Here is a 57671-nt window from a genome sequence, read left to right on the forward strand (position 1 = left end):
TCTCCTTTGTTAAGTTCTCAGCAAACCTAACGATAGGAGGATTTTAAGGGGCTGACAAGTGCCTTTTTGCATTCAGCTTGAGCATTTTTACGCTGCAATTTTAGGCACTTTTAGTATGCAATAAACAGGCAGCTCTAGCGCCAATAGCACCAGCTAATGCGTCAACCCCTTCACTCGTATGCTCCACGACAAAGAAGTAGTTCTGAGTCGCTAGATCTGTGTCATCTTTGAATCTTTCATATATGAGCTTTGCAATATCATTTTTCTGCTGTGGTGTGAAATGCTGATCTTCCCATGCATTATATTGTTTTATATCAATTATTTGATGGTCGAATAAGACGGGATCAATATCTTGAACTCGAAAATGATTAGGCAAATCCCATCTATCGATGGAACTATAGAAATCCAGTACCTTCGATAAATTTCTATCTTACGTGATCTTGCTCACTATACATCATCCTTCTACTAATGTTTCTTGACATGGAAAAAGCTTACTTCCACTAATATTGATAGAGTAAGCTTTTTAAAGTGTATCAAGTTGTCAAGTTATTTAGTGTCTAGTATATTGAGCGGATTGTACGATACTGTTATTGACTTTCAAGTGATTTTTAATATAATTTGTCACATACTTCAAAAGGCCTAAAGCCAATCAAAAATCAAATACATGACAATTCGCTTTATATTACATATAAAACTCTTCTACCGAAATCACTTCAATTGAATTACAATGAAAATCAATAAATTGAAATCCATCATTTTCACCATACCCACTATCATCATGTACATGGTAGCGCTGGTTACTTACCAAACCCTGTTCCTTCATATCATGAACTATTAAGTCACCTGACAGAGGGAAAGTTGTTGCTTTTCGTATCGTTAAATCTTCAACATCATGATATCTAATCATTATTTTGAATGGCTCCTTTGTCTTTAATAGGGTAACATGAAAAATAAGATCCAGTGTCCCGATATAATTACCCTCAAAATCATCTTCAACATTGTATTCTATTTTTACAATTCGCTCATATACCCACGAATCGTTAAGTGTATTAGTTATCATCTCAATATTTTTGATATACACTGATTTTATCGCTCCTTAATCAATAAAAATTATTTCATTTGTCTTACGATCCACTTGACTTTTCCTCATTCTCCCCGTCGAAGAATCTCGCATATACACAATTTTTTCTTTGATGTTTTTCCCTGCATCTTGATAAATGTACTCATGCAAGTGCGGTGGATTGGGATGATGTTTTGCATTACCATGATCACTATAATCCACCCTATACTTTTGCTTTCCTGCATGATCATAAATGACTCTAGACTTTTCTACTTGTCCACTCGAACCTAAACGACTAAAATCAATTCTATCTCCTGGGGTTCCTTGCATTGGAGCATAGTTATTTTTATAGTACTCGTCAGGTAAAAAGGGCTCCGTAGCAAAGTCATCAGCTTTTCGAGTCCCCTCATCACTTGCCTTCTTGCTTCTGCCCGACGCGGATCCCGACGCTGAATTCTCCGGTTCGGTGCCCGAATAGTATTTCCGCACCTCAATCTGATTCTTCGTCGGTTCTAGAGGCTTCTACGTAGACGATTTATAGCTCACATTTGGTCCATCGTACGCCAGCTTATTCTTAGGCAATTGTCCAACAGACTTTTGTAAAGCTTCAAATCTATCATTGATAAACGTCTTCGCTTGACCCCAGTTTACCTTAATTCCCTTAATATTGCTTCCTTTCGATATTCCTTGCGGCTTGATTGGCGGTTGTGGATTACGACTACGGGCAGCTCTAGCGCCAATAGCACCAGCTAGTGCATCAACCCCTTCACTGGTACGCTCCACGACAAAGAAGTAGTTCTGAGTCGCTATATCTGTGTCATCCTTGAATCTTTCATATATGAGCTTCGCGATTTCATTTTTTTGCTCTGGCGTTAAATGCTGATCTTCCCATGCATTATATTGTTTTATATCAATTATTTGATGGTCAAATAAGACGGGATCAATATCTTGAACTCGAAAACGATTAGGCAAATCCCATCTATCGATGGAACTGTAGAAATCCAGCGCCTTCGATAAATTGCTATTCGCTTCCCGGACATCTTGCGGGATCTTGCTCGCCGCCATCTCCATCCCTTTGTTGAGAGTCAGCCTCTCGTATCGGTGAATACTTTGCCAAGAAATATCCTATCTTCTCTACGGGTTTGGTAACATTTACACAAAAAAAGCCCATTCCATCTGCTGGAATAAGCCTTATAAGTATCTTATCTAGTGCGTTCATCTTTTTCACATCAAACTTCAAGCAGATCACTAGATCATCTTTAATACCTGTTCCTTAACACTTTTGTCAAATTTAGCCCCGTCCACATTGACTCCCTTCCAAACTACATTGTCAAGTTTGGCGCCAGTAAAATCAACACCTGTAAAAATTCCATTACAAAGGATAGCTCCTGTTAAGTCTACACTTGCAAAGTTAGCATTTCTAGCATCTACTTTAGATAAATTAGCATTTCTAAAATCTGTCCCTTCAAAATTACCATCTGTGATATTAGCACTACTTAAATTAGCATTAGAGCAACTTGCTTGTTTAGCATTGATCCCAGATAAATTTGCATTACGAAAGGTAGCATTAATTAAAGTTGATCCAATCAGTTCTCCGTGGGTAAAATCAACTTCGTCAAAACAAGTTTCTAAGCACATACTTATATTCATTTTTGCATATTTCATATTTGCTTTTTGGAAGTTTGCGCTACTAAGTACACAGTCTGCAATGTCTATCCCCTCTAAATTGCAGCTTCTAAAGTCAGCTGATTCAAAATCACAATCTAGAAACGACGCTCCAAGTAACGAAGACGCTCTTAACATGACTCGTTTTGCAATGATACCATCTGCCATAACCTTTGACAGGTCTAAAAAAGTGAGATCCATATCACTCATATCCAATCCATCGATAACCTCATCATTGTATTTAGAACTATTTAATATTTCTATAACTCTTGTTCTTTTATTACTATTCTCATCCATTATTTATATCACCACCTAGCATACTTATTCATCTTTTAAAAAGTCCATCCAAGCGGCATTAGGGCAGAACGATACACCCATCCGATCCTCATCAAAACTTGGTATAGCCATCACTTGAGCTGATTCCAAATATTTCATTACATTCACCCAACTGTCAAGTAACGTGTCATTATCAGTTTCTAATGGTCTATTCATAATATCGATACAAATACCACCCCAGTTAAGTTCTGATACAACTCCTGGACTATTTAACAGAAATTCTTCGCCAAACATCTCCAAAACATGACCGCTAAAGTATGTTCTCGCCCCTATCCCCAAAGGGCCATTTGGAAGATATCTAACCGGCACAGGATAAGAACATATATCCATCCACATATGCAGACGTTCACGCTCAGTATTCCAAGGATATGATGACGGCCAAAAAATATGTGCTACTCCATAACATGGTTTTACAATTTCTGCAATCCGATCAGATAACTCAAAAAAAGCTGACCACATTTTTGGGGGCATAGATTTATGAAAATCAAACTTCAAAAATGAACGTGGGCTCCAGTTGACTTCAAAGCTCCCCGTGTATTTTACAGTTTTATCACGGTGAAGATAAATTTCAGATATCCTACGCTCTGAAGTTACTTTTTCAAGAATTTCATTACGATTATACTCGACCCTTACCATTTCACTGTTTCCCCAATGGGAAGGAGCAAATTTTTCGTTTGACTCAAACACATCCAAAATATGACCTAGTATCTCTTCTTTGTTTAAAGATATCGTAGGATACATTGTAATTGAAAACAAATCAGGCTTCATTGCATATCCTCCTTACTGCTACAAAATAAAATTATATAATAATGTTCATAGCTTTTTCCATCTACCTCCACCAGGTAAACGTGGATTAGGTTCCCATTTGTGAGTCACTTTTCCGCTCTTCGGATCGGTATAGTAAACATCACTCTTGTCTCCTAAAGGTCCGCTCGGTCTTGGCTTAGGAGGAATAGCATTTAAATCAGGTTGGTCACTTGATATTGTTACAAAATGTCGACCGTTTTTGTCTTGAAGCATTTCTCTTTCGGCTCTAATTTGACTGTCGTTATGCACAATTTGGTCTTCACCTGCTTTGTGTTTGTGGTCATGAACTAAATCAATTTCACCCTTATTATTACGACTTATACTGTCTGGGCGTGTAACATGACCTTCACTAGATGTATACGTAACGACCTCGTCGGCGTTATTGTCTTCTAATTTACGATCAAGATGTTCTTCCAAAGCCTTCCTACCTTTTATTTCCTCTTCTCTTCCACGTTCCCTATTCTTTCTTAGACGCTCATTGATAGTATCCCAATCTTTACGATCTAAAGGTTTTTCACCTCTATTTTTCTTTTCCTCACAGTGTCGTTCATATCTTGCATCATCCGCTGCCTTCTGATCTCCACGTGCTTTAGCTTCATCTATTTTTTGTCTATAATGCTTCTCCTGCTCTGGAGTCAATCCGTTTTTGTTTAATTTTACATTACCATTATTCCCCGTACCCTTACCGCTTGAATTCTTATTATTTCCCGACGTAGATCCCGATTCTGAATTCTCCGGCTTACTCCCCGGATAATACTTCCGAACCTCAATCTGATTCTTCGTCGGCTCAAGAGGTTTCTGCGTAGACGGTTTATAGTTCACATTTGGTCCATCGTACGCCAGCTTATTCTTAGGCAATTGTCCAACAGACTTTTGTAAAGCTTCAAATCTATCATTGATAAACGTCTTCGCTTGACCCCAGTTTACCTTAATTCCCTTAATATTGCTTCCTTTCGATATTCCTTGCGGCTTGATTGGCGGTTGTGGATTACGACTACGGGCAGCTCTAGCGCCAATAGCACCAGCTAGTGCATCAACCCCTTCACTGGTACGCTCCACGACAAAGAAGTAGTTCTGAGTCGCTATATCTGTGTCATCCTTGAATCTTTCATATATGAGCTTTGCAATATCATTTTTCTGCTGTGGTGTTAAATGCTGATCTTCCCATGCATTATATTGTTTTATATCAATTATTTGATGGTCAAATAAGACGGGATCAATATCTTGAACTCGAAAACGATTAGGCAAATCCCATCTATCGATGGAACTGTAGAAATCCAGCGCCTTCGATAAATTACGATTTGCTACTCGGACATCTTGCGGGATCTTGCTCGCCGCCATCTCCATCCCTTTGTTGAGAGTCAGCAAGAATCGTACTAATGATTCTTTGGTCTCCGGGTTTCTCCAGCCTCTCGCATCGGTGAAAACTTTGCCAAGCAGTATCGCAAACTCCCTTTGCATTTCCAGCTGAATCATTTCTTCTTCACTGAGCGGGCCTGTTGCCGTCCCCCCGCCTCCGCCTGAAGGCAACCCGATTCGGAATCCGCTGGAAGAGGACATCATGCCGAGAACACTTAGTGCCGAGCCTACTAGCGAGCCAACCACTCCCGCTACCGGAATCATGCCCAGCAGACTGAGCGCCGCACCTGCCAGCAACCCGATTTGAGCCCCGGTAACGCCTTGCGATTCAGCTGACGCCGTATTCGCAACCTGTCCAGCCTCATAGGCTTCCACCATCATCAGCGGCGGCTCCGGCACTGGTGTAAGCGGGGTCACATGCACCGGCGACCTCGCAGTGCCTTCCTGATGCAGAAGATCTGAGCGAATATCCGACTCGCCGTCCAAAATAAGACTGCTCTCGCCTCCGCGCAAATAGAGCGAATGCCCTGCTTTCATGCTTACTTGCTGGCCTGCCTTGACCATAATGTCCCGGCCGCTTATTGCAAGACTATTCGTGCTATGAATATGTACGCCGTTGCCTTCATTCAAACGGATATTCAAGCCGCCGTCCGCTTCCAGCTTCAGTTCTACATTTCCCATGCTGATCCGCTTGCCGCGCTTGCTGCTCCAAACTTTCTCATCGGGTTTATCAACGTCAGCATGCTGACGCAGTGAGCCCCGTACTACGGCTTCTGCCTCATGTGCCGAAGGCAAATATAACTGCGCTCGATCTCCCGGCTCCGGCATCCAATACAGGCCGCTGTCTCCCTCGGCTGCATAGCTTGTTGCATATGGGAACCAGCAGCCGTCCGAAACAGCATCTTCGCCATCCACATCCAAGCGAAGCCTTACCCGATCCCGCTGCACGTCGATCACAATTCCGCTGAGCACGGCGCCTGTCGCCTGCCAATTCTCTGTGTGCGGATAGATGACATCTTCCTCGGCACAGAGTTGATAAGTGTGCAATAGAAGCCCGCTCTTCATTTCGCTTACGATTTCGGTTACGACCGTCTTCAGGCCGCTTGGCAGGCTGACACGATCACCCAGAACGAAGCATCTTCCACTCTCTAGCGAATACACGGTTGCGGACGACGAACCGGATCCATTCCCGAATGGAATCTTCTGCGCTCCACGCTCCAGCGAAGAATGAAAGCTCTTCCGAACCCGGTACGGCTCTTGTTCATCCAGTCTCCAATGCTTTCCTGCTGGCAAGCCGAAGAACAGCTTCGGAGATTCTGCGGTGATTTCCGGCACTAACACCGTGCCAAGCCGTGAGGCCATGCGCTTCAAGAACGACCAGTCCGTCTCCTCATATTGTAGGGTAAAAGATTCCAGCGTGCTACCCTCGCTTGCAGTATCGATTGAATCCGAACGCGCATAGTCTTTCAGTACTCGTTCCAGTACGTCCTCATAAGTCGTATTCTCCGGCTGGAATGAACGGGTTTTGGGCCGAATATCCAGCTCGTAGCTCCAGGAAATCGCTTCTAAAGTCAAGAAATATACACTGCGCTCCGCATGTATGGATCGAGTCATCACCTGACCACAGAACAACGTTCGGACTACGGAACCGTCATCTCCCAGCTGTTCTACCTTTACGGACTTGCCATAATCATACGCCTCGATATCCTGATCGCCACGCTCCTCCGCCAGCAGGGCGCGCATATCCAGCCAGGCATGTTCATTCACTCGCTTCTCGATTCGCAGCTCAAGGATTCGCTGTATATCATGCGCCCATACCACACGGATATGACCGTAGCCAGCCACATGTTCAACGCTTTGCATGCTTTTCTCCAACTTCTCCCCTCCTTGCATGATTTGATTACTGGATACGGCAATGCATTGGTCTATCGTCTATGAGCGTATTCTCCATCAATCCAGTTCCTGTCCGTCATCCTCGATGCGAATGACACCGCCATAAAGGCATTGATGCGTACAATCGCTTAGCAAAGCGGGTCTCCCCTCCACAAGCACATCGTTTTTTCCATTCAACCAAGGCATGGTCATAACCGGAACGCACGGAGCTTTCTTCACTCCATAAATGTCGACCAAATTACTGCTCTGAACGGCCGGATTCATCGGACAAGAACAATTGCCAAAAGAAGATATATTCACGCCCGGCACGAAATCCCCAACGTTCATCTGAGCCTTGCCCTTCACGTATGTACCGTGGCATTCCGGCATTGTGATCCGGGTCGGCTGAGTGCCGAAGCTGCAGCTTAGAATAGCGCCCGCTACGACATAGCTGCCTTTGCGCCCTTTTCCCGGCTGAACGCGGATATCCTGTTGCTCCTGCACACGCTTCAACCCCCTTTCTATGAATCGAATTCATGCCCGAGCTTTTGATCCAATTCAATCTCTATAAAATGAACCCCGTACACATCCCGCCGAAGCAAACTCTCGGCAAGCGCCAGATTGGCGATCCATACTCTCTCGCGAATTCCATCTACCTGGAACAGTGGCCGATAGTTGTACTTTCCTTCCAGCACAAGCCGCTTCAAGCCCCCATCCTTGTGGAATTCGCTATCAGGCGAGAGGCAGCATAGGCGAGGCAGCGACGTCATCCAATAGACTTCCTGCCGTTCCCTTTTCATATCAGTCAAAATAATAGGACGCCAACGCAATTCAGGCATGTACAGCTCTATCAACCGCTTAACGCGATCCGATAACAAGGGCATGGGCCGATCCATATAATCGACATATTCGACGGCATTCCGTTCCCGTATCGGGAAGACGAGCGGCTGCTCTTCCACGCCGGCTTCTTCCTCTAGTCGGCGCACGGTTCCATGCGTCATCATATTCGGCTCTGCCCGATTCGCAATCCGTTCATCCGCAGCAAGTCTGAATAACCGATTCATGGCCGTCCCTCCATTTCCTGCGATAGCAGGCGGTGATCCTCATCATCCCAATGCGCATCATTCCAGTTGATCTCCGTTACATCCGCGTCTTGAAAATCAGCTCCCGTCAAATCCGCCTTATCGAAGCGCGCCCCCTTGAGATTTGCTCCGCGGAAGACGGCATTCTTCAGCGTGGCTCCAGTGAACACTGCGCCAGGGAGGTTGGCTCGGGTAAAATCAGCACCGGTCAAGTTGGCCTTAGCGAATTGAACTCCTTCAAAAATAGGTGGAAATCCGTCGAATGGCAGCACGCCCCGCTTGCCCTGGACGCCCCGGAACACCGCCAACGGCATGGAGCACCCGCTATAGTTCGCACCGTTAATAAGACTATAGGCAAAGTTGGCGCCATCCAACCGGCATTCCTGCCACAGCGTGCCGATCAGAACGCCATCAAGAAAACGGCTGTTCGACAAGCAGCAGTCTCGAAATGCGCTGTACCGAAGATCAATCCCCGCCCAATCTCCCTCCGACAAATCCATAGCGTGAAAAGCTTCATATGCGTAATCCTCTTCATTTCCCTCCCGCAGCCATGACCGCACTTCCTCTGCAGCGCGCTTGCGCAAGTCCAGCCGGAACACGCACTCGCTATGATCCAAATATTCTCCTACCCGAACCTCGAATACTTCTGCCTTCTCCACAGCTTGGAACTCCGGCGATTGGGAAGCTTCCAGCATAGCCAGCCGAATCAGGCTGACCACGACGCGGTGTATGTGAACGGCCTCGCGCAGACGAATGCGCTCCAGATGTGCGGAATGAACGGCCCCCTTATATTCGCGGCTGGCCAGCTTCAATCTGTCTGCCAGCAAATCCAAGTAGCGATAAGCCCACAAGCCGTCATAGTAGCCTTCAACCGGTTCGGCGTCGAACAGCCACGAGCTGTCGGACGCTTGTACGAGATAGCGAGCTCGTCCCTGCGCAATGTCCGTTCTCAGCATAGAGTAGGTGATGAATCCAAGGCTTCCTTTTTTCCCGGAGAGCTGCTGTTCACGAATGACCTTGCACCATTGCCGGAAGCCGTCGACAAATTCTTGCACCCATTCTTTCTTGGCTTCATCCCATTCTTGTCCGATTGCAGCGAGCATCTCGCTCCTCTCGCGAGGTACTGCTTCCTGAATGAAATGGGCTAACGCTGCTTCGCTGTTCATGACAACCTCCTCTTCCGCATGCTTAGTTCGACTTCACTTTGCTGCCCGTTAAGCGCGCCTGACGTCCCAAATGAAGCTGGCTGCCCTTGCAGCTCATATTCATTTCACTGCCTGCAGACAACACCATCTTGCGTCCGGCATTCATGGAGATATCCCCATCCGCAGTGATGCTGACTCCTTTGCTGCTGGCAATGTGAATGCCCTCATCATCGTTCAGTTGAATATAAATGGCGCCATCCTTCCCGGTAATGACGATTTCATCCGGAGCAAGCTTGATTTCTTTGCCGGATGGCGTACGGAATATTTTCACATCGGGATTGCTTAGCTTATTGCGTCCGCTCGGTTCGGTATTATGGCGTACCGCACCGCCAGCGATGCCCTCCTCTTCCTTCTTTCCAGGGAAATAAACGGCTACTGGATCGCCTATCTCCGGCATGACGTACCATCCGGTGCTGTCTTCCGCCGAATAAGCGGTCGAATATCGGAACCAGCGCGCTTCGTCCTTCTTTTGCTCATGATCACATTCAAAGTGGACTTTTACTTTGTCCCCTGCCACATCAATCACTTTTCCGCGAATGGATGCGCCGATCAAGCGCTCATGGCTATACTCCTTCTGCCGCAATCCTTTGTAAGAGCAGAGCACATACCGATGCTTCAGCATGCCGCCTTGCATCGTCGTCTGCGCTTCGCGCACAAAGAGACTTTTGCCTTGAAATTGAATATGACTGCCTAAGTCGAATACTTCATCCGTTTCGATGTCATAGGTAATAAAGTCGTTTTCACCGACAGGTGCGGCTTCATTTTCTACGAAATATCTGAACGGCGCCATTCGCTTGCTAACGGTATAATTCATTTGCTCCAACCGAATCACTCTTGAACCATCAGGAATACCGAAATAGAACTTGGGTTCATGGAATTGAGCTGCCGGAACTAGACTGGTATGGTATCGAGAGGCCATTCTCCGTAAAAACGCCCAATCCGTCTCCTCATACTGCAAAGCCATTCGCTGCAGCTTAGCCCCGGCAGTTGCTTCATCCATCACGTCAAGTCCCGGGTATTCCTTGCCTATATGTTCAAGAAGCTGAGGAATCGTCATCTTTACATTCTGGAAAGACCTCGTCTTCGTCTTCACATCCATGACGTAGGTATGGGATATCGCCTCCACTTCCAAATAGTGAACGCCCTGCACGACTTGGATTTCGATAGAAAGTGCGATTCCACGGAACAGGGGCTTGCTCCCACCGTCCGCATCCATTTGATTCAATTCAATAGAGGTGTCCGCATCGGTCATATCCACATAAAGCTTGCTCTTTTCCTCAGATACAATCCCCGTGAAGCGCAGCCGTGCATGCTCGTTGAGCTGCTTCGTCAGGGTCAGTTCCTTTAGGTGGACTAATTGGTATGGATGAATGTTCAAATTCTCATAAGTGAGGCTCACTTTACTTCTCCCCTTTCTCACTGCCGAGGGTTTGTAACGTCCGCATCATCGCATGGGCCACTGGCTTCCAGTTCCGCATGTCCATTGCACTACATGAGAAAGAAACGAGCAGCGCGCTTCCTTCCAGCTCCTTGAACATCATGTAATAGTACAGCGTCCCGTCTAATACGGAAGCGGTGAATTCACAGTACCCTGCGTGCTCCCCTTCATCAGAATCCATCATGCCTTCATCGATCCAGGAACGGATAGGCTGTACCGAGCGAATCATGCGAGCCATCGTCTCCGTATAAACAGCAAGCCCCTCTTCTTCAAGCGGATCTTCTGTGAGGTTGATCGTTAAGTTCACGGTACCTTCATTGTTCGTATAAATTAGGGATGGACGATATACCGAAGGATATTTGAACGCAGTCTCCTGCTGAGTCATGAGACGCCAAGTTTTCGGCATCCTTACGTGAAGCCTTCCTTCCAGTAATATCCGATCCGTTAGCGGAATCACTTGTCCGTTGACGCTTATTAGAGGATGATTGAGATCGATAGACTCTCGCTTAACGTTCCCACCTCTTCCGTCTCCTTCTCCCCCATCCTCTTCCCTCATCTCGCCGTGACGTTCCTGTTGTTCTTCCTCCAGCTCCGTCATCATCGCCAAAATTTTTTCATCCAAATGCTGCACGAGGCCTACCTCCTATCCCTTTACTCCAAGTTCTTTCTGAAGTCCCAGGCTTAGCATCAGAATAAGCGGAACAACCCACCTTATTTAGATATATTTTCCTAATATATTATAACGGCAAGAATACTATCTGATTTGATAGAAATGGAAAAAATAGATGTCAATATTTCTAAAGATGCAAATCATCAGGGGATGTCTGATCTATTGCACAGGTACAACAATACTTTTTGGGGGGAGGAAACGGAGATAAAGCGAGGAAAACGAGTGCTGCACATTTTGGCAACTTCAAGCCTGATTTCGTGCACATCCATAGAAAGGATCGGATTCAGGAACGAACCAACGCTCCTTGCTCGATCTTGCTTTCATGAAAGAGGCAATGTACCACTAAAGCGAAAACTAATCAAGGGACAGTTTATAAGCATACAAAAAGAGGTTTGAACAGCCATTTGGCCGCTCAAACCTCTTGTTCTATCAGATGTTATTTGCTTTCTTCTGGATACAGCTTCTTGCGCAGCTCTTTCACTTCTTCATTCTCAAGATATTCATCGTACGTGCATACACGATCGATGATGCCATTCGGCGTAATCTCGATAATGCGGTTCGCAATCGTCTCAATGAACTGATGGTCATGGGACGTGAACAGCATTGTGCCGTCGAAGTCAGTCAAGCCGTTGTTGAGCGCTGTAATGGATTCGAGATCCAAGTGGTTCGTCGGTTCATCAAGCAACAGCACGTTCGCGCCGCTCATCATCATCTTGGAGAGCATGCAGCGAACCTTCTCGCCCCCGGACAATACGCTTGCCTTCTTCAATGCTTCTTCCCCAGAGAAGAGCATGCGGCCCAAGAAGCCGCGAAGGAATGTCTCGTCTTGATCCTTGGAGTATTGGCGCAGCCAGTCAACCAAGGTATCCTCAACCCCATCGAAGTATGCGGAGTTGTCTTTCGGGAAGTAAGCTTGTGTCGTCGTAACGCCCCAGCTGAATGTTCCTGCATCAGGCTCAATCTCACCCATCAAAACTTGCATCAACGTTGTCTTCGCCAATCCGTTTGGACCAACGAGTGCGATCTTGTCGCCTTTGTTCACAACGAGGTGAAGGTTCTCGAATACTTTTTCGCCTTCCACTGTCTTCGTCAAGCCTTCGATCGTCAGCAATTGCTTGCCAGCTTCACGCTCAGGCTTGAAGTTGATGAACGGATATTTACGGTTCGATGGACGAATGTCGTCGAGCGTAATCTTATCGAGCATCTTCTTTCGTGAAGTCGCCTGCTTCGACTTGGACGCATTCGCGCTGAAGCGCTGAATGAAGGCTTGAAGTTCCTTGATCTTCTCTTCCTTCTTCTTGTTCTGATCGCGCATCATCGTCTGCGCCAATTGGCTGGACTGGTACCAGAAATCATAGTTACCTGAGTACAGCTGAATTTTACCGAAGTCGATATCTGCAATGTGCGTACATACCTTGTTCAGGAAGTGACGATCGTGAGATACGACGATAACTGTGCCTTCATAATCCATCAGGAAGCTCTCGAGCCAGTTGATCGATTCGAGATCCAAGTGGTTGGTAGGCTCATCGAGCAGCAAGATGTTCGGTCTGCCGAACAATGCTTGTGCAAGCAATACGCGTACCTTCTGGTTGCCGTCAAGCTCAGACATCAGCTTGTCATGAAGATCTCTAGTGATTCCAAGACCGATAAGCATCTCGCCTGCGCTCGATTCAGCTTCCCAGCCGTCGAGCTCAGCGAATTCGCCTTCCAGCTCGCCTGCGCGCATGCCGTCTTCTTCCGTGAAGTCTGCCTTCGCATAGAGGGCATCCTTCTCTTTCATAATGGAATACAAGCGCTCATGACCCATAATGACTGTATCGAGAACCTTGAATTCTTCATATGCATAATGATCCTGCTTCAAGACCGATAGACGGTCTCCAGGAGTAATGTTTACTTGACCATTTGTCTGTTCAACTTCACCAGACAATATTTTAAGAAATGTCGATTTGCCCGCACCGTTCGCGCCAATCAAGCCGTAGCAGTTCCCTGGTGTAAACTTAATGTTCACGTCCTCGAAAAGCGCTCGTTTCCCGTAGCGGAGCGTAACGCCGGTTGTACTAATCATGGCATTCCCGTCCTTTGCCTATTATTGGTTTCAAACTGTTATTATAGCATAAGGATCAGTATAATGCGACGATTGAACATTTTTACCATGATCTTTGGAGAGTTACACATATCAAATCCGGCATTTTATGTATATAATATTTCCATCTTTATCAAAATGAAGGTGTCCCCTATTCCTTACGAATGACGGAGACGCCTCATTATTAAAGTGGTTTGCAAGGGCTTCGGATAAGAAAAACTCTTATCGAAAAATTCCAAGATGTGCGACCGCGGCCTAAGGTATGTTTTTTTCCATTCCATAAATCCGCTTTGCTTAACACAGCACGCATTCTGGAATGATCAAAATCTCTGTTCAAAAAAGTCGATTTTCAGCACCGAGAAGGTTGCTTGAAATCGAAGAAGGAAGCGCGGAGTGTAGGCGGGACTACATGAGCACTGGACTTCGAGATTGAATGCAAGATTCGAAGCCGAGATGCTCCCTGTACAGCTTCGTGATCAAAATCGACCGTAAGAAGAAAGCGAGGGATGTTATATGATAAACAGCATTGTATATAACGTTCGGGAGGAACATTTCAGCGCCTAGCGCATCGTACAATTTTCATGAAATACCAGTAAGCTATTGACGACGCTAGTGTCGCCTGAAACGTCTGTCTCTCCCGAACTTGACCGTGCCGCAATGTCGTTCATTCGCAGGTAAGACCAAGTTCACTATGAAGCGGCTACACGCCGCATAACAAGGGAGAATTCAGATTTGAATACAAATAATCAACATACAAGTACCCATAATGAAGTTAAGCATGATTCACCTCTTTTATCAGATACTTGCTCCGTGCAAGAGGCTATAACTGAAAGCAACACATTGAACATGGAAGAACAATTGGATCGTACTGTGCAAGATTTGCAGGATCTTGGCTTCGATGAAGCGTGGTCAAGCACTTGGGAGTCTTGGATTCAAGAGCTTCAAGAGTCTACCGCACGCCGATACGCAGGCCAGCTAGTTCCTGCACGCGTAGCGCTGGCACATAAGCATCTGTATCGCGTCGTTAGCGCGGAGGGAGAATGGCTGGCCGAGCTGTCTGGACAGGCACGGGCAGGAATGGCACTGCTCAGTGATTGGCCGACAGTCGGCGATTGGGTGGCCGTGGCACCTAGACAAGCAGAAGGACGAGCTACGATTGTGGGCGTACTGCCTCGCCGCAGCACGTTCGGACGCAAGGTAGCGGGAGGTCGCCGCGACACTCAAATCGTCGCCGCGAACGCAGACATTGCGCTGCTCGTTACGTCGATGTCACGCGACTTCGAGCCGCGTCGCTTAGAGCGATATGCCGCCCTTGCGTGGGATAGCGGCGCCATGCCGGCCGTTGTGCTGACGAAGTCAGATGAGGCGGACGACCCAGAGCTGTTCGAGGCGCAAGCCATGCAGGCCGTCCCTGGCGTTGACGTGTTCCGCGTATCCGCAATGACCGGTGAAGGCATGAACGAATTGCGCGCGCGCATTGCCCCAGGCATGACCATCGTGCTCGTCGGTTCTTCCGGCGTTGGCAAGTCCACGCTTGCGAATGCACTTACGGGTACCGAGCAAATGCTGACACAAGCCGCTCGCTCAGATGATGACCGCGGCCGCCACACAACAACGCATCGCGAGCTTCTCCGTCTGCAGGGCGGGGCATGGCTCATTGATACGCCGGGCATGAGAGAAGTCGGCATGACCGCTATCGATAGTGAAGGCTTGTCGAATACCTTCGAGGATATTGAAAGCCTTGCAGATCAATGCCGATTTAGCGACTGCAAGCATGAGAGAGAGCCTGGTTGTGCTGTACGTGAGGCTATTCATACAGGCGAGCTGGATTCCAGCAGACTTCGCGGCTATCAAAAGCTCCAACGTGAAATTGCATACATGCGCCGTTCGGAGAATGCGCAGCTTGCCCGGCAATACGTACAGAACAACAAAAAGCTGTCGAAGTTGAGCAGCCGACCGAACAAGCGTAAATAATGCGAGCCCATACCAACCGATATCTCTAACACGAACGGGGCTGTCCTAGACGTTGCTATTGAATTCGGGTTCCATTCATTCGTATGAGACATCTTTAAGAAAGCCGCCTCCATCCCCACTTCTTCCGTGGAGTTGGAGGCGGCTTTGCATTGCTTATGAGACTGACCCACTAGTTTCCACCTTTACGGGACAGCCCTTCTATACGTTATTCCGCTTTTACTTTTTCACGTGTATCTTTGTGTATGCCTCGCATGTAGCTTATTGCGATTTCATTCGTGCCTTAGGCGACGCAGCTTGAGCATGCTGAACGGATTGACCAAATGCTTCTGCATAGCTCCACAATTCACCGTGCGCTAATATATGAATTCGCTCGCGCGCAATTCCCCGCTTCACCCGATCCGCTTCCAGCCGATCAAGCGCCTCCCGCGGTGTATCGTCAGCCAGCTTAAACGCTCCATAATGCATCGGGATCATCACTTTTGCCTTCACATCTTCAAATGCCTGCAATGCTTCCTCTGGGGAAACATGCTGCTGCGACATAAACCATTCCGGCTCGTATGCGCCAATCGGCAATAGGGCTACATCAATGTGGAAGCGCTGGCCGATAAGTTCAAACCCACGAAAATATCCGCTATCGCCCGCAAAGTATATCGTCTCACGTACGATCTCCTGACTCGATTGATTCGCTGGAGAGCCGTCGTCTGTTGACGTCCCGGCTGAATCTGAACTTCCGGATGTCTTTTTCTCTTGCGCAACATGCTCAAGAATATAACCGCCCCAATGGGAACGATTCATATCTGTCAACGTCCGACGCGTCCAGTGCTGTGCTGGTACAAACGTAATTTTTACTCGATCCGCCACGGTTATATGCTCCCACCAGGCCAGTTCATGTATAATGGAAAATCCTTTGCGTCTCAGCTTACTAAGCAGCCCGTCAGGTACAATCAGCATCGTGTTCGGCCCAACCAATCGCCGTAATGACCGTATATGCAGATGATCGTAATGCGAATGCGAGATGAGAACAACATCGACTGGGGGCATTTCCTCAATCGGAATACCCGGCGGAGCAAGCCTAGCTTGTGTCGCCATTCTTGCAGCCCATACCGGATCCGTGACAATGTTCAATCCACCTATTTGCAGCAGGAAGGTCGAATGACCGATCCACGTAATCGTTGTCTCAGTTCGATTAGCGTTCAAGCGAGCAATATCCGGCTTTACATTTGGTACGACATAGGAATAATCCTTTGTCTTTAATCGTTCTTTGCGCTCTGCTTGCCAACGCCGAAATTGATTCCATGCTTTAACCGTTGTCACATCGTCCATATTGACGTAATAGCGCTTCATAAGCACCACCTCTTTGCGAAAAATTCGGATCGAATGACAAGGGCTACCCCTTGCAAAACGGGACGAATGACAAATACTATCTCCTAATCTTTAGCATACCAGAACCCTGTCTCCATCACCAATTCGACTTCAGTTACCTGACTCCATACCATCTGACGGTCGCTATTCACAGCTGCTGACGTCCTTCCATCCTATGCATGCTCTTCTGCTTTGGTCGAATCCTTCTTTACTATGTATTACACAAATTGAGATGATCCAACCACCTTACAGACTGCAGCCTAATCCCCTTCACCGGGCAATAATGAAATGCCTGACAACTGCAAGCATGTTGCCTTCATTGTTCCCCACTCTCCGATAAGATACAATAGAAGCAAACCACACGCCAACGGAGGTGTATGTCAATGAACTTAATCACAATTGAACCGACGCCAAGTCCGAATTCCATGAAGCTCCACTTGGACGAAGCATTGCCTGCCGGCATTCGCCGTACCTATTCAGAAGACAATCGACGCTCTGCTCCCCCGCTGATCGCTAGCTTGCTCGACATCGAGGGCGTGAAGAGCGTATTCCATACCGCTGATTTTATCGCGCTAGACCGCTTCCCGAACGCAGACTGGGCTCGTATCCTTGATGAAGTTCGCGGCCTGTTCGGACAATCGCAAGCTGACAGCACCCAAGAGGAAGATCTGGCTTCTTGGACATCATTCGGTGAGGCACAGGTATATGTGCAATACTTCCGCAGCATCCCGATGCAAATTCGAGTGCAGGCCAATGGACAGGAAGAGCGCGTCGGCCTCTCCGATCGCTTCGTTCGTGCAGTAACGGAAGTAGCGAGCGCCACTCTAATCAAGGAACGCAAGCTCAGTGACTACGGAATTCGTTACGGAGAGCTTGCGGACATTGCACGCGAGGTTGAACAGGAACTGGAAGCAGCCTATACCGAAGAACGTGTAGCTTCCCTTGTGAAGCAAGCGATCGCAAAGGGACGCACAGATGAGCCATTTATTGAAGAGCGCCGAGAATGGTCAGATGAAGAACTCAAGCAGCATCTGAATAATCCAGATTGGCGTGTTCGTTACGCAGCTCTGGATCGAATGGAACCGACGCCAGAACGGCTTGAACTCATTGCGAAGGCGCTTCATGATGAGCAGAGCCAGATACGCCGCCTTGCTGTTGTGTATTTAGGGGAAATCAAAACCGACGAATGTATGCCCCTTCTCATTGAAGCTCTCAAGGATACTTCCGTTAGTGTTCGCCGCACAGCCGGAGATACGCTATCCGATATCGGTGATCCGATTGGGATCGAACCGATGATCGAAGCTCTCCAAGATAAGAATAAGCTCGTGCGCTGGCGCGCAGCCCGCTTCCTCTATGAAGCTGGTGATGACCGTGCGCTGACAGCACTTGAGCACGCCGCTCAAGATCCCGAATTCGAGGTTGCCTTGCAAGCACGCATGGCGATCGAACGCATCCGTTCCGGCGAAGAGGCTGTCGGAACAGTCTGGCAGCAAATGGCCCGTCTACGTGGACAAGGCGATTAATCTTAAAAGGAAAACCAATAGAAAGAGCAGCAATCCATGCGCAAGCAATGGGACGCTGCTCTTTTTTCGATCCTATTTCATTTTGTAGGACTATCCATATTATGCGCACCTATCTAAATTTGCATGACAGCATCTGTGTTTTTCGTACCGCCTAATCTTGCATGAACAGAGAGCCGCTTCTCTCCACTAAAATCCGCTGTTCATAAATTTATTTCTATTTTTTTCATTTTGCCTATTGTATTAAGTGTATCAAGTGATATAATACACTGTATACAAATAATACACCAAAGGAGGGAGCTCATTGAATGACGTGATGGTTGGCGGAATGCGATTCACGTTGGACTTAAGCAAACCACTCTACGAACAAGTACTTAATCAAATCCGAAGCTCCATCGCGAAAGGAGAAATCGCATTGGGTGAGAAAATTCCTTCGGTACGGGAACTTGCGCAATCGCTCAAAATTACACCGAATACGGTCATGCGCGCTTACCAAGAGCTCGAACGGGATCAGCTTACAGAGACACGCCGAGGACAAGGAACGTTTATTACGTCGAACGCCGAGGCTGTGGTGAGTATACGAACCTCTTTGGCGGAAGAGGCGATACAGGAGTTTTTAACGAAAATGTACAGCATAGGATATACACTGGACGATATTCAAAACCTATTAAATCATGAGGGAGGAAAGGAAGTATGAGTCAGTCTACAGCGATAAGAGTCGAGCATATTACGAAGCGCTACGGGAAGAAGCTCGCCCTCCACGACTTTTCTCTTGAAGTCCCAACAGGTAAGGTTGTCGGAATTCTAGGAGCGAATGGTGCAGGCAAGTCCACCTTGTTCCGTATGATCGCAGGCATGGTTCAACCGGAGCAAGGAACGGTTGAGGTACTCGGCCGCCAACCAAGCTGGGAGACGAACAGGGAAATCGCTTATTTGCCTGACCGCGCACGCTGGTTCGAAAAACATTCGGTCAAACAAGCACTGGATTGGGCAGAGCACCTATGGCCTGGCTTCGACCGGAAGCGGGCAGAGGAACTCATCTCCTTCATGAAATTGCAGTCCGATATGCCTGTGCGCGGCATGTCCAAAGGACAAGAAGCACGGCTAATGCTAAGCATGTGTATGGCACGGAATGTTCCTCTCCTCGTGCTGGATGAACCGTTCTCTGGTATCGATCTCATATCGCGAGAACGCATTATTTCGGCGATCATCGATAACTTGGCAGAACGTGAGCAGACCGTGTTAATCAGCACGCATGAAATACACGAAGCGGAGAGCTTGTTCGACTACGTGGTATTCATGGATAACGGTCAAGTGGTGCTGGAGGGCGACGTCGAGCAGCTGCGCAGTGAACAAGGCTCGATGGAATCCGTCTACCGCACCCTATACCGCTAAGAGAGGAGAATACGGATGAATACAAGCACCTTTTTATTTCTAGTTAAGGATGAATTCCGCCGCAGAAACTCGGCCAAACACTCGAACAAATGGTGGATGTTCTACGTTGCAGCAGGCATCCTCATCGGACTCATTTTTGCAGCTGTATTTGCCGACAATCTTGATCCATACGGGGTCATGTTTATGTCCTTCGGCTTCCCATATATTACTTTCGTCATTGCATTTGGCATCGTCATACGGGAATGGAAAAACGGTACTGCCGGATGGTGGCTGACACTCCCTTATCCAAGGCGATCGCTTATCCTATCGAAGTATGCAGCTAGCATTTGTACAGCAGTTATCATGCATATTATCTTCTGGGTCGGTGCCCAGCTGTTCGTTGCCTATGCGTTAATCTTAAAAGGAAATTTCGATTTTCACAGTCTTACCGCCTTCATGCAGACATCAGCGATCTGGTACGGCGTAATCATGATGGTCATTCCGTTCATGGCAGCTTTCGGTACGCTTACAGGAGTGGTCAGTCGTTCTCGCTTGAAGCCGTTAACTCCAATGCTGTGGATCGTATATGGTTTTTCGGGGAATTCCCTGTTCTGGATCTTGAAATCACCACATCTCAACAAGCTCCAACTTGCGCAGAATCCGAATGAGATATTTATCGTTCAGTCTCATGAATTCGGGTGGATTGCGCTTGGCATTATTCTCTTGTCTGGAATTCTCATAAGCGCAGCAACCGTTCTGATGAACAAACAAGTGGAGGGTTAACTCAAGGAGGTTCAATTAAGATGACACTGGCTATTGATGTATCGAATTTGCATAAAAAGTATGGGAATCACACCGCACTGAACAGTATTTCATTCCAAGTCCGTCCGGGAATTTGCTTTGGCCTGCTTGGCCCGAACGGAGCTGGCAAATCGACGACGATGAAGATCATCTCCGGCATTCTCCAACCGAATAGCGGCGCTCTGCGTGTATTTGGGATAGATGCCGTTAAAGAAGCCGCCAAGGTGCGGAACATAATCGGCTATGTCCCCCAAGGCATCACCTTGTATGAGAAGCTCAGTGCGTACGATAATTTGAAGTTTTTTGGAGAATTGTATGGCTTAAAAGGAAGCCAGTTGAAGGAACGCATCTCAACCGTACTAACACAGGTGGGGCTTCTGGATCGCGCTAAGGATGCCGTTGGCACCTTCTCTGGCGGCATGATGCGTCGCGTGAACATCGCTGCTGCACTCCTCCACCGTCCGAAGCTGCTTGTGCTGGATGAACCTACAGTCGGCATTGACCCACAATCGCGCAATCATATCTTCGAGATGATTCGCAAGCTGAAGCAAGAAGGGGTATCCATCATCTACTCGACTCACTATATGGAAGAAGTCGAAGCACTCTGCGAGGAACTCGCCATTATCGACCACGGCTCGGTCATTGCTCAAGGCGTCCTGCATGAACTGCTCGTGCAGCACGGCACGAATTCCGTATATGTCGAAACGGATAAGCAGACTGCAATTTCCTTCGATTCGATTCCTGGCACAGTGACTGCCCATGAAGAGGGCTGGATTATTGATACCGACGATACGCTGACAACGATGAACCGTATATCTGAACTTTGCCTTCAGCAGCAAGCGAAGGTTACTCGTCTCGAAATCGTGCAGCCTTCATTAGAAACGGTGTTCTTAAACTTAACCGGTACATCCCTGCGGGATGCGTAATAGGCGCTTTGGAGCGCAAAGTATTCGCAAGAGTACGATTCAAGGAGGAGAATTCGAATGATTACCAGCTTCACACGCAAGGAAATCCAATTGCTGCTTAAGGAAAAGGGTACCTTCTTCTGGCTCATCCTTATGCCTATCATCTTCATCGTGGTGTTTGCCTCTGTGTTCGGCAATATGGGGAACTCCAGCATCACGTTAAATTATGTCGATCAGGATCAGTCTCCTGCTTCGAAAGCGATTGTTGCATCGTTAGCCAAAGTGCAAGGTTTCCAACTGAAGGAAGATACAGAACGCACTCTTGATCAACAAATTACAAGTATACGTGATGGCAAGCAATCCTCCCTCCTGCTCATTCCGCAAGGATTTGAAGCCAGCATGAAATCAGGCAAAGGCTCTGCTGAAATGACACTCTATCGCGACGAGAACGACAACACCTCAACGGCTCCAATCAAAGCTGTGCTTGGGCGAATCGTCGATGAGCAGCGTCAGGTAAGCGCTGCGGAGCAGCTTGCAGCCAAAGGAATTCAGGGCGAAGAGATGAAGCAAATCTTCACCCCGCCATTCGTAGTTAAGGAGCAGATGGAGAACGTTGTTCCTGTTGATATGGTTAGTCAAGTCGTTCCTGGTTATACCGTTATGTTCGTGTTCTTCATTATTATCTCGATGGTTCGCCGCTTCATTCGGGACAAAGAAAGCGGGATGACGGCGCGCCTGTGCAGCACACCAATGAAACCGCTCAACTATTTAGTCGGCATGTGGGTTCCTTATATTATCGTTGTTCTCTTCCAAAGCGCGGTACTGCTGGCGTTCGGACACTTCGTTTATGGCATGCAGCTCGGTGATGTGCTCGCTATCGCATTAGTCGTCGCAGCACTTGGTATCTGTGTAACGGGTCTTGGCCTCTTCATCTCCCTTATCGCTAAGGGCGAGAATCAAGGGCTTGCCATTACCCAATTGATCGCGCTTGGCGGTGCGATGATTGGCGGGCTGTGGTTCCCGCATGAAATGATGCCGAAGTTCATGCAGACGATCGGCCAATTGCTTCCTCAATATTGGGCGCAGGATGCACTGAAGCGCATCATTTCCCACGGCGCTCATGTACAGGATGTGTGGCTGAATGCAGTCATTCTGCTCGGTATCGGAATCGCTGCACTTGTACTCGCATGGGTACAATACCCACGCTTTATGAAGCAGTCGATCGGTTAAGTCAAGGTCAAATCGCCAGAACCCTGAATTACTCGTAATAGCTTTTCCACTTATACAACTGCCCTGTAAAGGCTGATTCTGTTAGGTACAGAGTCAGCCTTTTTATTGCCTCGAATACATCGGCATTACTGTCCATTACGGTATAATATATTCCATATTACAGGAGGTGCATTCATATTCTGACACGAATAAGACTCCTTCCCCTTGCCCTTCTCATTTAACAACAATGAAAGGTAGGTCTGTCATGATACATCTACGACGAAGATTCATTTCCATTATGTTACTCGGATGCATACTCCCTGCACTAGTCGGATGCACGCAAGAGACCACCATTTATAAGGCAGCAAGCCTGGATTGGGACGTGCAGCTTTCTCAACCAACAGATACGGAATCATTTACGCTGGATATAAAGTATCATGGACCAGAACAGCATATACAGGATTTATCATTCCGTCTCACAAATCCGGATTTTGAACGCTCTGATTCTATATCTGATCTTAACTCTTCACATTATGCCGCACATTACAAATACCGGATTAAAGAGTTAAAACAACTTCAAGAACCTATTCGTATTCGACTAGAATGGGATCATCAACAAGAAACCCTTACATTAGAAAAAGCTCTCCGTGAGTAATCCGGAGAGCTTCTGACATTTACAAATAGAATTAGTTCATTGCGGGCTCTGCTTCGTTCGCCAATTGCTCGCGGACGAACTCTTCAATAGAGATAGTACGCTTCTCTATACGTGCCTTCTCCGCCGCAAATGACATCATATGGCTTTGAACAGATATATCAGCGGATGTACGTCCTTGCAATGCACCCTCCGCTTCTACCAGCCTCAGGAAGTCCTTCACGAGACCTTGGTCACCGCCGCCATGTCCAACATGTCCGCCTGGTGCTTGCAGGCTGAGCAGCTCTCTAAAGCCATTTTTGAAATGAATGATTTCAATCTCATTCTTCTCCATGTGAGCACGAATTTCACCAGTCGTTCCCATCAACTTCAACGTACGACCGGAGTCGTAAGTGAACGCCGTCATAGTGAATACCGCGGTTACCTCGTTCGCGAATTCCATGTTCACCACTTGATGGTCAACCACATCATTGTCGCAGTGGTATACGCAGCGGCCATATGGGCCTACCTTCAAGGCCTGGAGGCGAGATTCGTAGCTCATATCATCCGCAATAACCGATGTCGGCCAGCCAATGTCATCCGTCAAATACCACTTTGGCGCATAGTATGGGCACTCATCAGCGACAGGGCACCCATCCAGACAGCGCTTCGTTGCGCCTTCCGGCGCACCTTCTGGGCGGAAGTGCGACAATGTGCCGAAGGAAGAAATATGGGTACACTCGGCACCAGCAAGCCACAACAGGATGTCCATATCGTGACAGGACTTTTGCAGAATCATTGGAGAGGACTGTGCCGAATTGCTCCAATTGCCGCGCACGAAGCTGTGCGCCTGATGCCAGTAAGCAACATTCTCATTATGCTGAATGGACATAAGGCGGCCGATTCTTCCCTCTTCCAACATCTGCTTCAGTGTAGCGAAGAAGTTCGTGTAACGCAGTACATGACAGATTGAGAAGACAAGGCCTCTCTTCTTCGCCTCCTGCCCCATCTTAATACACTCTACTGGCTCTGGAGACATGGGCTTCTCCAGCATCACGTGATAGCCTGCTCCTAGTGCTGCCATCGTAGGTTCATAGTGCATCTTATCTTGCGTACAAATAAACACAGCGTCAGCAAGCTTCGGCTGAGAGAATAATTCTTCCCAAGAGGAAAATTGGCGTTCTGCAGGAATGCCATGCTTATCGGCAATACGCTGACGGCGGGCTGCACTCGGATCTGCCACAGCGACAACTTCCATCTCATACGAACGGCCAATCGCATAATCCGTATAGATTTCCCCGCGTTGACCGGCTCCAAGCAATGCTACAGTAACCTTCTTCATTTCCCATGCCTCCCTAAATGTCTGTCCCTATTGGTTCGTATTTGGTTCGTATAGATGTTTCCCAACTTGCGCTCTCTTTTCATCCATCTTATACCATGCGAGAAACCGCTTGCAAGGAGTAAAATTCCTTTTTTAAAAATATTTTTGGATTATTCAGCTCAAATGTTTGAAATCATACACAACTTTCCTAGATCAGATTTCTACTTTTTAACATTGAACTTACCGCTTCGTTTCATTATACTTAGCAAATATAAGTAACAATGATGGCTTGGCCATCTTCATAGTGCAACAAATCCTCATCCTATTCCACGATGAGGTAGAGGTTGCGGTTGTTAAGAGTACATTCGCGGAGGCAGGAAGAAGCCAATGATTCGAATGGGAAGGAACAACCGCCGAAGTTCGCGTAACCCGCTTCCGGGACGCATGCTGGGGTCGCTGTCGAATAGGCACGACACTGTCATACGCAGATTACCCGTCTACGTATGATGCGCTATCTTTAAGGAAGGGTATGATGGGGACGGTCAAACCGTTTGAACGTATACGCTTCAGCGGTTTTTTTATGTTCTCCGCTCCTTTCCGGTAATACTAAGATTAGAACAGGAGTGAGCAACATGAGTAAGCAACACAACGAGCAAGGGCTTCGCAGAAGCCTGAAGACACGCCACCTGACCATGATTGCGCTTGGCGGCTCCATTGGCACTGGATTGTTCCTTGCCAGCGGCGGCGCCATTGCACAGGCTGGCCCCGGAGGTGCGCTTCTCGCATATGCTGCAGTCGGCATCATGGTATATTTCTTAATGACAAGTCTTGGCGAGCTGGCGACCTACATGCCGGATTCCGGCTCATTCAGCACATATGCTTCGCGATTTGTAGATCCTGCATTCGGATTTGCGCTTGGCTGGAACTTCTGGTTCAACTGGGCAATCACGATCGCATCGGAGTTAGTCGCAGCTACGCTTATCATTAAATATTGGTTCCCGAACAGCAACTCTTTCATATGGAGCTTCCTGTTCTTAAGCATCATCTTCTTATTGAATTTCATCTCCGTTAAAGGGTACGGAGAGTCTGAGTATTGGTTCGCAATAATTAAAATCTCGACCGTCATCATCTTCCTAGTTACTGGCGTATTGATGATATTCGGCATCATCGGCGGAGAACGTATCGGATTCGAGAACTTCCATATCGGAGATGCGCCATTCCATGGCGGATTCTTTGCGATTCTTGGTGTATTTATGGTTGCTGGGTACTCGTTCCAAGGTACGGAGCTTGTCGGTGTTGCCGCCGGCGAAAGCGAAAATCCAAGCGAGAGTGTACCGCGAGCGATTCGCCAAGTATTCTGGCGCATTTTGCTTTTCTATGTTCTGGCGATATTCGTTATCGCAATGATCATTCCATATACACATCCAAGCTTGCTATCGAGCGAGGTCAATAATATCAATGCGAGCCCATTCACGCTCGTATTCGAGAAGGCCGGCTTCGCATTCGCCGCTTCAGTTATGAATGCAGTCATCTTGTCATCCGTGCTGTCCGCGGGCAACTCTGGCATGTACGCCTCAACACGCGTGCTCTGGGTGCTTGCGAAGGAAGGCAAGGCGCCGAAGTTCCTTGGCAAGCTGAACAAGCGCGGCGTACCGGTCAATGCGCTTATTATGACCAGCATCATCGGCATGATGGCATTCCTAGCCAGCTTTTTCGGAGATGGGATTGTCTATACGTGGCTGCTGAGTGCATCCGGCATGTGTGGATTCATTGCTTGGCTAGGCATTGCAGTCAGTCATTACCGATTCCGACGAGCATTCAACAAGCAAGGTCATGACCTGAAGGAGCTGCCTTATCGTGCCCGCTTCTTCCCGTTCGGTCCGATTTTCGCCTTCGCGCTCTGTATGTTCGTTGTACTTGGTCAGAATTATCAAGCCTTCCTCGGAGAAGCGATCGACTGGCAAGGGTTGATGATGACCTACATCGGTCTGCCGCTCTTCCTAATCATATGGTTTGGCTACAAGTTCAAGCATCGGACGAAGGTCATTCCACTCGAAGAATGCAAGTTCGACCATAAATAATCAATCTCCATATCATCTATGAAATAAGACCCTGCTTCACGCATTTAGTTGCGTAAAGCAGGGCCTTTGTTAGATAGTCCCACCGCTTCTTCTCGTAGTTAAAACTCCTGTTATTCATTCCTATGATTTCATTCTTGTTGTGAATTTAATTCCTAATGTGGTTTCCCACACAGCTCTCATACTGATGTTATTGTCCCCTTATTTCTGAAGCTGAATATCGACCAATAGGTCATCACTGTTATTCAACGTAGATACTCTGTATTCGAACGGAGTGGACAATCCGAGCTTGTCCAACATATCATGCAGGTCTGCCCGCAGGTCCAGTTCGTTGCCTATATAGCGAATCTGGAACAGCTCCCGGTTCGCCTTCTGTGCAGACCGATAGCGTTCTACTAGTCCGTTCACATCCTTGACCTGCCGTTCTGGAAGCAGCACATCCGGACTCCAGCCGCGCTCCAACTCTGTAACGAATGAGCGCAGGCTCTTGTCCGTCCCTTGGCGCATCTGATTCAAGACATGCTCATAAGGGTCGTTAGCCTTCGGAAGCTCCGTACTTTCCTCCCAATCATGATCGGTTCTCATCTCCGCATCGGTGCGCATATAGTACGTGTAGCGTACCTGCTTGCCTCGATCCGGAAGCGGGTCGTCCCATGTCGCATCAACATGATACCATTTCCCATCAAGTTCAATCAGGTTCCAAGCATGGAGCAATCCGCCCGCCTTACCCTCGACAATCTTGGATGGAATGTTCGCCTCTTCCAGCATAGCCTGCATGAGCAGCGCATATCCTTGGCATACGGTTGTACCTTCCGTTAGCGCCTCATAGGCAGTAAATTTCGTCATACCCTCGTCATAGGTCACGTGACTGACAATATAATCATGAATTGCTTTTACTTTGAGATGCGGGGATTGTCCTAGACTCGTTATGTTTCTTACGATTTCCTTGGCTTGCTCCCTTACATATTGTGACTGTTCGTACGTCTCACGGTAGTCCACATACACATTGACGACTGCAGAATCCGTACTGCCTTTCCATTGATAGGAGTACTTGCTGATGTTATACCGAATGAACGGATCCGAGTATAATGCTGCCGACAAGGACTTGCCTGCCATCTCTGTTAAGGATTTCGTGTCACCTTCGTATCGAAATGAAATGGCCGCTTCTCTGCGAGTGAACTGCTCGCTCAGCCATTGTTTCATCTCCGATTGACTATGCAGCGTTATCATAGATGAGCGCGCCTCAACCGTAGGCCATAAAGCGAAGCCAACCATGATTCCCAACAGAACACTTCCCAGCATCAGCATTCGGAATATAGAGACTCTAGGGAATCGAATCCATCTCCTCGCTCGCCTCTGCCTCGCTCGCTGTAGGCGCGATGGAGTCTGTGAATCGATGTACATGCCTTCACCACCTTCGCATCAGCGGAGAACATCCGCCTATGTGTGCTAGGTAGCGTAACATAGCGCTATCGCAAAAGCTGTCTAGTTATAGCGTGCCAATCGAAAGTGTGAATTCGCTGCCTTTCTGTCGCGCTCGACATGCTGCGGCAGCAAGAGCCGGGAATTGCATCGTATTCCGAAGGATTGTAGCGATTCGAACATGAGGAATATGACGAGGGGTAGCGAACCGATGCAGCATTTGCCTATAAAAAATATTAAAAAAAGTTATTCTCAGTGTACGAAAACATACAAGCCCACCTCTCCCCCAGAAGGTCAAGCCTTAGAGAGAAGAGATGGGCTTGCTTATCCCTATATATCCAATTGACGCTTGAAGAATGGGATCACTTCCGCCCAGAAACGCGAATCAGTCTCCGAACAGCTATGCCCATTCGTATCAACAAAGAGATGCGATTGCTCATACGGTAAGCGTTCAACAAGCTGCTCAAGCTCACTAGGGGGAATAAATCCATCTAGTCGAGAATGAACCATATAGACGGGGATCCTGCCTGCCGTCCGCACATGATGGTCGGCTAAGATTTGACCTACATCCAAGCCGTCGTATACTGCAACCGGAATACGGGAGCGATAAAGCCATATACGAGGTATAACCACTGCCAGCGGAAATGCCGGCAGCTTGCGCCGTCTGAGCTCAGCTTCTACCATGGACAGCGGGCGGGACGGCATGGAATCCGTTACAATTGCCCTTACGTTCAGCCCTTCCTCAAGGGCCAAAACCGCACCGAAGCCTCCCAAGGAATGGCCGAGGACTGCAATCCGATCCGGATCTACATCCGGCCTTTGACGTACGTAGCGGACTGCGGCCAGCATATCATCACGAAATAACAGCGCCGATGGTGCCTTTACGGCCCCGCTCTCGCCGTGACTTGTCACGTCGTAGACCAATACATTGAAACCTGCATCTACCAGCGGGATCGCGTACCTCATCACCCTCGCTCGGTTCGATCCCCATCCGTGCGAGATTACGATAACCGGCGCTCGCTTCGCAGGGGAGTTCCCTTTGCCCCATATGAACCACCCTTGCAGGGATGCAGTCCCTTCGAACACCACTCGATCGAAGGGACGTTCCGGTTCCTTATGTATCGGAATCGGACGCGGGGACTGACTCTTCACCGCAAGCATCCAAGTACCGCTTGCGGCACTGCCAGCAAGCACGAGTGTGCCTATTCCATATGTCCACAGCATAGCCATAGGATTCGCCTCTCTTTACACCACTACCGTAGAATTGATTCGAATTAAGATCTATGTATATCATTCACGCAATCACATGATTTCACACCCGTTCCACGCTCTATGGATTTCTGGTCATCGCCGAACGGGATCAAGCATGCGAACCGCCTCAACGAACTGAATTGCATTTGCAGTGAGGGCTTCATCATTGCCCGAATTCATATATTCCTTGGGAAGAAGCTTGGAACCAAGTCCGAATGCGGACGCTCCTGCAGTTCCGTATGCGGATATCGTATGTAAGTCGACTCCTCCTGTTGCAATGATCGGAATGTGATCAAGAGGACCTCGGATCTCTCGGATGTATTCAGGCCCCAATGTACCAAGCGGGAATAGCTTGACGGCCTTCGCCCCTGCCTTCCACGCTCGTACAATCTCAGTAGGTGTTAGTACTCCAGGCCATACATCGATTCCACGCTCAGCTGCATATGCGATTACTTCTTCATCCAAATTCGGAGAGATGAGGAACTGCGCTCCGCATTCCAATGCTTCACGAGCCGAGGGCAAATCAATCACTGTGCCTGCACCGATATAGGCCCGCCCCGCAAATCGCTCACGCCAATGGGAGATAATCGCTGTAGCTTGCTCTGTATTCATCGTCACTTCCATGAATTGAATGCCGCCTGCCACCAACGCCTCCGCCGCTCTATTAGCAAGTTCTCCTGTATAGCCGCGGAATATTGCGACAATGCGCTCTTGAAGCATTCGCTCGGTGATATCAGCACCGTAGGGGAAATTCAGAACATCTCGATCCGACATCGTTACCCGTTCCTCCCGATTATCTTGTCTCTCTTCCTCTTATACAGACACGTGTCCGAGCTTCTCTGCACGGCTTTTCGCAAAGGCTGCACTCCCAATAACGCCTCCGTCATCAATCAGCTCTCCTTGGCGTATCGTCAAACGCTCCAAATAACCGTGATACACATAACGCTTCAATGTGTCTCGTACAGGCTTCATAATACGTTCACCTGCAAGTGCACCGCCGCCGCCGATTACAATCATATCCGGGCTGAGCAGCGAGATGGAATACGCCAAACCCTTACCAAGCACCTGCCCTGTATGCGTCATAATCTCGATTGCGAGCTCATCGCCTTTATCGTAAGCCTGTGAGACGTGAGCTGCGGTCAGTTCACCGCGCTCAAATGGTGTGCGCAGCAAGCTCTCGCGACCCTGCTCAAGCGCTTCCTTCGCTTGTCGCGCAATGCCAGTGGCGGATACGACAGTCTCTAGACAGCCCGTCAAGCCGCAACCGCATGGCGTCGTCTCGCCATCAATCGCTACATGCCCCAATTCGCCTGCCATGAAGCCACTACCATAGTGAAGCTCTCTATTGACAACCGTCGCAGCCGCAAGCCCCGTACCAATCGTGACCCCGTGTACAACTCCTGCACCGCGTCCTGCACCGCTCATCGCCTCACCAAATACATACATACGCACATCATTATCAATAAAAACTGGTACGCCTACCTTAGCGCCAAGTCGACCAGATACATCTACGTTGTCCCACTTCAAGTTGGATGCAAACACACATACGCCGCGCACTGGATCAATGAAACCCGGAATCCCAGCTCCAACCGCTATAAGAAGACTGCGATCCACCCCTGCCGTGACGAACAGTTCATCAACCATATCAGACATTTTATTCAATACATGCTCTACACCAAGATCAACCTCTGTCGGCCGCTTTACCTTGGCTATCAGCTCATATTGCTCATTGACCAACCCACATACAATGTTCGTTCCGCCCAGATCAATCCCAACCATATACTGCACCATTGATTGCTCTCCTCGCCTTCCCATTCTTTCTATTTGTTTTTTGTAACTGCTTACATCACTAAATATACTCATATGCCGTATTTCGATTATAGCATGATGCCTTCCATCATTTGTGTGAAGATACCCTTTCATTTGATCATGGTACACACGTATATGTTCACATCGTACAATCCGTGATTCGAACCTGTCAATGCTCGCTTGCATCTCCTTCCATCGTCATAATTTCGCCTTAAAATCGCCTTAATATTGGAAGCGAAATGACAGACGAGCGGCTGTGAAATCGATATAATAGAAACTGTGATCCTTATCACAATGCTTGGTAGGAAGACCACTGATTCAGGTTAGACGATCGATAACTGTCTTGCTTGATGGCAACGCTTATAAAGAGGTGTATATCCATGACGTATGTAGATATCAGTTCAATCTCGCCACAATTGTTCGTAACGATCCTATTTTTCCTGCTCATCGTCTGTCCGCTGCTTAGTCTTGGCGTTGTGCGCTTATTCCAGCAGCGAATCAAGGTAGGGATAACGTATATTGCATCGGCGCTTGTCTCTTACGTTGTCTTTCTCATTGTGGCAGACTTCGTACACCGAACATGGAGCTAGAGATAGAGCTCATTCCATGTGTTTACCTGTTCGGATTCGGCGCTCTTACACCATACAAAAAGACCGTTCCAAAGCAGTCTAGCTGCTTCGGAACGGTCTTTTCTTCTTTTACTATTCGGATGATTCTCCTATACGATAGCCCGCTTCTTGCTGACACGGTATGTCCGGCTCACTTCGTATAACTTACGAATTCGCGCCTTCGCCTTCTTTCTTCTCTGTGCCAGTTACTTGCATTCCAGCCTGCTTGTAGAATTCAGACTTCTTCGTATTGAACGATTTCGTATAGTCATTGAACTGGATCTTCAACTGCTCAACCTGGCGATAAGCCTCGTTGCGATCAGATACAGCCTTCGTAATTGTCTTCAGCTTCGTATCCTTCTGCTTCAGCTCGTTATACAAGGCTTGCTCTTGCTGAATCCATTTTCCATACTTCTCGTACATGGAAGTGAAGGTTTCGTAGCGCTTCACATAAGCGTTATATGCCTCTGTTGCTTGCTTCTTCAAGCCTTCTTCCTTCAAATTGCTGATTGCGCCGTCGAGCTCGCCCATCTTCTTGCGAGCGTCGTCCAGCATGCTCTTCAGTTGATCCATCGCCTGTGTCCGCTCTTCAAGCGACTTGCTCGAATTGTCGATCAGCGTCTGTACATTGCGATTGTCCTGCTTGCCCTGAGACAAGATGCTGTTGTATTGCTTGCTGTCCTTCGCTTCCAGCGTGCTCAGCGTCTTCACCGCTTCAGCAACGTCCGCTTCCGCTGCGGATGCCTTCTCGAAGCCTTCAAATATTTGTGTCGTCGGTGCAGCGCCGCATCCAGTCAAGCCAATAAGCAGAACGGATGCCAACGCGACAGCGGCGGTTAGCTTTTTCCAACTAGCCAATGTGTTAACCTCCTATCCCTATGCTACAATCGTTTGTCGTGATGGAAATTGCATACGAAATGCGCATTCGGGTCGTACACTTCGAACTCGTAGCCCTTGCTTTGAATGTAATCAATAATGGCTGGCAATGCATCTAAGGTCTGCTGACGATCATGAAGCAAAATAACTTCAACATCTTCCGTCAGACCTGCCTTTACTTGCTCTAGTACTCGATTTGGTTGACCGATATATTTCCAATCCCAAGAGTCAAGTGTCCAATCCCACATTTTAAACCCTGCATCTGCGATATCCTTACGGAATGACTCACCAATTTGCGGAGCGCTGCCATATGGGGCACGAATCATCGTAGGCTTGAAGCCTGTCAATTCTTCAACGATTCCCTGCGCTTCCTTGAATTCATTAATGAAGTTCTGGGAGCCGCCGCTCTTGTACAGCTTCGCATAATCATGTGTCATACTGTGAAGTCCTGGGTAATGTCCATCTTTCATCATGCGCTTCACGGCATCCGGGTATTGTCTCATGTTATCGCCAAGCATAAAATAAGTAGCTTTAATATTATGCTTATCCAATAAGTCCATCATATCATTGGAATATTTGCTCGGCCCGTCGTCAAATGTCAAGTAAGCGACCTTGCGTGTTAAGCCGTTATACTCCTTCGGTGATTCCTTCTCTTGTGATACTTGTGCTGCTGTTCCAAATGGAACGACTTCTGTCACGATCAATTCGCTGCCAGATGCTGAGTCTGATCCGAGCAAGCTCTTCGCTCCAGCGTATATTCCGACGCCGACGGCGACAAGAAGCATGAGCAATACGGTGCGTCCAATTAACTTTTTGCGTTTTTTACGGCGACGGTTGCCGGCCGACACCACACCTCGATCCATCATTATCCTTATCCACTTCCTTCTAGCGACTTGTTTCGACAACTACTATAATATAAATCTACCATTAGGGCATTACAGAAACATTACAACTCACTATATTTTATCAAAAAATAGAGACAATGTTGTTACCATTTCAAGAAAATGGTTACAAGACTATGAAAAAGTTAACAAAAAGGCCCTCTGACCACGAAGAATCGGTACAGAGGGCCTATCTATGACAATGAAGCATATGCTCATATAGGCCATACGACCCTCCTAAGCCGCTTCATTTTACAAGTATGATGTCGCTGTTTACGGTTCAACACCATTCGCTATTGTTTGACTCAATTCGAAGTCCCACAGTAAGCACAAGGTCTCTTTTATCTATTTACTGCTCTTGCAGCTCTTGCTGCTCTTGCAGCTCTTGCAGCTCTTGCAGCTTTTACTTTTACTTTTACTTTTACTTCTCCTCCTGCTTCGCCATCGCTGCCTTCAGCAGATCCCCTAGACTGTTTCCGATTGACTCCTGCTTCTCGTATTTCTTAATCAAATTCCGTGTCTCATGCTTGCGCGCCTTGCCCCCGCCCTCTTCCAGCTTCTCTGTAATATTGCATGCGAGACATTGTACATACTTGCCTGCCTTGCCGATCTTGAACTCCATCTTCTTATGGCACTGTGGACAGCGGCGATTCGATAGCTGCTTCTCGTCAGAGCGCTTGTAGTCACAAGATTTGCTGGAACAGATAAGGCGTGTTCCGCGTTTCGACTTCCGTTCCATCAGACGCGAGCCGCATTCCGGGCAATGACGGTTCGTCAAATTATGCGGTTTGTACTCGGCGCTGCTCGTCTTCACTTCTTTGACCAACTGTTCGGTCATATCCCGAATCTGATTCATGAACGATGATGTGCGCGCTTCGCCGCGGGCAATGCGCTCCAACTCCCGTTCCCATCGTGCAGTAAGCTCGGGTGAACGCAGTTGTTCAGAGGTAAGGCGAATCAACTGCTCTCCCTTGCCAGTCGGTTGAAGTGAAGCTCCTTGGCGCTCAATCGTATCCGAAGATACCAGCTTCTCAATAATATCCGCACGAGTTGCTGGCGTACCCAGGCCGTGTTTCTCCATCTGTGTCAGCAAAGTCGCTTCCGTATAGCGTGCCGGCGGCTTGGTGCGGTCTCTGCGCGTCATGACCCGCTTTACCGCAAGCTTCTCCCCTTGCGTCAAACTCGGGAGACGCTGATCCTTATTCCACGCCGATTGATTGTCGTGCTCTTGATCCTCATTCGAGGACGCATCGTCCCAATCGCCTTCATAGGCTTGGCGCCAGCCGCTGTCCAGCATCGTGCGGCCCTTCGCATATAGTCGTTCGCCGCCAATCTCGATGGTAACTGCGACTTGCTCGTACTTCGCCGCAGGCAGGAACAGTGCCAGATAACGCCGCGCGATCAGGTCGTACAGCTTGCGCTCATCTGTAGACAATGCTGACAACCGCAGCGGCTCATCAGTTGGAATGATCGCATGGTGATCCGTTACCTTGCTGTCGTCCACAATACGCTTCGTAACAGACAGACTGCCGCGTATGAGAGACTTCGCAACCACAGCATATGGACCGATCGCCATCGCGCTCAATCGCTCCTTCAATGTACCGACCATATCTGAGGACAAGTACCTGCTGTCCGTTCGCGGATACGTGACGAGTTTATGCTGCTCATACAGACGCTGCAGTACATTCGAGGTTTGCTTGGCCGAGAATCCATAACGGCGGTTCGCATCCCGCTGCAGTTCCGTTAGGTCATAAGCGAGCGGGTGCGGCTCACTCTTAGTAGACTTCTTCAGTTCCGTCACGACCGCTTGCCGACCATTCTGCAGCTTGGCTGCTGTTGCCTGCGCCGACTGTTCGTTGAAAATGCGGCCATCTCCATTCGTACCGCGCCATACCGCTTCGAAGCCGCCGCAATCGACGTGAATGGTGTCATATTCTTCAGAGCGGAAATTCTTAATCTCCTGTTCGCGCGACATCATCATCGCAAGCGTTGGCGTCTGTACACGCCCTGCGGACAATGGAGTCTCGAACTTGCAGGTTAAGGCGCGAGTCACATTCAAGCCGATCAGCCAATCCGCTTCTGCCCGGCAGCGAGCAGACTCATACAGCCGATCGAATTGATTGCCTGGCTTCAGCTGGCGGAATCCTTCCTTAATCGCCTTATCCGTCTGCGACGAGATCCATAGGCGGCGGAACGGCTTGTTCCACTTCACCATTTCCATGACCCAGCGCGCCAAGAGTTCTCCTTCCCGGGCGGCATCTGTTGCAACGATCAGTTCCTTAATATCCTGTCGCTTACACAGCTGCTGAACAACCTTAAATTGATGAGACGACTCCCGCAGCACCTTTAGCTTCATCTTCTGCGGGATCATCGGTAAGTCTTCTAGATTCCATGTCTGATACTTCTTATCATAGTCTTCTGGCTCCGCCAATCCAACCAAATGGCCTAATGCCCATGTGACAACATAGTCAGGCCCTTCGAAATATTGTTTATGAGACGTGCGGCATCCAAGCACCCGGGCAATCTCACGACCGACCGACGGCTTCTCTGCAAGTACGAGTGATTTCATACATCCATTCCTTCCCTTCATTCTGCTGCCCCTATTATAGCATGACCTTCAACCGACTTCTGGCTTCTGATATGATAAGGGTGTTGTGTTTAGCAATTTGCATGGCTTATATAGGGAAAGGAGAAACTAAAGTTATGTCGTTCAACGCCTTTCAGCTGAAGCTGCTTGCAGCCATGCTCATGACATTGGATCATATACAGGCATACTTTCCGGACTCCGTACCTCTCGCTTTTCATTGGCTCGGCCGCATATCAGCACCCATCTTTTTCTTCCTGCTTATCGAAGGCTATACATACACCCGCAATCGGAAGCGTTATATGCTCCGTCTTGCTGCTGGAGCTGCCTGCATGGCTATCGGAAGCACATTACTCCTCCAGTTGCTGCCCGGCGGTACGATCCCGAACAATATTTTTCTATCGATGCTCGGGGCGCTAGTCCTACTGGCATCCTATGAATGGACGCTGCGTTCCGAATCCGGTGCTGCAGGATGGATGCTCTGTTGTGCGGTAGCCGTTGCTATGGTTGTTGGCGTCGAATTCAGCTGGCTAGCCGTATCCATGACCCTCGTGTTCTATTTGTTCCGTGGACGCAAGCGAGCGATGGCAATTGCATATATCACCTCGTCTCTCGTGTTCACAGTCGGGCTCGATTTGTTCGATATGTTCATTTACGGTGAGACAGCGATGTGGGTCGAAGAATATAGCTTGTGGACCTATTCGCAGTGGATGATGGTATTCGCCATTATTCCCATTGGGTTATACAATCAGCGCCGCGGGTACCAGTCCATGTGGGCCAAATATGGATTCTACTTGTATTACCCGCTCCATATCTGGATCCTGTATGCAGGCAGTATTATGTTTGAATGAAGGAAATCTATGAGCCAACGCTGACTAGCTCCCATTCTACAGCGAATTAAGCTGGCACCTACGAACAACAACATCAGAATAGAATTGGAGGATTCAATGTGCGTTTGGATGGTTTCAAATTAAAACTGCTCGGCATAACGCTTATGCTACTTGACCATATGAAGCAGTTTCTGCCGGATATGCCTATATGGTTCGGATGGCTTGGCCGCATTGTCGCTCCGATCTTCTTCTACTTCATTGTAGAAGGCTTCTTCCACACACGGAACCGAGGCAAATACATGCTCCGCTTATTTACATGGGCGGTCATTACCAAACTTGGCAGCACACTGCTTACGCTCGCCCTGCCAAGTGAGTCTATCAGCATCATGAACAATATCTTCTTATCCCTACTGCTGGCGCTTCTTCTTCTAACTGCTATCGAATGGACGAAACAGTCTCGCAACTATGCGCTAGGAACCCTGTACATCATTCTTACTATTTTTGGCGGATCAATTACAGAAGCATCCATACTTGGTGTGGCCATAACACTGATCTTCTACCTGTTCCGCGAGCGCAAGGGACTGATGGCATTCGCATACGTAGTCGTAATGCTGCTTATCTCCCTAGGGCTCGGATCACTCGGTGTCCCAACTGAAGAAGTATTCTCCTATGACAATTTATTTGTTCTGAACTACCAGTGGATGATGATATTCGCAATTATCCCGATACTGCTCTACAACGGAGCACGTGGTTATCATGCCAAGTGGTCCAAGTATATGTTCTATGTCTTCTATCCGGTGCATATTTGGATTCTGTATACAATCGGAGTGCTCATTCGAGGATAAAAGGGATTGGGCTATCTCCTCCATAGCTATTGAACCAGCATGGAGCGGGGCAGCCCTGTTTCTGTTGAACGCTATTGGATGGGATAGAGTGGACAAAGTAACGCTATGATTATTACCTAGATACGACAGTAACCTGCCATTTGGATTGCCTTTGAAAGCGCAGCTGTCTTGTGTACAATTGTTGCGGATGTGCGATCAGAGGCACCTCCACCCTAATTATATTGTACACAATTTAATTTTGCAAAATACAATTGCATCTATTCGTGTTCCATGCTATAACTATTACAACAACTATGCCACATCCCTTCCCTCACAGCTGTCACATGTTTGGCGTGACCGATTTGAAGGAATGAAGCGTGTATGTACGTGTAAACTGCCATTCATCATTTCATCTCAATGATGACAACAAAGGAGAGAACGAATAATGACTACGGTATATGATTATTCCGTTAAGAAGCCTAATGGAGAAGTAACATCGTTGGATAGCTATGAAGGTCATGTAATCCTTATCGTCAATACTGCCAGCAAATGCGGCTTCACCCCTCAATTTACTGAGCTTCAGCAATTGTATGATCAGTATAAGGACAAAGGGTTGGTCGTTCTCGGGTTCCCTTGTGACCAGTTCGGCAATCAAGAGTTTGGAGACATGAAGGAGACGATGGAGTTCTGCCAATTGAATTATGGCGTCAACTTCCCTATGTTTGCGAAGGTTGATGTGAAGGGCGACAATGCAGAACCGCTGTTCCAACACTTGGTAACAGAGAAGAAGGGGCTGCTGGGAAGCACTGACATTAAGTGGAACTTCACGAAGTTTCTCATCGACCGCAAGGGCATTGTCATGAAGCGATATGCACCTCAGACGTCCCCTTCTAAGCTGAAGGAAGATATAGAAGCCTTGCTGTAAGGCACAACAGGAGATGAAACCATCATGACTTCTAAGCCGGACAACACCATGCAGCCAAGCGACATGCTCAAGCTGGACCAACAGCTCTGCTTCGCCATCTACGCAGCATCCAAGGAAGTAACGAAGCTCTATCGGTCTATGCTGGAGAAGCTGGAGCTAACTTATCCACAATACATTACACTGCTTGCATTATGGGAGCAAGACAATGTCACCGTGAAGGAGCTTGGCCAGCAGCTGTTCCTCGACTCAGGAACATTGACACCTATGCTCAAGCGGATGGAGCAGCAGCAGTTGATTGAGCGGAAGCGGGGAGCACAGGACGAGCGGCATGTATTCATTACCTTAACGAATAAGGGACGTGACTTGAAGTCAGCTGCCAGCTGCATTCCGGCGGAGCTCGTCAGCAAGGCGGCTGGCGCAGATATTCCAGTTGACAGCTTGATGCGCAATCTTCAGGAGCTTACCGCTTATCTGCAAACTATCAACCATGTGGGCGAATAGTGCGTTGACTTTTGGGAAAGATGCTATATAATGATATCAACAAATTAGATACGGTTATTCGCCAATGAAGAGCATCCAACTCGGAGGCGTTCTCGTCAAGGCGTCGGCTTGCCCGGCGTGCCCTAAGTGAACCGGCACCGCCCGTTACCGCGGAACCAAGAGGATCTTCAGCATGCTTCCGGTGTGCTGTCTGCTTACTTGCAGCGCTGAAGATCAAGTTGGGTGGCACCGCGAGCTAGCGCTCCTCGTCCCAATCGGATGAGGAGCGCTATTTGTATTTCTATTCGTACAACATCACTCGCGGTAAAGGAGACGGTTCACATGCTAGATATGAAATGGGTTCGCAATCATCCAGAAAAGGTGCAGCTGGCAGCTCGACAAAAAGGAATTGACTTCAATGTTCAGGAACTGCTTGCATGCGATCAGCTTCGCCGAGAGCTGCTGCAGAACACGGATGCCTTGCGACAGGATCGCAATACCCTGACCTCCCGGATCGCAGCAGCAATGCGTCTAGGGGAACAGCAGAACGAAGTTGACACATGGAAGGCGCAAGTACGCCAATGCAACGACAAGCTCGCACAATTCGAAGCGAAGCTAACCGAGGCCGAGCAACAGTTCAGCCGCCTACAGCTGCTGGTGCCGAACATCACATCTGCAGATACTCCGGTCGGCGCTTCGGATGAGGATAATATAGAAGTGCGGCAGGTCGGGGAAATCCCCAGCTTCGAATACCCACTGCTTGATCATGTCGAGCTTGGCGAGCAGCTGGGCCTCTTCGATCTTCGCCGCGGGGTTAAGGTGGCAGGCTCTCGCGGCTACTATCTGAAAAATGCTGGACTGCTCCTTCATCGTGCTGTACAGCAGCTTGCACTCGACCTGCTCATGGATCATGGGTTCACTGTGATGGATGTTCCACTTATGGTTCGTCAGGACGCGCTCGTCGGTACCGGATTCTTCCCGCTTGGCGAGGATCAATGCTATGCCCTGCCGGAGGATGGCCTGTGGCTTGTCGGCACATCGGAAGTAAGCCTCGTCTCCTATTGCAGCAACGAAATTGTAGACGTCACCGAGCCGATTCGCATGGCTGGCGTATCTGCCTGCTTTCGGCGCGAGGTAGGCTCCGCGGGCCGAGATGTTCGCGGCCTATACCGCGTCCATCAATTTGCAAAGGTTGAGCAAGTCATCATTGCACCGAATGATGCCGAAATGTCGAATCAGCTGTTGGAGGAAATGGTAGGCTACTCGGAAGCCATCCTGCAAGCGTTGGAGCTTCCTTACCGTGTAATGGCGGTATGTACTGGGGATATGTCGCAGAAGACGCATAAGCAATATGATATCGAGACATGGATGCCGTCGCGTCATCAATTTGGAGAGACACATTCTGCATCGAACTTGCTTGATTTCCAAGCTCGCCGCTGCAACATTCGCTATCGCGACGAAGCGGGAGAACTCCAATATTGTCATACGCTGAACAATACAGCAGTAGCCAGCCCACGCATTCTTATCCCACTGCTGGAGAATCATCAGCAGGCTGATGGATCCATTCGCATTCCAAAAGCCCTTCAGCCGTATATGCGTGGTATGGAAGTAATCAAGCCGCAATAAATTACAAGAAGGCCGCTGGAGATCATGCCTCCAGCGGCCTTGCTTCCTTAGCTTTATGGAAAATGCAGCCCTCTTCCCTTCCCCTTGCGGCGGCTGAACAAGCCTGCGATGAGGAACAACAGCACGACGAGCACAACCCCAATCGAGTCTACCGCGACGTCAATCGCATGTCCGGTTCGATTCGGGACGAAGCTCTGATGCCACTCATCGGATGCTGCATATACTATAGAAATGACGGCGCCAATAATAATGGCCATCCAACGTTCCCCTCTCATAGCGAGCAATGTTCGAATGACAAGAAAAGCTAATATCGCGTATTCCGTTACATGTGCTCCCTTGCGAATGAAAAACTCCACAAAATCATAAGGCTGCTTCCAAGTCACCAAGCCTCCATCATACGTAAACTCAATATGCGGCAGCCACTGCTCCAGTATCGGCAGCGGCAGCCAAGCCGCGAGTGTCGGCCGTAGATCTTGATCCGCATACGTCTGGGAAGACTTATAGAAAATAAAAGCCATCCATGCTACTGTGGCAAGCAGCCACCATACCATTTTCTTATTCCGTACCTTCATGTGTACTCCTTCCTTACATGCGCTCCTCCAGGAGAGGTCGCACATCCGTCCGCTTCTCTCCTCGAATAGACATTACTGCGTCAGCATTTGATCGCAGCTTCATCTTCACCTCGAACTTGCCAAGCTCCGTCGAACGGCCTTGCGCGTCTATTTTACCATACGTAACGAAATCCTCTACGGGGAAGGAATGACGGAAGTATACCATCGCTGAGCCGAAGTCTGGCTTGCTTCCGATTTCTTCAATAACCTTATCCGCAGTCGTACCTGTTCTCCCCTGCCATATAACCTCAGCCAATCCGTCCTCTGAAATCGCAATGATGCTTGTAACATCCTTAATATGATAGCGGTAACGAAGCGCCTCCCCTTCTGGGAACACAATGGTCGCCTCGAAACCTTCTGACCGCGGCTTGATCTCCCGGTTCGGATAGACAAGCGGCAGACGCAGCGCTTCCTGTCGGGCTGTTTCCAGGTCTCCCGCCCGTATCAACTCGTCACGCTTCACCCGCTCCGGTGTGCGAATGATGGCGGCCCTCTTCTTCACATCCCATTTGACCTTGCCACCGAGCGCTTCACTAATGAATCGCAGCGGCACATAAGTATGGCCCTCTATTATTCGAACAGGGGCATCAAGCGCCACCTTTTTCCCATTTACCCAAGCGATAGGCTGTTCCGCAACCAGCTTAATCGTACGTGATTTATCGGCAGAGTATACCCATACCGTTTTGGCAGCTGAATCCCATTTGTAGGTGATATCCTGCATGCCTTTATTGCCATCCTGAATGAAATAGCTATAATCATCAAATGCAAACAGCGGAACGACGATATGCTGCTGATCCCATCGCCACTCCGTTATATCGTATCCATTGAAGTACACCTTCGTCTGCTGCTTAGCGGATGGTGCTGCTTGTTCGGCCTGTGCCTGCATTGAGGAACCGAACCATACCAACATGCTTATCATGATGAGCAGCCACTTTCTCATATTCGTTCCGCTCCTTTCACAATCTTTACTTTCCTTAGGGATTCTACTTCTTTAGACATATCCCTGCTAGAAAAAGTTTCAAATTTCGACGAAAGACGAGGATAATGAGGCTCCAATCCTTACTATGTTAGCAACATTTAATGTCTTGCAAGGAAGCATGCAAATGAACAATCACTGTTCAATTTCTTCTGATGACCTAGCAATGATAGTATGCTTATGTCCTTCGAACGAAATCTGCATAGCACATCGCCAAAAAAGCTCTGTCATTCGACAGAGCTAGTTCGAACATAATTTGTTATTCATACCACTATCGTTCATGTGCCATGCTTGCTATTTCTTCATTGCACATCGCAGCATCCATTTGCGTTCCTTGCGCTTCATATATCGAGGCAGTCCCCGGTAGATATGGATGCCCTCTTCCCATGCCTTCTTCGCATCTTCCTTCTGCCCCATCTGCTCATACAACACACCAAGCCGATAGTAAGCTTCACAAGAGGAAGCGTGAATATCTTGAAAAGACTGCAAGTAAGCTACAGCCTTCGCCTTATCCGAATTGGAATATATCGCAGCGAGCCGCAAATAGGGCTGCCAGTATTTAACTCGGGGATTCAATTCTAATGCGCGAACAATAGCCGCTTCTCCCAATTCGTTGTCCCCTGTATGTAAATAGCAGGTTCCTAGATCATCCCAATACTCTGCTGATTGCTCCATTCGCTCTTGCAATGGTTCGAGATATTCGCGCGCTTCACGATAGCGTTTGCGTTCCATCAGCAGCCTTGCTAGTTCATGCTTGGATGATACATCGTGGGGATTCGCCACCAGCTGCTGCCGGAGCTTCGAAGTCCGACTCCATCTCTTAAGCGGTTGGAAGATACTCGGGGATAATCCAATGAACTGCCGATCAACGAAGTATACAATCATTAGCAATACGATGATCGCAAGAAATGGATTGCCAAGCAGCCAAGTAAGCATTCCGAAGGCTAGTAATTTACTCAACGTTGTTTCACACCCTCTACTAAGGATGCAACTATCATACCATATTTTGGGGTACCAAAAATAGATAGATTCTCTTCCTTGCAAATGATGCTGTCACCCTCGATAATAACGGTATTACACAACACCCCCTGCTTATTATAGGGATATGGAGAGGAGCTACACATGATGACCACACGTACAGAGAAAGAAAAAATGATAGCAGGCGACATGTATATGGCCGCAGATGAAGAGCTATTTAGAGATCGTGAACAAGCGAGACGCCTAACTCGTATGTACAACCAAACGATTGAAACAGACTATAGCGATCGAACAGAATTACTCCAGAAATTATTCGGTGCCGTAGGTGAAGGCGCATACATTGAACCTACCTTCCGCTGTGATTACGGCTATAACATTTATCTTGGCAAAGGATTCTATGCGAACTTCGACTGTGTAATGCTGGATGTATGCGAGATTCACATTGGGGACAACTGCTTCCTCGCACCAGGCGTTCATATCTATACAGCGACTCACCCATTGGATCCCATGGAGCGAATCTCCGGCGTTGAATTCGGCAAGCCAGTTACAATTGGAGATCGCGTATGGATTGGCGGTCGCGCGGTCATTAATCCAGGCGTCAATATCGGTAATAATGTTGTTGTGGCATCCGGTGCAGTGGTTACGAAGGATGTACCAGACAACGTTGTCGTCGCTGGCAACCCTGCACGAATTATTAAGCATATTGAAGTCTAGCACGATGATAGAACAGGCTCCGAACCAGTAAAGTTCGAGGCCTTCATTGCTTTGTAATGGGACATATGGACGCTCCGATAAAGGATAAATCCCCCTTACCAGCAACCCATTTGCTAAAATCACAAAAAGAGCCTTTCCTGAACGGAAAGGCTCTCTGTCATCATGTATGAATTGTCTTATACCTGAAGCAGCGTCAAAATAATGGACGTTAATCCGAAGCACAGATTGACTAAGCACAACACGGCCACTACCTGCTTCTGATTCAGACCTCCTGCCAACAGCCGGTAATGAGCTTGCGTAGCATCGGCTTTGTAAACAGGCTGGCCATTCAGCATCCGACGGATGACAACGAATACGTTATCAAGAATCGGAACACCTAAGGCCAAAATCGGAATGAACAAGGACAATACAGTCGCCTGCTTGAAGGCACCATCCAAGGCAATTACGCCGAGAATAAAACCTAAGAATGTCGCACCTGCATCCCCCATGAACACCTTCGCCGGCGGCTTGTTAAATCGTAAATAGCCAATGGATGCTCCCACGAGAATAATGGCCATCATCGCAGATACATTCTGCCCTTGCGCAAGTGCTACTGCGAACAAAGTTCCACCTGATATCGCTGTTAATCCACCTGCCAGACCATCCATTCCATCCGAGAAGTTAATCACGGTTGTTACACCGAAGATCCACATCACAGTCAAGATGCACTGCAGCCATGCAGGCAAGTTTACGAACTCATGCGTGAATGGGTTCGTAAAGCCTTCGAAGGTAATTCCTGATAGATATACGATAACTGCTGCGCATATTTGCACGAGCAGCTTCGGCAGTGCTGGAAATTCCTTGCCATGCGTCTTGTACCAATCATCAACGGTGCCGATTGCAAGAATCAACAGCCCTCCGCTAATAATCGCGATGGACTCGATCGCAGAATTCCGGACAAAAATAACATAGGCTACAATAAATGCGATAAATATGGCAATGCTCGCCGTAAGAGGGATCGGCTCCCGATGAATTTTCCGTTCATTATCCGGCATGGGCTTGTCTACAAAATCAATCCGGAATGCAAGCTTGCGCAGTGGAGGTATCAAAAACATCACGATACATGAAGAGATCAGAAAAGCTAATAAATAATACATACCTTCCTCCTGTAATCATGCGTTAATCAGACATAATCAGTGATCTTACTGAAACATACTTTGCAACTATAACTCATATTATCATGAATAATAGCGGATATTGAAATTAAATTTTTTTTATCTAGGTCCTGTCACACCGAAAACTCCCGTTTATAGGCTTGGCACAACTTCCTGTGCTATCATTACGGTAAGCAGCATACACATCAACCCTAAAGTTAATATGTGAACAATATAGAAAGGTGTGAGTCTTCTGCAATATCGCAAACTGGGCAAGACAGGAATGAAGGTGTCGGTTATCGGCGTAGGTACTTGGCAATTCGGCGGGGAATGGGGACACGATTATACCCAATCAGAAGTTGATCGTATCCTACATAAAGCGAAAGATCTTGGCATTAACTTCATTGACACGGCTGAATGCTACGGAGACCACTTGTCTGAATCATTCATTGGGGATTACTTAAGCCGGGACAACCGCGAGGATTGGGTCGTGGCAACGAAGTTCGGACATCAATTCCATTCCCACTTGAATCGGACGAATCAATATGGCGCGCCAGAAGTGTTGAAGCAGCTTGATGATTCCTTGCGTGCACTCAAGACCGAGTACATCGATTTATACCAATTCCATTCGGGCGATGACGAGGCGTTCAACAATGACGCGCTCTGGACCATGCTGGACAAGCAGAAGGAAGCGGGTAAAATTCGCCATATCGGTCTATCCTTGAACAAAAGCAACAGTATGCATCAGACTACCAATGCAGCCGATATAGGCGCAAGCGTCATTCAAGTCGTCTATAACCGACTGGATCGAGGCCCCGAGCAGGATGTGTTCCCTTCCTGCACTCATCAGAACCTGGGCGTTCTTGCACGTGTTCCACTCGCTAGCGGCTTGTTAAGCGGCAAATACAAGCCAGGCACATCCTTCGCCGACAATGATGTACGGCATCGCCATGAGCAGCAGTTCATTGATGACCGTCTGCAGCAAGCCGAGTACATTCAACAGACCGAGGTGCCTGAAGGAGTAAGCTTGGCAGAGTGGGCGCTCGCTTGGTGCTTGCGTCATGACGCGGTTACAAGCGTCATTCCAGGCTGCAAGAACGAAGCCCAAGTCGAGGCCAATGCGAGAGCTGCACGACTCGTAACGGCGGATCATCCGCAGCTCTGGCAGAACTAATTTCGCCAATACCCTGTACCATCCGCATCCGCGAATAGTGCGGCGTGCGGCATCAGCAGACGAGAGGCATGCATGCCTCTCGTTTTTTGCGCATTAAGATGTGCCTCTCTTCGCTTTCTACAGCTTGCCGATGTTTAGGAAGTTCAACAAAATGTGTGATAATTTTAATATTTTTTCGTAAATTACTTACTTTATTATAGTTAATATGATATGATTCTTTTACTACCAATTTAACGGACGATAAATGAACCAGGAGATGATACATATGCACGATGTAGAAACGATCGTTAAACAAAGACGTTCCGCGAACAAGTTCTTGAAGGATGTCGAAATCTCGGAAAAGGAACTTACCGAAATGTTCTCGCTCACGAAGTTCGCTCCATCCGCCTTCAATCTGCAACATACACATTATGTGGCAGTTACGGATAAAGACAAAATGAATATGCTGTACGAGGCTGCATTCAAACAATATAAAGTGTTGACCGCATCGGCTGTCATAGTTGTACTCGGTGATATGGATGCCTATAAACATGTTGCCGCCATGAATGAGGGGCTGCTCAATCTTGGTGTCATCAGCCAACAGGAATACGATCAAATCATAAGCAGTACGACGGATTTTTATCTCAATCGCGGGGAGTCCTTCCGTCACGAAGATGCCGTACGCAATGCCAGCCTCTCTGCCATGCAGCTCATGCTTATTGCCAAGGATAAGGGCTGGGACACTTGCCCGATGATTGGCTATGATCCGGATAAGGTTCGCAGTGCGCTCAACGTCCCTGATCATCTCGTCCCCGTTATGATGATCACCATTGGCAAGGAGGATACCTCCAGCCAGCGCCCACGCGGATATCGCAAGCCTGTTCACGAATTCGTTACATTCCAATCTTTCTAAGCTTCCAAATCCATAATGAAGAAAGCTTCCCGAAACAAGCCATCTCGGGAAGCTTTTTTAGCTTTGCGATTGTTGTGGACGACCAACACGATAACAATCCCATGCAGGAGAGCCTATTGGCTCTCCTGCATGGGATGATGAATGGACTTACTTTTTCAATTTGCGATTATTGAACCAGAGTGGAATGCGGAACACGAGATTGATGAATAAGACGACGAAGACGAGCACCGCTGCTGCCTTATCGGCAATCTGACTAGCATCCTCTACAATTGCCTCGGATTGCACATACCAGAGATGAACGGCAAGTGTTTCGCCCGGGGAGAACAGATTGAAGTCCCACATCTCTCCGGAAGTACTCAAGCCCGCAGTAAGAATAATAACCGCTGATTCACCAAATGCACGACCAGCTACCAAGCATATGCCCGTAATAATCGCTTGAAGTGCTACAGGAAGAACTACTGTCCGAATCGTCTGGAACTTCGTTGTGCCAAGTGCATAGGCTGCATTGCGCAGATCGACCGGCACATCGCGGATCGCTTCTTCCGTAACGCGGCACAGCATAGGCAGGTTAAGGAATGCCAAGCTTACTGCCCCGCCTAGTATTGTAAGTCCAATTTGGAAGTACTCTGCAAAGATTGCGAGTCCAAGCAAGCCGAACACAATCGAAGGAACGGATGATAAGGATTCCACGCACATGCGAAGCCCTTCTGTAAAGCGATTTGCAGGCGCATATTCCGCCATATAGATACCTGCCCCAACTCCAATTGGAACGGAGATTAGCAAGGACAAGATCAAGATGTAGAACGAGTTGAACAATACAGTGCCGATACCGCCACCCGCATCCATCTCTTCCGGAACCTTCATTAAGAATTCCAAGGTGATGCCTGGCAGCCCCTTGCTCAATATGGTGTACAGCAGCCAGAAGATCAGCATCAGCACCGCTATTCCTAACGCATAGAACAGCCCTGTAGCCACCTGATTGTACAGCTTGGCGCGATTGTTTTGGCCGCTTGCTGTGAACGAACTCATGCGCGAGCGCCCCCTCTCTTGCTAATGAAGCGAATAACGACAATCAGCAGGAAGGAGATGAGCAGAAGCAGGAATGCCATCATATGAAGCGCGTAGTTCCATGTTGAGTCGAACTCCACGTTCGAGATTTGCATGACGATGTTGCTCGTAAGAACCGCAGTTGGCGTGAACAACGAATCGGCAAGCTGTGCCGTATTCCCGATAACCATAACAACGGCCATCGTTTCTCCAATTGCACGGGTCATACCCAGAATAATTGCTGCAACAATCCCCCGCTTCGCAGCCGGGAGTACAACTCTCATAATGACCTGCAAGCGGGTGGAGCCTAGCGCATAAGCCGCTTCCCGATATTTCTTCGGTACGGCTGCAATCGCTTCGTCACTGACCCGACATATGGTCGGTAATATCATAAGGGATAGAACGAGCGCGGCTGCCAGCAAGCCGTCTCCCAAGTTCTCCCCTGTCCATTCACGAATAAGTGGTATTAATACGGTCAATCCAAGATATCCATACACAATGGAAGGAATCCCAACCAGCAAGTCGAGCACTGGTCGTACGAACCTTTTGAACCACATTGGAGAGATCTCCACAAGCAGAACGGCCATACCAACAGAAATAGGAACGGCAATCACTAGGGTTAGCCCTGTTAATAGCAGCGTGTTAATGATAAATGCACCGGCCCCGAATTTCCCATCTTCCGGCGTCCAATCAAGTGATAAGAAGAAATCTGACAGCGAGATGTCGCGGAAGGTCAAGATTCCCGTCTTGCCAATGAAGAAGATGACCAGTCCGAGCACAACACATAAAGCTAAAATGCACAGCAGGAATAAGTACTGGAACAGGCGGTTCGTAAATCGTACCCGTGCATAACGATCGAACCGGCTTTTCTTGGATGTAGTTAGGATATTGGCTCCGGCTACCGGCGCCAGCTCTTGAACAGGCGTGCTCATTCTCGTTCCCCCATAGAACAACCAGCCCCCGACTTCCTGAGGGCTGGCCGTGAATGAAATCTCTTACCGTGAATCGTTCAACTTACTTCATTGCGGAAATCGGGATGAACTTCAACTTTTTCAACGAACCTTGTTGGAACTTCGCGCTTTGAATGTACTCAATGAATGCTTTTGTAGCGCCAGTTGGTTGACCTTTTGTCATGTAGTAGCCATATGCCCATACAGGGTACTTGCCTTTGATTACGTTGTCTGTGGAAGCTTCTACGCCGTTGAATTTAACAGCTTTAACATCACTATTCACGTATACAAGATCGATGTAGCCGATTGCGTTAGGTGTTGTTGCAACAGCTGTCTTCATGTCGCCGCTGGAACCAACTTCTTTGTAGTTGTCCTTCTTCTTCGTAATGTCGCCGCCATCCAATGATTTCAATTGGTAGTTAACGCGCGTACCGGAACCGAAGGAACGAGTGATAACAACGATATCCGCGTTGTCGCCGCCAACATCTTTCCAGTTCGTAATTTTACCGGAGTAGATGCCTTTCAACTGTTCAGTCGTCAGGTTGTCTACTTTTACGTTTTTGTTCACGATTGTCGCGAATGGAATTACCGCTACTTTGTGAGCCACTTGACCTTCGAATGCTTTGAATCCTGGAACGTCCATGCTTGCATCCCAGTCGCATGCGCCGATTTCAGCGATGCCTTTCTTAACAGCTTGTGGTCCAGTGATGGAGCCTTTACCGGAAGCTGCAACTTTCACTTTTGGATGCAGCTTCTGGAACTCCTTCGCTGCTTGCAATGTCATTGGCAGCAATGCCGTTGAACCATTGATTGTTACTTTGCCTTTCAATTCGTCCTTAGCCAGAGCTGTAGACGCTCCTCCCAAAGCTGAAGATACAAGGAATAAAGATGCGAGAATTGCCAAAGATGCGATTTTTAATTTTCTCATTGTTATTGCTCTCCCTTCGGAACTGTTTATTTCGTTAACGTAACCGCTTGATTATTAGCTACCAATTTCACTTGTCCATCCTCGATAACCGCAACTTGAGAACCGTCTGCGGAAGGGAATACTTCAATAATCGCACCTTCAGTTGTATACAGCTTCGACTTGGAGCCATCTGCCTTCACCACATAGATGCTCGACTTGCCGTCTTTCTCTGTTGCAGCGATAATCAATTGGCCCTTCGCAGAAATAACAGCAACGGATACATCTACATCAGCTACGAGATCCGATACCTTCTTCTCCTTCGCATGAACAACCTTCAATACGCTGTTCTCAACCTTACCCTCTGTATCACCACTCACATAGACAGCTCTTCCGTCTGCCAGCAGGTTCGGATACAGCTTGTTGTCCGACGTAGTTGTCAACTGAACCGGCTTCGCATCCTTCGCAGTCAGATCCAGTGTGAACAACTGGGAGCCTGCTCCGGAGAAGTCGATGGATAAGGAGTCTTCTGTGCTATCCTTGTCATTTTTCGCTACGCCTGTAATGTTAACTGCGTACAGAACCGTCTTGTCATCTGCCGACAGGCGGATGTCCGACTTGTTTTCTACTTTATCAGCCAGCACGCTTGTAATCTTGCCGCTGTCTACGTTCACGTAAGCGATTTTCTCTTGCTTGTCCCCTTGTACGAAGTACACTTTTTTACCGTCTGCGGACCATGTCAGATCAGTCTTTACGGAAGTATCTTTACCAATTGCCTGTGCAGTTCCAAGGCTCAGATCCATCAAGTACAATTGACTGGACTCATCCGTAAATACGCCCCACTTCAGGTCAGGCGATACTGCTGTGTTTGCTGCGTTCTCATTAGAAGTCAATGCATCGTATATCCGGTATGTAGAATTCCATTTATACAATTGAACCGTTCCATCAGCTTCGCGAGCCGCTATCACTTCACCGTTGCTGTTCACGCGCGGGGAGCTGAAATCGCCCTCGAGAGGCTTCACACTAACAACATCCAGCTTGCTGCCGGAACCAGATACTTCTCCGCCAAGTGCTTCAACAAGTGCGTTAAGCTCCGCGTAGATCACACCTTTTTGCTCTAACGGTGCAACTGAGAAGTTCTTCGCAGCGCCATCCACTTCATAAGCGCCCGAGTTCACTCGAACCGTAATCGTCTGCGCTGGGTTGCCACCAACGAGTGTAATTCCGCTCTTGCTTTCTTGGATATCTGCGCCAAAAATATTGGCGATGTCGCGAACGGAGTACAATACCGTTCCTTTGACATTTAGTGTGCGAATATTGCTGCTTACACCATCAACCCCGATTGACAGATTGGATGCTTTTGCTGCTTCCTTCGTCACTGCTGCGATGCTTACTTGCCCTTTGTTTGCTTCCGCTGCGCTGACAGCACTAGTAGAAATGATCGTAGATAGTGCGAGCGACGTTGCGATGACCGTTAACATGTTACGATTCATGTCTTCACCCTTTTCTCATGGCAATAGGTATTGCAATAGGCTTCTGGAAGTATTTTCACATACGAATGTTAACGGGAATCGTGAGTAATATTTTGGAATTGTAAATTTTCGGGTTTACGCAAACAAAAAAAAAAGCAGCCTTGATTGCTCAAGTCCGCCTGTTCCGAATGCTCTCATTTTTCGTTCACTCTACATACATTGCCTGCATTTCGCTCTCTCTGCCAGATTTACACCTAATCCCTTCTTCATAAATCCATTGATAGAACCATATCTCGAGTTCATCATGTCGCTACTTCTTCTTGATGTACAGCATTGTATTGCCGCCGCGCATGAATTCATAAGGAACCGTACATTCCTGTACCTCACAGCCAAGATGCTTGGCCTGCTCGATCACGATGTCTACTTGAGGTGGCCGCTTCCCTGCCAAGTCAATCAACGGGAAAATTCGTACTTCCTCCTTCGCTACACGAAGCAGTTGAGCGAGCGTATTGCGGTGAAACGCTTCATCCAGCCGATCTCCGTACATGAAGAGGAAATGTGCGGAGAGAACCACGTCAAACTCTCCGTCCTCGAAAGGGAGAGACGGAAGAGTCGCATGAACATACCGATGCGGTTCTTCTCTTCGATGTACTGAGCAGTCCCGCAATGCTTGCAAACGATGGGCTCGCAAGCCATCGATATCACCGAAGAACCCCCACTCGTATTGTTCAGCAGCATACGCCATCTGCTCCATCGCATGCGCTACATCCTGTAGTCCCTTCCGCTGCAAATCATCAGCAGCATATTCATATGCGATGTCGCATGCCATAACATCAATCCCCTGACGAACTGCCGCTGCGGTGAAGGAACAAGCCCCTGATGGGCAGTCTAATATGCGCTTCCCTTGCAGATCTTCGATGTTCAAGTCGAACATGCTGATATATTCATCGTAGGTTCGCCCGATAAATACGATACGCTCCAAATCAAGCTTCATAACTCCGTCATTCTGTTCATTCCCTGGCATCTTCATCTCTCCCACCTTTTATTCATTTACATCTGCTTGGAATAGGGGCCTAACTGATTCGCCGTAAAGCGATATGGGGAGTTCGGATTCTTGAGCCACATATTCCCCTTAACGATCAAGACATATACGGCAGCAAGGAAGTAAACCGTCCCAATGATCCAATCAGATGTATGGACAATTCCTGTCGTTGTAATATAAAAAACATACCAGCACCCAACAGGGATGTGCAAGACTAACACAGAGAAGAGTCCGGGATTGTAGAGAGATCCTGCCTTACTATTTGCGAAAATACCATGCCAGATTAATTGAAAGAACCCCATGAACATGGGAGCGAGACCAAGCCATATCACTTCAGGGAACAAGACGGGCAGCAAATAAAACACATAAGCAATAATCAGGTTAATAATCATAGCCGAATGCAGGTTCAGCGGATAATTGTGAGGATGCTTGCTCTTGAATAGAACTGCATTGAACAAGCCCCCGAAGTATCCAGGCCACCGATATTCTTCGAATTGGTGAACCAGAATCGCCACGAAGCTCAACCACAGCATCACCGTGATGTCAGGAATCGCAGTTCCTCTTACCAACAAATAGATACACACCATGACAGCAACAACCATTCCAAGATCCTGCCAATACTTTCTGAGAACATCCATCTCGATTGCCTCCTATTCGCAGGGACACAGCCTCTGCATGTGTAATGGACTTCATCATCATTGCAAGGTTGCTAGGTTCAAGAACGAGTCACCTCTGGAATTGCATCATTCAAGCAAATTCAAAAAATTCATGATTGTAATCTTGAATCTCGATGGAAATAGCGTGCAAACAACAAGTCAATCTGTGCTTCGACAGACGCAACTGCCACTCCCGTACCCGATTCAAGCAGAGGCTTCATTAATACGGGGAGAAACACGGCCCCGAATAGCTGCATCATCATCATTGTTAATCCTTCATGATTGTCCTCGCGCGTAATTTCCTGGATTGTATGCTGAACTTTGTCAAAGCCGACAGCTTGCAGAAATTGTCCATACTCTTGCTGAGAGGCAAACATGGCAGAGCCAGCAGTTATCGTACGTGAGATAATCGCTGGATATTGTTGAATGACCTGTACATATTGAATCAGGAACAAGCGCAGTCGTTGCAGAGGCTCTATGCTGCGATCATCAAGAACGTTGAACGAGCTGCGGAAGCCAGATAACAATATTTTGATTGCCTCATTGATCAGAGCATCCTTCGATCCGAAGTAGTAGTTGATTAGTGCTATGTTCGTGTTGGAGCGAGACGCTACTTTGCGAATCGTAATCTGCTCAAATCCTTCCTCCTTGATCATATCCAGGGTCGCATTCAAGATCTTCTCCTTCGTCTCAAGCGACTTTTCAGGTTGCTTCATCTAATCCCTCCCGCACATGATTTAAACAATGATTTAAACAATGATTTAAACAATGTTTAAAATATCGTTTAACCATATACTACCACTCCTGTTTTATCCAATCAACCCTAATTTGATCCATCCTTCACATTCGCGTCTTCAGATGTGTGTCCCGTTGCATTTCTACGTTTTTCACATAAAATAGAGCTTATATTTATACAAAAAAACTTACATGTACTTGAAATATTGCTTACATATACTTAAAATCAGAAGTATGAGGTGGAGAATATGTACCAAGAAGAGCGCCTTCTGCGCATATTAACGCATTTAGAAGAGCAAGACACGATGACTGTCGGAGAAATCTGCGCGATGTTCGACATTTCCAGAGATACGGCAAGGCGTGACATCGTGAAGCTGACTGAAAGCGGTGCCGTAACACGTACCCATGGAGGAATTACGCTCCCCCGGCTGGAACAGAAGATTGAGGCCTATGCTGCTCGACTGCATAATGAACCAGACGGCAAGATGCGCATCGGACGCCATGCCGCTAAGCTTGTTCAAGATCACGACATGATCTTTCTGGACGTATCGACCACAGTGCAGTGCATCATACCGCATCTAAAGCCTGCTTATGCAACCGCCGTGACCCATTCGATTGATAATGCTTGTATGTTGGCTGATCAAGCCGCGGTACAGACCCATCTATTAGGAGGCATCGTGCAGCCGAAGACAAGACATTTATCTGGCTACTCGACGCTAGACAAGCTGCGTGATTTCCAATTCGATAAGGCGTTCTTAGGCGCAGCAGGCATCTCGGAAGCAGGCATTTATTATCATTATGAAGAAGACATATATATGAAGAGAGAAATTGTTAGCCGTTCAAGGCAGACAATCGTACTTGCGGATTATACGAAGCTCGGACACACCCATTACTATCGGGGGCTATCCTTGTCCGACATCGATATTCTCATTACGAACCAGCCACTGTCGCCTGAGCTAGCCAATGCGATGAAGGCCAATCATGTGCAAGTGATCATAATCTCTTAAACCATCAAGGAGGATGAATGCAATGATACGAGCCGTTTTGTTTGACTTTGACGGGACACTAGCTGATACCCTTCCATTGACACTTCATGTGTTCCAAGACATATTCAAACGATATGACAATCGAATGGTATCGAAGGAGCAAATTATTGCGATGTTCGGCCCGACGGAAGAGGGCATATTGACTGCAAATATAAAGTATAGAGGTCTATTGCCTTCCGCCATCGAAGAATATTTTGAACTGTACCGCAATTGGCATCCCAGCCTTGTTCATGCTTCACCAGCAATTATTCAGATGCTGCAGCATTTGAAGGAGCATGGCATATCGATCGGCATTATTACAGGTAAAGGGCGGCGAGCGTATGAGATTTCCAGTGAAGCGCTCGGCTTGACTAATTATGTGGATATCGCCATCACAGGCGATGAAGTAACGAGGCCGAAGCCCGATCCTGAAGGCATTCACGCTGCGCTGGACGCATTACATATTCGCGCCGACGAAGCGATATGGATCGGTGACAGCAACGCTGATATTCAAGCCGGCCTTGCCGCTAACGTGCATACGATAGGAGCTAAATGGTTCGATACTGTTCAGTCCGCCACATTCGAGACAGCTCCACATGACATCTACTCGAAGCCGGCAGAGCTTATCGAACTGATCGAACAGTTGGTAGAAAACCCAACTCTCGATTGGAGACAGCTGCATTGGGCCAAGCGGATACAAGCTCTCGCACAGATCGGCTTAACGTACACAGAAAACGCTTACGACCGCGAGCGGTATGAAGAATTGCGCGACATTAGTGTCGATATGATGGCTAACTGCGCTGAAGTAGATAAGGAACAAATCCGGCTATCCTTCGCAAGCGATACAGGTTACGCAACGCCGAAAGTAGATGTCCGGGGTGTCATCTTCCGTGATGGAGAGCTTCTGCTCGTCAAGGAAAAGGCCGATGGAGCATGGTCTCTTCCCGGCGGATGGGCGGATATCGGGTTCTCTCCATCTGAGGTTGTTGTGAAGGAAATCCAAGAGGAATCCGGCTTCCAAGCAAGAGCCATCCGACTGCTTGCCGTGCTAGATAAGCGGTTCCACCAGCACCCGCCTGAACCGTTTCATGTGTATAAATTATTCATCTTGTGTGACATTATCGGAGGGGAAGCTGCCAGCGGCACAGAAACGAGCGAGGTAGGCTTCTTCCCCGAACATGCGCTGCCGACATTGTCGGCTGAACGCAATACGGAAGCGCAGCTGCGCTTAATGTTCCAGTTGTACCATCATCCCGAACAATCCGTAATCCTGGACTAAGCAGCATATCCATTCTCTGTTCCTGTACCTGAGACGCTTCCTATGCTATTCTATAATCTCATCAACAAAGAATGGAACGGAGTGGCGAAGTTGGCTCAGTTATATTTTCGATACGGCGCAATGAATAGTGGGAAATCCATTGAAATATTGAAGGTTGCCCATAATTATGAAGAGCAGGAGAAGTCCGTTTTGATCTTCACCCCTGCTGTAGATGATCGGGACGAGAGCGGATATATATCTTCTCGCATTGGTCTGCGCCGCAAGGCAATTTCGATCCATGAAGACACTGATTTATTTGAGATCGTACAGCATCATGAAGGACCCATTTCCTGCGTGCTGATTGATGAAGTGCAATTTTTGGATCATACTCAAATTATGCAGCTTACCCGCATCGTCGATGAGCTCGATATTCCTGTTATGGGCTTCGGATTGAAGAATGACTTCCGAAATGAGTTATTTGAGGGCAGCCGTTATATGCTGCTGTATGCGGATAAAATAGAGGAAATGAAAACGATATGCTGGTTCTGTGAACGCAAAGCAACGATGAATCTGCGCGTTGACGCAAATAACCGTCCTGTCTATACGGGAGAGCAAATCGTAATCGGCGGTAACGATACGTACTATCCGGTATGCCGGAAGTGCCATAAAAATCCGCCATTGCAATCCTAGAAACTTATAACGCCCTTGAAGCCACATGCTTCAGGGGCGTTCTCGTGCTATACATAGAAACCTTCCATGTCGCTTGATTAGTCCCGTGAGCCTTGAGCTTGCTTGGAAACGTGCACCTCATACAACAAGCCGCTATCGAACAGCAATTCACGTATCTCTTCCTTCGTCATTGCCCCCTCTGCAGATGTGTACTCCCCCACAGCCATAGAAGGATACGACGCATAATGCTCATGCAGTCTCGGCATGCCTAATAGAGGAAGAACGATCAAATAAGAATCATCTGACTTCACGGTATGTCGGCTCTCACTTTCTGAGATGAGAATATCGTGAATCTTCCCTTTGCCAGTCGACGCTGGACCTGTAAAAATAAGCCGTACATCTCTCTCGCCACACATTTCTATAAATACCTCAGCCATATGCACTAGAGCGCAGGACGGCATTTTCATCGTGTAGAGCTCGCCGCCAATTCCTGATTGCAGCGCCTTCAGCAATAAGGCGACTGCCTGCTTCATCGGCGTAAAGAAACAGGTCTTCCCCCGATCCATC

55 protein-coding genes and 1 riboswitch (1 of these 56 running past the window's edge) are annotated in these 57671 nt (G+C 47.9%); of the genes, 21 read left to right on the forward strand and 34 right to left on the reverse strand.

All coding sequences use genetic code 11. From position 1 onward, the window contains the following. Positions 1 to 100 precede the first annotated feature (100 nt). The 13 genes from M3661_RS22470 to M3661_RS22535 form a co-directional block, all read right to left on the reverse strand. Positions 101 to 376, reverse strand: coding sequence for a hypothetical protein (locus tag M3661_RS22470; RefSeq protein WP_251488760.1), 276 nt, complete (start codon positions 374 to 376; stop codon positions 101 to 103). Positions 377 to 682: 306 nt separating this feature from the next. Next, on the reverse strand, positions 683 to 1081 hold the full coding sequence (locus M3661_RS22475; RefSeq protein WP_021254723.1) for a hypothetical protein: 399 nt from the start codon (positions 1079 to 1081) through the stop codon (positions 683 to 685). A 15-nt stretch (positions 1082 to 1096) separates the two neighbouring features. Continuing rightward, complete coding sequence (locus M3661_RS22480; RefSeq protein ID WP_065294472.1) at positions 1097 to 1549, reverse strand: hypothetical protein; 453 nt, start codon at positions 1547 to 1549, stop codon at positions 1097 to 1099. Positions 1550 to 1582: 33 nt separating this feature from the next. After that, the gene (locus tag M3661_RS22485; RefSeq protein ID WP_251488763.1) at positions 1583 to 2125 is read right to left on the reverse strand and encodes a hypothetical protein; all 543 of its coding nucleotides are present in this window, start codon (positions 2123 to 2125) and stop codon (positions 1583 to 1585) included. Positions 2126 to 2308: 183 nt separating this feature from the next. After that, positions 2309 to 3022, reverse strand: coding sequence for a pentapeptide repeat-containing protein (locus tag M3661_RS22490; RefSeq protein WP_065294421.1), 714 nt, complete (start codon positions 3020 to 3022; stop codon positions 2309 to 2311). A 24-nt stretch (positions 3023 to 3046) separates the two neighbouring features. Further along, positions 3047 to 3829: a hypothetical protein gene (locus M3661_RS22495; protein WP_065294420.1), complete on the reverse strand. Its 783-nt coding sequence runs from the start codon at positions 3827 to 3829 to the stop codon at positions 3047 to 3049. Between the two features lie 45 nt (positions 3830 to 3874). Next, positions 3875 to 7102: a contractile injection system protein, VgrG/Pvc8 family gene (locus tag M3661_RS30845; protein ID WP_397376543.1), complete on the reverse strand. Its 3228-nt coding sequence runs from the start codon at positions 7100 to 7102 to the stop codon at positions 3875 to 3877. A 75-nt stretch (positions 7103 to 7177) separates the two neighbouring features. Beyond that, positions 7178 to 7603, reverse strand: a complete 426-nt coding sequence (locus M3661_RS22510) for a DUF4280 domain-containing protein (protein WP_251488766.1) — start codon at positions 7601 to 7603, stop codon at positions 7178 to 7180. Between the two features lie 17 nt (positions 7604 to 7620). Continuing rightward, positions 7621 to 8163 (reverse strand): serine protease, encoded by a 543-nt coding sequence (locus M3661_RS22515; protein ID WP_251488769.1) that lies wholly within the window; start codon positions 8161 to 8163, stop codon positions 7621 to 7623. Beyond that, a complete protein-coding gene (locus tag M3661_RS22520; RefSeq protein WP_065294229.1) occupies positions 8160 to 9347 on the reverse strand; it encodes a pentapeptide repeat-containing protein in 1188 nt (395 codons plus the stop codon). Before M3661_RS22520 ends, M3661_RS22515 begins: the two co-directional genes overlap by 4 nt. A gap of 22 nt (positions 9348 to 9369) precedes the next feature. Beyond that, positions 9370 to 10785, reverse strand: coding sequence for a phage baseplate assembly protein V (locus M3661_RS22525; RefSeq protein WP_251488772.1), 1416 nt, complete (start codon positions 10783 to 10785; stop codon positions 9370 to 9372). A gap of 1 nt (position 10786) precedes the next feature. Then, entirely contained in the window at positions 10787 to 11455 is a 669-nt protein-coding gene (locus M3661_RS22530; RefSeq protein WP_251488776.1) for a hypothetical protein, read from the reverse strand. Between the two features lie 475 nt (positions 11456 to 11930). Then, a complete protein-coding gene (locus M3661_RS22535) occupies positions 11931 to 13559 on the reverse strand; it encodes an ABC-F family ATP-binding cassette domain-containing protein (RefSeq protein WP_251488778.1) in 1629 nt (542 codons plus the stop codon). Positions 13560 to 14309: 750 nt separating this feature from the next. Between M3661_RS22535 and rsgA the strand changes: the two genes are divergently transcribed. Beyond that, positions 14310 to 15551: a ribosome small subunit-dependent GTPase A gene (rsgA, locus tag M3661_RS22540; protein WP_251488781.1), complete on the forward strand. Its 1242-nt coding sequence runs from the start codon at positions 14310 to 14312 to the stop codon at positions 15549 to 15551. A 258-nt stretch (positions 15552 to 15809) separates the two neighbouring features. Here the strand turns inward: rsgA and M3661_RS22545 are convergent, their stop codons facing one another. After that, a complete protein-coding gene (locus tag M3661_RS22545) occupies positions 15810 to 16895 on the reverse strand; it encodes an MBL fold metallo-hydrolase (protein WP_251488784.1) in 1086 nt (361 codons plus the stop codon). 401 nt (positions 16896 to 17296) lie between these two features. On the opposite strand from M3661_RS22545, the gene M3661_RS22550 reads away from it, so the two are divergent. The 7 genes from M3661_RS22550 (at position 17297) to M3661_RS22580 (ending at position 23377) form a co-directional block, all read left to right on the forward strand. After that, on the forward strand, positions 17297 to 18436 hold the full coding sequence (locus M3661_RS22550) for a virulence factor (protein WP_251488787.1): 1140 nt from the start codon (positions 17297 to 17299) through the stop codon (positions 18434 to 18436). A 301-nt stretch (positions 18437 to 18737) separates the two neighbouring features. Next, the gene (locus M3661_RS22555; RefSeq protein WP_251488790.1) at positions 18738 to 19130 is read left to right on the forward strand and encodes a GntR family transcriptional regulator; all 393 of its coding nucleotides are present in this window, start codon (positions 18738 to 18740) and stop codon (positions 19128 to 19130) included. Next, entirely contained in the window at positions 19127 to 19828 is a 702-nt protein-coding gene (locus tag M3661_RS22560) for an ABC transporter ATP-binding protein (RefSeq protein WP_251488792.1), read from the forward strand. Before M3661_RS22555 ends, M3661_RS22560 begins: the two co-directional genes overlap by 4 nt. Before the next feature lie 15 nt (positions 19829 to 19843). Beyond that, the gene (locus M3661_RS22565) at positions 19844 to 20590 is read left to right on the forward strand and encodes an ABC transporter permease subunit (protein WP_251488795.1); all 747 of its coding nucleotides are present in this window, start codon (positions 19844 to 19846) and stop codon (positions 20588 to 20590) included. Between the two features lie 20 nt (positions 20591 to 20610). Then, positions 20611 to 21534: an ABC transporter ATP-binding protein gene (locus M3661_RS22570; RefSeq protein WP_251488798.1), complete on the forward strand. Its 924-nt coding sequence runs from the start codon at positions 20611 to 20613 to the stop codon at positions 21532 to 21534. A gap of 57 nt (positions 21535 to 21591) precedes the next feature. Continuing rightward, positions 21592 to 22743 (forward strand): ABC transporter permease, encoded by a 1152-nt coding sequence (locus M3661_RS22575; RefSeq protein ID WP_021254738.1) that lies wholly within the window; start codon positions 21592 to 21594, stop codon positions 22741 to 22743. Positions 22744 to 22987: 244 nt separating this feature from the next. After that, positions 22988 to 23377: a hypothetical protein gene (locus tag M3661_RS22580; protein WP_065293914.1), complete on the forward strand. Its 390-nt coding sequence runs from the start codon at positions 22988 to 22990 to the stop codon at positions 23375 to 23377. Positions 23378 to 23408: 31 nt separating this feature from the next. Here the strand turns inward: M3661_RS22580 and M3661_RS22585 are convergent, their stop codons facing one another. Continuing rightward, positions 23409 to 24695, reverse strand: a complete 1287-nt coding sequence (locus tag M3661_RS22585; protein ID WP_065293913.1) for a Gfo/Idh/MocA family protein — start codon at positions 24693 to 24695, stop codon at positions 23409 to 23411. Positions 24696 to 25004: 309 nt separating this feature from the next. Next, positions 25005 to 25196, forward strand: a riboswitch (Lysine riboswitch). 110 nt (positions 25197 to 25306) lie between these two features. Between M3661_RS22585 and M3661_RS22590 the strand changes: the two genes are divergently transcribed. After that, positions 25307 to 26755: an amino acid permease gene (locus M3661_RS22590; protein WP_251488801.1), complete on the forward strand. Its 1449-nt coding sequence runs from the start codon at positions 25307 to 25309 to the stop codon at positions 26753 to 26755. A 198-nt stretch (positions 26756 to 26953) separates the two neighbouring features. On the opposite strand, the gene M3661_RS22595 is transcribed toward M3661_RS22590, so the two are convergent. The 4 genes from M3661_RS22595 to M3661_RS22610 all read right to left on the reverse strand — a co-directional run bounded on the left by M3661_RS22595 (position 26954) and on the right by M3661_RS22610 (position 31213). After that, the gene (locus tag M3661_RS22595; RefSeq protein ID WP_065293911.1) at positions 26954 to 28156 is read right to left on the reverse strand and encodes a transglutaminase domain-containing protein; all 1203 of its coding nucleotides are present in this window, start codon (positions 28154 to 28156) and stop codon (positions 26954 to 26956) included. 348 nt (positions 28157 to 28504) lie between these two features. After that, on the reverse strand, positions 28505 to 29404 hold the full coding sequence (locus M3661_RS22600) for an alpha/beta hydrolase (RefSeq protein WP_065293910.1): 900 nt from the start codon (positions 29402 to 29404) through the stop codon (positions 28505 to 28507). A 114-nt stretch (positions 29405 to 29518) separates the two neighbouring features. Beyond that, entirely contained in the window at positions 29519 to 30199 is a 681-nt protein-coding gene (locus M3661_RS22605; RefSeq protein ID WP_251488804.1) for a bifunctional 4-hydroxy-2-oxoglutarate aldolase/2-dehydro-3-deoxy-phosphogluconate aldolase, read from the reverse strand. A 39-nt stretch (positions 30200 to 30238) separates the two neighbouring features. Further along, a complete protein-coding gene (locus M3661_RS22610) occupies positions 30239 to 31213 on the reverse strand; it encodes an ROK family protein (protein WP_397376544.1) in 975 nt (324 codons plus the stop codon). 401 nt (positions 31214 to 31614) lie between these two features. Here M3661_RS22610 and M3661_RS22615 point away from each other — a divergent pair, with 401 nt between their 5' ends. Continuing rightward, on the forward strand, positions 31615 to 31824 hold the full coding sequence (locus M3661_RS22615) for a hypothetical protein (RefSeq protein ID WP_065293907.1): 210 nt from the start codon (positions 31615 to 31617) through the stop codon (positions 31822 to 31824). Positions 31825 to 32007: 183 nt separating this feature from the next. Here the strand turns inward: M3661_RS22615 and M3661_RS22620 are convergent, their stop codons facing one another. The 3 genes from M3661_RS22620 to M3661_RS22630 form a co-directional block, all read right to left on the reverse strand. After that, a complete protein-coding gene (locus M3661_RS22620) occupies positions 32008 to 32700 on the reverse strand; it encodes a YkyA family protein (protein ID WP_251488810.1) in 693 nt (230 codons plus the stop codon). Between the two features lie 23 nt (positions 32701 to 32723). Next, a complete protein-coding gene (locus M3661_RS22625; protein WP_021254750.1) occupies positions 32724 to 33584 on the reverse strand; it encodes a polysaccharide deacetylase family protein in 861 nt (286 codons plus the stop codon). A gap of 436 nt (positions 33585 to 34020) precedes the next feature. After that, a complete protein-coding gene (locus M3661_RS22630; RefSeq protein ID WP_065292837.1) occupies positions 34021 to 36168 on the reverse strand; it encodes a DNA topoisomerase III in 2148 nt (715 codons plus the stop codon). Positions 36169 to 36302: 134 nt separating this feature from the next. Here M3661_RS22630 and M3661_RS22635 point away from each other — a divergent pair, with 134 nt between their 5' ends. From M3661_RS22635 to serS, 5 genes are all read left to right on the forward strand, one after another. Further along, positions 36303 to 37034: a TraX family protein gene (locus M3661_RS22635; protein ID WP_251488813.1), complete on the forward strand. Its 732-nt coding sequence runs from the start codon at positions 36303 to 36305 to the stop codon at positions 37032 to 37034. A 98-nt stretch (positions 37035 to 37132) separates the two neighbouring features. Next, complete coding sequence (locus M3661_RS22640) at positions 37133 to 37858, forward strand: TraX family protein (RefSeq protein ID WP_251488814.1); 726 nt, start codon at positions 37133 to 37135, stop codon at positions 37856 to 37858. Positions 37859 to 38282: 424 nt separating this feature from the next. Further along, a complete protein-coding gene (locus M3661_RS22645; protein ID WP_251488816.1) occupies positions 38283 to 38762 on the forward strand; it encodes a glutathione peroxidase in 480 nt (159 codons plus the stop codon). Between the two features lie 24 nt (positions 38763 to 38786). Then, a complete protein-coding gene (locus M3661_RS22650; protein ID WP_251488818.1) occupies positions 38787 to 39263 on the forward strand; it encodes a MarR family winged helix-turn-helix transcriptional regulator in 477 nt (158 codons plus the stop codon). A 321-nt stretch (positions 39264 to 39584) separates the two neighbouring features. Next, positions 39585 to 40868, forward strand: coding sequence for a serine--tRNA ligase (gene serS / locus M3661_RS22655; protein ID WP_251488820.1), 1284 nt, complete (start codon positions 39585 to 39587; stop codon positions 40866 to 40868). Between the two features lie 53 nt (positions 40869 to 40921). Here serS and M3661_RS22660 read toward each other — a convergent pair whose 3' ends face one another. The 3 genes from M3661_RS22660 to M3661_RS22670 form a co-directional block, all read right to left on the reverse strand. Next, complete coding sequence (locus tag M3661_RS22660) at positions 40922 to 41440, reverse strand: VanZ family protein (RefSeq protein ID WP_251488822.1); 519 nt, start codon at positions 41438 to 41440, stop codon at positions 40922 to 40924. A gap of 13 nt (positions 41441 to 41453) precedes the next feature. Next, entirely contained in the window at positions 41454 to 42419 is a 966-nt protein-coding gene (locus M3661_RS22665; protein ID WP_251488824.1) for a copper amine oxidase N-terminal domain-containing protein, read from the reverse strand. Between the two features lie 330 nt (positions 42420 to 42749). Further along, positions 42750 to 43415 (reverse strand): tetratricopeptide repeat protein, encoded by a 666-nt coding sequence (locus M3661_RS22670; protein ID WP_251488826.1) that lies wholly within the window; start codon positions 43413 to 43415, stop codon positions 42750 to 42752. Positions 43416 to 43580: 165 nt separating this feature from the next. Here M3661_RS22670 and maa point away from each other — a divergent pair, with 165 nt between their 5' ends. Beyond that, positions 43581 to 44147 carry a maltose O-acetyltransferase gene (gene maa, locus M3661_RS22675; RefSeq protein WP_251488959.1) on the forward strand — a complete coding sequence of 189 codons (567 nt, stop codon included), beginning with the start codon at positions 43581 to 43583 and terminating at the stop codon, positions 44145 to 44147. Positions 44148 to 44323: 176 nt separating this feature from the next. Here the strand turns inward: maa and M3661_RS22680 are convergent, their stop codons facing one another. Beyond that, on the reverse strand, positions 44324 to 45283 hold the full coding sequence (locus tag M3661_RS22680; protein ID WP_065292830.1) for an MraY family glycosyltransferase: 960 nt from the start codon (positions 45281 to 45283) through the stop codon (positions 44324 to 44326). 250 nt (positions 45284 to 45533) lie between these two features. Here M3661_RS22680 and M3661_RS22685 point away from each other — a divergent pair, with 250 nt between their 5' ends. Together M3661_RS22685 and M3661_RS22690 are read left to right on the forward strand one after the other, a co-directional pair. Further along, positions 45534 to 46454, forward strand: a complete 921-nt coding sequence (locus tag M3661_RS22685) for an aldo/keto reductase (protein ID WP_251488961.1) — start codon at positions 45534 to 45536, stop codon at positions 46452 to 46454. A gap of 265 nt (positions 46455 to 46719) precedes the next feature. Next, positions 46720 to 47346, forward strand: coding sequence for a nitroreductase family protein (locus tag M3661_RS22690; RefSeq protein ID WP_251488827.1), 627 nt, complete (start codon positions 46720 to 46722; stop codon positions 47344 to 47346). Between the two features lie 147 nt (positions 47347 to 47493). Here the strand turns inward: M3661_RS22690 and pstA are convergent, their stop codons facing one another. The 7 genes from pstA to M3661_RS22725 all read right to left on the reverse strand — a co-directional run bounded on the left by pstA (position 47494) and on the right by M3661_RS22725 (position 54133). After that, positions 47494 to 48375 (reverse strand): phosphate ABC transporter permease PstA, encoded by an 882-nt coding sequence (pstA, locus tag M3661_RS22695; RefSeq protein ID WP_021254764.1) that lies wholly within the window; start codon positions 48373 to 48375, stop codon positions 47494 to 47496. Next, positions 48372 to 49325 carry a phosphate ABC transporter permease subunit PstC gene (pstC, locus tag M3661_RS22700; RefSeq protein WP_065292828.1) on the reverse strand — a complete coding sequence of 318 codons (954 nt, stop codon included), beginning with the start codon at positions 49323 to 49325 and terminating at the stop codon, positions 48372 to 48374. Before pstC ends, pstA begins: the two co-directional genes overlap by 4 nt. An 82-nt stretch (positions 49326 to 49407) precedes the next feature. Then, positions 49408 to 50271 (reverse strand): phosphate ABC transporter substrate-binding protein, encoded by an 864-nt coding sequence (locus M3661_RS22705; RefSeq protein ID WP_251488830.1) that lies wholly within the window; start codon positions 50269 to 50271, stop codon positions 49408 to 49410. A gap of 26 nt (positions 50272 to 50297) precedes the next feature. After that, positions 50298 to 51740, reverse strand: coding sequence for a stalk domain-containing protein (locus M3661_RS22710; protein WP_251488835.1), 1443 nt, complete (start codon positions 51738 to 51740; stop codon positions 50298 to 50300). Positions 51741 to 52029: 289 nt separating this feature from the next. Continuing rightward, the gene (locus M3661_RS22715) at positions 52030 to 52743 is read right to left on the reverse strand and encodes a class I SAM-dependent methyltransferase (RefSeq protein ID WP_251488838.1); all 714 of its coding nucleotides are present in this window, start codon (positions 52741 to 52743) and stop codon (positions 52030 to 52032) included. 26 nt (positions 52744 to 52769) lie between these two features. Further along, entirely contained in the window at positions 52770 to 53399 is a 630-nt protein-coding gene (locus M3661_RS22720) for an HXXEE domain-containing protein (RefSeq protein WP_251488841.1), read from the reverse strand. A 128-nt stretch (positions 53400 to 53527) separates the two neighbouring features. After that, positions 53528 to 54133 carry a TetR/AcrR family transcriptional regulator gene (locus M3661_RS22725; protein WP_251488843.1) on the reverse strand — a complete coding sequence of 202 codons (606 nt, stop codon included), beginning with the start codon at positions 54131 to 54133 and terminating at the stop codon, positions 53528 to 53530. 267 nt (positions 54134 to 54400) lie between these two features. Between M3661_RS22725 and M3661_RS22730 the strand changes: the two genes are divergently transcribed. The 3 genes from M3661_RS22730 to M3661_RS22745 all read left to right on the forward strand — a co-directional run bounded on the left by M3661_RS22730 (position 54401) and on the right by M3661_RS22745 (position 57125). Then, the gene (locus tag M3661_RS22730; protein ID WP_251488846.1) at positions 54401 to 55159 is read left to right on the forward strand and encodes a DeoR/GlpR family DNA-binding transcription regulator; all 759 of its coding nucleotides are present in this window, start codon (positions 54401 to 54403) and stop codon (positions 55157 to 55159) included. Positions 55160 to 55181: 22 nt separating this feature from the next. Further along, positions 55182 to 56456, forward strand: a complete 1275-nt coding sequence (locus M3661_RS30555; RefSeq protein WP_311279616.1) for an NUDIX hydrolase N-terminal domain-containing protein — start codon at positions 55182 to 55184, stop codon at positions 56454 to 56456. Between the two features lie 90 nt (positions 56457 to 56546). Next, on the forward strand, positions 56547 to 57125 hold the full coding sequence (locus M3661_RS22745) for a thymidine kinase (protein ID WP_065292840.1): 579 nt from the start codon (positions 56547 to 56549) through the stop codon (positions 57123 to 57125). A 77-nt stretch (positions 57126 to 57202) separates the two neighbouring features. Here M3661_RS22745 and M3661_RS22750 read toward each other — a convergent pair whose 3' ends face one another. Beyond that, positions 57203 to 57671, reverse strand: the 3' end of a protein-coding gene (locus tag M3661_RS22750; RefSeq protein ID WP_251488849.1) for a polysaccharide biosynthesis protein. 563 nt of this gene lie beyond the right edge of the window; only the last 469 of its 1032 coding nucleotides appear in the window; the start codon falls outside the window, past its right edge; the stop codon is at positions 57203 to 57205.

Source organism: Paenibacillus sp. MER 180 (genome assembly GCF_023713665.1).
GTDB lineage: Bacteria > Bacillota > Bacilli > Paenibacillales > Paenibacillaceae > Paenibacillus_B > Paenibacillus_B suaedae.

Bases quoted from the DNA above. Each gene is read 5' to 3' on its own strand.
- M3661_RS22485 (WP_251488763.1), bottom strand. From the start codon at position 2,125: ATGGCGGCGAGCAAGATCCCGCAAGATGTCCGGGAAGCGAATAGCAAT.
- M3661_RS22490 (WP_065294421.1), bottom strand. From the start codon at position 3,022: ATGGATGAGAATAGTAATAAAAGAACAAGAGTTATAGAAATATTAAAT.
- M3661_RS22495 (WP_065294420.1), bottom strand. From the start codon at position 3,829: ATGAAGCCTGATTTGTTTTCAATTACAATGTATCCTACGATATCTTTA.
- M3661_RS22515 (WP_251488769.1), bottom strand. From the start codon at position 8,163: ATGAATCGGTTATTCAGACTTGCTGCGGATGAACGGATTGCGAATCGG.
- M3661_RS22520 (WP_065294229.1), bottom strand. From the start codon at position 9,347: ATGAACAGCGAAGCAGCGTTAGCCCATTTCATTCAGGAAGCAGTACCT.
- M3661_RS22535 (WP_251488778.1), bottom strand. From the start codon at position 13,559: ATGATTAGTACAACCGGCGTTACGCTCCGCTACGGGAAACGAGCGCTT.
- M3661_RS22545 (WP_251488784.1), bottom strand. From the start codon at position 16,895: ATGAAGCGCTATTACGTCAATATGGACGATGTGACAACGGTTAAAGCA.
- M3661_RS22550 (WP_251488787.1), top strand. From the start codon at position 17,297: ATGAACTTAATCACAATTGAACCGACGCCAAGTCCGAATTCCATGAAG.
- M3661_RS22560 (WP_251488792.1), top strand. From the start codon at position 19,127: ATGAGTCAGTCTACAGCGATAAGAGTCGAGCATATTACGAAGCGCTAC.
- M3661_RS22565 (WP_251488795.1), top strand. From the start codon at position 19,844: ATGAATACAAGCACCTTTTTATTTCTAGTTAAGGATGAATTCCGCCGC.
- M3661_RS22570 (WP_251488798.1), top strand. From the start codon at position 20,611: ATGACACTGGCTATTGATGTATCGAATTTGCATAAAAAGTATGGGAAT.
- M3661_RS22575 (WP_021254738.1), top strand. From the start codon at position 21,592: ATGATTACCAGCTTCACACGCAAGGAAATCCAATTGCTGCTTAAGGAA.
- M3661_RS22580 (WP_065293914.1), top strand. From the start codon at position 22,988: ATGATACATCTACGACGAAGATTCATTTCCATTATGTTACTCGGATGC.
- M3661_RS22585 (WP_065293913.1), bottom strand. From the start codon at position 24,695: ATGAAGAAGGTTACTGTAGCATTGCTTGGAGCCGGTCAACGCGGGGAA.
- M3661_RS22590 (WP_251488801.1), top strand. From the start codon at position 25,307: ATGAGTAAGCAACACAACGAGCAAGGGCTTCGCAGAAGCCTGAAGACA.
- M3661_RS22595 (WP_065293911.1), bottom strand. From the start codon at position 28,156: ATGTACATCGATTCACAGACTCCATCGCGCCTACAGCGAGCGAGGCAG.
- M3661_RS22600 (WP_065293910.1), bottom strand. From the start codon at position 29,404: ATGGCTATGCTGTGGACATATGGAATAGGCACACTCGTGCTTGCTGGC.
- M3661_RS22605 (WP_251488804.1), bottom strand. From the start codon at position 30,199: ATGTCGGATCGAGATGTTCTGAATTTCCCCTACGGTGCTGATATCACC.
- M3661_RS22615 (WP_065293907.1), top strand. From the start codon at position 31,615: ATGACGTATGTAGATATCAGTTCAATCTCGCCACAATTGTTCGTAACG.
- M3661_RS22625 (WP_021254750.1), bottom strand. From the start codon at position 33,584: ATGATGGATCGAGGTGTGGTGTCGGCCGGCAACCGTCGCCGTAAAAAA.
- M3661_RS22630 (WP_065292837.1), bottom strand. From the start codon at position 36,168: ATGAAATCACTCGTACTTGCAGAGAAGCCGTCGGTCGGTCGTGAGATT.
- M3661_RS22635 (WP_251488813.1), top strand. From the start codon at position 36,303: ATGTCGTTCAACGCCTTTCAGCTGAAGCTGCTTGCAGCCATGCTCATG.
- M3661_RS22645 (WP_251488816.1), top strand. From the start codon at position 38,283: ATGACTACGGTATATGATTATTCCGTTAAGAAGCCTAATGGAGAAGTA.
- M3661_RS22650 (WP_251488818.1), top strand. From the start codon at position 38,787: ATGACTTCTAAGCCGGACAACACCATGCAGCCAAGCGACATGCTCAAG.
- serS (WP_251488820.1), top strand. From the start codon at position 39,585: ATGCTAGATATGAAATGGGTTCGCAATCATCCAGAAAAGGTGCAGCTG.
- M3661_RS22660 (WP_251488822.1), bottom strand. From the start codon at position 41,440: ATGAAGGTACGGAATAAGAAAATGGTATGGTGGCTGCTTGCCACAGTA.
- M3661_RS22665 (WP_251488824.1), bottom strand. From the start codon at position 42,419: ATGAGAAAGTGGCTGCTCATCATGATAAGCATGTTGGTATGGTTCGGT.
- maa (WP_251488959.1), top strand. From the start codon at position 43,581: ATGACCACACGTACAGAGAAAGAAAAAATGATAGCAGGCGACATGTAT.
- M3661_RS22680 (WP_065292830.1), bottom strand. From the start codon at position 45,283: ATGTATTATTTATTAGCTTTTCTGATCTCTTCATGTATCGTGATGTTT.
- M3661_RS22690 (WP_251488827.1), top strand. From the start codon at position 46,720: ATGCACGATGTAGAAACGATCGTTAAACAAAGACGTTCCGCGAACAAG.
- pstA (WP_021254764.1), bottom strand. From the start codon at position 48,375: ATGAGTTCGTTCACAGCAAGCGGCCAAAACAATCGCGCCAAGCTGTAC.
- pstC (WP_065292828.1), bottom strand. From the start codon at position 49,325: ATGAGCACGCCTGTTCAAGAGCTGGCGCCGGTAGCCGGAGCCAATATC.
- M3661_RS22705 (WP_251488830.1), bottom strand. From the start codon at position 50,271: ATGAGAAAATTAAAAATCGCATCTTTGGCAATTCTCGCATCTTTATTC.
- M3661_RS22710 (WP_251488835.1), bottom strand. From the start codon at position 51,740: ATGAATCGTAACATGTTAACGGTCATCGCAACGTCGCTCGCACTATCT.
- M3661_RS22715 (WP_251488838.1), bottom strand. From the start codon at position 52,743: ATGCCAGGGAATGAACAGAATGACGGAGTTATGAAGCTTGATTTGGAG.
- M3661_RS22720 (WP_251488841.1), bottom strand. From the start codon at position 53,399: ATGGATGTTCTCAGAAAGTATTGGCAGGATCTTGGAATGGTTGTTGCT.
- M3661_RS22725 (WP_251488843.1), bottom strand. From the start codon at position 54,133: ATGAAGCAACCTGAAAAGTCGCTTGAGACGAAGGAGAAGATCTTGAAT.
- M3661_RS22730 (WP_251488846.1), top strand. From the start codon at position 54,401: ATGTACCAAGAAGAGCGCCTTCTGCGCATATTAACGCATTTAGAAGAG.
- M3661_RS30555 (WP_311279616.1), top strand. From the start codon at position 55,182: ATGATACGAGCCGTTTTGTTTGACTTTGACGGGACACTAGCTGATACC.